Below are 51,827 nucleotides of genomic sequence, written 5' to 3'. Positions count from 1 at the left end.
AACCGCGAACACCACCAGCAGGAGAAAGAAAAAGAAATTGAAGGTGCCGCTGCTGCTGAAAGCGTTCAGGCCTGATGACCCGAAGATCAGCGTGATCAGCAGACCGAAGGCCACGTAAATCACGATAATGGAAAGCCCGTAGATCAGGGCTTGCCCTATCCCCTTTTGCCGGCTCCCGGCGCGCTTGGTGAAATAACTGATCGTCAAAGGCACCATCGGAAAGATGCAGGGCATCAGAAAGGCCAGAAAACCCCCGGCCAATCCTGCGATAAAGGTCTCCCATAAGGTTTTTTCCCGCTCAGCTGATGCAGGTGTTTTTGCCCCGGGTTTGTCATCTGATGAAACATCAGCCGATACAGCAGGACGGTCTTTGGAGATTGTGTCTTTTGAGATCTTGTTCGCTGCGCTATCTTCCGAAGAGCCGATCTCCGTAAACACCAGATCATCCACTACTGTTGAATCTTGAGGGGGCCTGACGGAAGTACTCGCTGGCCTAAAAGCCACAAATAATGTCAGCAACCCTAAGATTAAAAGTATTCTCTTCATTTATTTTTACAATAAGGGCGTGAAATTACTTATAATTTTTCAATCCTTTCTTCGGAAGTTCCTGTTATGAATTCTATTTCTTTAAAATTATATGCCTTAGTACTTCCCGCTGTCGCGACAACGAGCGCTCCATCAGGTGTTACGTTTTCTATTACTCCTTTAAATGGTCCGTTCTTATCTTTAAATGTGGCAATTTGTCCAAATTTATAAAGTCCCGAAAGATAATCCTTAGTCAAATCATCAGAATTCCCCTTCAACCTGAGATACTGTCCTTCTATATGATTGCATACTTCGGCCAACAGCTCAATTAAATTAACATTTTCCTGTAAAATTTCATTAAGAGACACAGCCGTTTTCACTTGCTGAGGACTAAAGACCAGTTGATTTACATTAATGCCAACACCGATAACAGCAGTCTTATACTGGTTGCCAGATATGCTGTTTTCTATTAATATTCCTCCAAGCTTCCTTTCAAGAAAATAGATATCATTGGGCCATTTTATAGTTATATGCCCCCCTACCCATGTTTTTAGTGCGTTTCTTATGGCGATACTGATTGCCATATTTAACCTGAATTGCCTGTTTACCGGTAGAAATGCCGGTTTTAAAAATATACTGGCAGTCAGATTCAGTCCGGGTTCGGCATGCCATGTATTTTCTTGTTGACCCCGGCCTGCATACTGGTTATCTGCCATAATAACAGTCCCTTCTGGTAATGGCTCGGAATTTGACACCATCCTTTTCAAAAAGTTATTAGTAGAATCAACCGCTGATAATCTTATAAGATTTTGACCAACAAATAATGTTGAAAAAGTGTTATTTTGCAAGTGTTGATTGTATATTTGTTTATCAAAATTAAAATATTTTAATGGTAAAAAAGAAAATCGTAAACCTTTCTACATACCTCTCAGAAATAGCCGTTCACGGCATACAAGAAAAAAAAGGCAATGATATTGTCCGTTTAGACCTTAGAAATCTTAACAGTTCAGTTTCTGACTATTTCATTATATGCAGCGCCAATTCTGCTACTCAGGTAAAAGCCATCGCCGATAGCGTTGAAGAAGAAATTTATAAAAAAACACAGACTAATCCATGGAGGAAAGAAGGACAGGAGTCTGCTGAATGGATTATACTTGACTATTTTGACATTGTAGTGCATATATTTAAAACTGAAAAGCGTGATTTTTACGGAATTGAGGATCTATGGGGAGATGCCCAAACTACTTCATTCCAAAGCGCTTAATCATTCACAAACACATTTTTTGATTTAACGATGAAAGAGAATCCAAATACAAAACCAAAACTGATAAAGAGAATTCCTAATATTCCTAAAAAACCTCAGAAAGGCCCTAAATTTAATATTTTTTGGGTCTATGCAGCGATTATTCTGGGCCTTATCTTATTACAGTTTTTATTTAGTGCAGACAATAGCAAGCAAGTTCCATATCGTACTTTTGAAACGCAGATGCTTATCCCCGGCGACGTCCAACGACTCATTGCCTATAAACACGAAGACCTTGTAAAGGTTGAGGTCTTTATTAAAAAAGAAAGGCTTTCCGATCCAAAATATAAGGAATATATCAGTAAGAGTAACTTTAGCTCTACAAGCAGCCCTACAGTATATTTCACAGCAGGATCAATGGATGCCCTCGATACACAACTTAAAGAGTCACAAAAAAATGTGCCTCCGGCGCAACAGATTCTTGCCGAAAAAGACACCAGACAAAGTTCTTTTAACTCCTGGTTCTTTACAGTTATCATTCCGGTACTGCTGTTTATCGGCTTCTGGATCTTTGTAATGCGCCGCATGGGTGGCGGCGCAGGAGGAGGCGGCGGTCAGATTTTCAATATTGGAAAATCTAAGGCAACATTATTTGACAAAGAAAGCCAGGTAAATGTGACTTTCAATGACGTTGCCGGCCTTGAGGAGGCAAAACAGGAAGTAATGGAGATTGTCGATTTCCTCAAAAACCCTAAAAAGTACACTAACCTGGGCGGCAAAATCCCAAAAGGCGCGTTGCTGGTCGGCTCACCAGGCACAGGTAAAACTCTTTTAGCTAAAGCCGTTGCAGGCGAAGCACAAGTTCCATTCTTTTCCCTGTCCGGTTCTGATTTTGTAGAAATGTTCGTTGGCGTGGGTGCCTCAAGAGTAAGAGATCTTTTCAAACAAGCTAAAGATAAAGCACCATGCATCATTTTTATTGATGAGGTAGATGCGATTGGACGGGCAAGAGGTAAAAACAGCATGATGGGCGGAAACGACGAGCGTGAAAATACCCTTAACCAGTTATTGGTTGAGATGGATGGTTTCGGTACTGACTCAGGCATTATTATCCTGGCAGCGACCAACCGTCCGGACGTATTGGATACGGCATTATTGAGGCCAGGAAGATTTGACAGACAGATATCAATCGACAAGCCGGATTTGGTTGGCCGTGAACAGATTTTTAAGGTTCATCTTAAGCCAATTAAGACCTCTGAGGAAGTAGACGCCAAAAAGCTGTCCGCTCAGACACCGGGATTTGCAGGCGCAGAGATCGCTAATGTTTGTAATGAAGCGGCTTTGATTGCCGCTCGCCGTAACAAAGAGAGTGTGGACATGCAGGACTTCCAGGACGCTATTGACAGAGTTATTGGTGGTCTGGAAAAGAAAAACAAGATCATTTCACCTGAGGAAAAGAGAATTGTTGCTTATCACGAAGCGGGCCACGCTATTGCCGGATGGTTCCTTGAGCATGCAGACCCATTGGTGAAAGTATCTATTGTACCTCGCGGAGTCGCAGCACTGGGATACGCTCAATACCTGCCTAAGGAACAGTTTTTGTATACTACGGAACAGTTGACAGACGGCATGTGTATGACAATGGGCGGGCGTGTTGCTGAAGATATCGTTTTTGGAAAGATTTCGACAGGCGCACAAAATGACCTGGAAAGAATTACAAAGCTATCTTACGCGATGGTGACTATTTACGGCATGAATAAAGCCGTAGGTAACGTTTCGTTCCATGACCCGCATAATGAATACAATTTCAATAAGCCTTATTCGGAGAAAACATCAGAAATAATTGACAATGAGGTTCGTACATTAATCTCTGAGGTTTATAAGAGGACCAAAGAATTGCTTACTGAAAAAAGGGAGGGGCTCGAGAAATTAGCTCAAAAATTGATAGAGAAAGAGATTCTGTTCCAGGCCGACCTTGAAGAAATCCTGGGTAAACGTCCATTTGATAACCGAACCACCTATGATGAATTTGTAAACGGAACCGGGGATCAAAAACCAGCGGCAGAAGGATTATTACATGATGGTGTAGGTGAAGCCACAGAATCCTCAACCTCTATTACACCGACAGAATCTTAATAAGAATAATATTATGGTGGCAGTCATTTCGAACATGAAATGACTGCGAATCCATTTTTTGTATGCAAGAAAATATAACTTCCAAAGAGCTCATGCTAAAAAAGATAAGGAAAGCCCTTCTTGAAAAAAGAGACAATCCTTATCCAAATTTAGAAGACACTCCTTTATACAAAGAGAGCGAAGAAATACTTGAGGTCTTATTTGCGGAGCAGCTAACAGCCGTTTCAGGAAATTTTATATACTGTGAGAATGGAATAGAATTTATTGAAAATATCCTGCAGCTGGCGGACAAGTATAAATGGCGGAAAATATATTGTTGGGAACCTGAACTTCAGGAACTTTTGACCGAATATGAGTTCCCCTTCTACAAGACAGATAAGGATTTTGAACTCGCTGAAGCAGGCATAACATTATGTGAAGCGCTTATTGCCAGAAACGGATCTGTAATCGTGTCTAATCAAAATTCGGCTGGCCGCAGACTAAGCATTTTTCCCCACCATCATATCGTTATTGCCCGCACAGGACAAATAGTTATGGATCTCAAAGATGCTTTCAGGCTCATTAAAGACAAATATGGAAGTCAGCTCCCAACTATGCTGAGTACCATTACCGGCCCAAGCAGAACCGCAGATATTGAGAAAACTTTAGTGCTGGGGGCACACGGCCCCAAGGAATTATTTGTATTTTTAATTGAAGATTTTATTTAAATCTTTCATATATAATAAAATTATTTTAGTTTTATACTCTAGACCAAAACAGTCTACGGTTCAAAATGAGCACTACACCAAATTTATACGCAGTTATTACTGGTACAGGCAGCTATATTCCGGAAAACATTATTCCAGGAGCCTCTTTCTTAAATTCTACTTTTTATGAAAACGGAGTGCTTCTTGATAAAGAGATGTCTTATGTTATTGATAAATTCACGGAGATAACTGAAATTCAGGAAAGACGATATATTGATCCGGACCTGGTGAACAGCGATATCGCGGCCATTGCTGCACAGCGGGCTATTGAAATGGCAGGCATTGACAAGGAGGAGCTTGACTATATTATTTTTTGCCACAATTTCGGGGACGTAAAAAATGGCAGCAATCGGATGGACATACTGCCTTCGCTGGCAGCAAAGGTCAAACAAATATTAAATATCCAGAACCCTGATTGCGTAGGCTATGACCTTATTTTTGGTTGTCCTGGCTGGGTTCAGGGTGCTATACAAGCCAATTATCTAATTAAAAGCGGAGATGCCAGTAAAGTAATGGTAATTGGCGCAGAAACGCTTTCAAGGATTACAGATGTGCATGACAGAGACAGCATGATCTTTTCAGATGGTGCTGGTGCTGTGATATTTGAAGCCCAAACCGCCGATAATGAGATTGGCATACTGGCCCACAAAACACAAACCTATGCCGTAGGTTATGGATCACTCCTCGTTATGGGTAAAAGCAATAATCCAAACGAGAACAATGGCAACACTTATCTTAAAATGAACGGCCGCAAACTCTATGAATTTGCAGTAACAACCGTCCCTCAGGTTGTAAAAAAAGCAATAGATAAGGCAGGAATAAATATTACTGATATCAAAACGGTATTTATTCACCAGGCTAACGGGAAAATGGATCACGCCATCATGAAGCGGCTGTTTAAGCTTTATGACTTAGACACCGTCCCCGAGAACCTTGTCCCTATGACCATTTCATGGCTGGGGAACAGCTCCGTAGCGACCATACCTACATTGCTTGATCTCTTCTTAAAAAACCAGATTAATGGATATCAGGTCGAACCCGGGCAATACGCTGTTTTTGCGTCAGTTGGCGCAGGAATGCACATCAATGCTTTTGTTTACCGGTTTTAAGGCTATTTATCCCATCAAAAAATACGTGTACAAAAAAGGCCGGAAACAGTTTCCGGCCTACTAAATTTCTTAAAGTCTAATTAAGCAAGCGCTACTTCCTGAGTTAGTGCTTCATCAACCAGAATCCTTCCGCAATGTTCGCAAACAATGATTTTTTTGCGCTGGCGAATATCTAGCTGGCGCTGAGGGGGAATCTGGTTAAAGCATCCGGAACACGAATCCCTGTCAATGGTTACAACTGCCAGACCATTATTTGCATTTCCTCTTAATCTTTTATAAGCGACTAAAAGCCTGTCCTCAATTCCAGTTTCTGCTTTTTCTGCTTTCTTAGTTAAAGACTCCTCTTCCTTTTCAGTCTCCGCAGTGATGGTTTGAAGTTCGCCTTTCTTAATCTCCAGATCTCTCCTTCTTGATTCCAGATCAGCAAGTGCTTTTTCATAAACCTCAGTTTTCTGAGCAATGTCAAACCCGAATTCTCTGATTTTCTTTTCGGAAACCTGAATATCCAGTGTCTGAATCTCTACCTCTTTAGTCAAAGCATCATACTCGCGGTTGTTCTTAACGTCCTTTAGCTGTGTCTCGTATTTTTTGATCAGATTTTGAGCTTCTTTGATCATATTTTTACGCGTTACGATTGAATCCTCGGTATCATCCAGTTCACCTTTGAATTTTTGGATACGTGTTTCCAGACCTGCCACTTCATCTTCCAGATCAGCAACTTCCATTGGCAACTCACCGCGGATCTGACGTATTTTGTCAATCTTTGTATGAAGAGTCTGTAACTCGTATAAATCTTTTAGCTTTTGCTCTACTGTTTGTTCCATTAAATGAAATAATTTATGGGGTTTGTATTATGCTCCGTTAAACGGATTGCAAAGTTAGGAAATTTTTCTTGAATAATATCTATCAACAAATCAGATGTAAATTGTTCACTTTCAAAGTGTCCGATATCTGCAATCACCAATTTTCCCTCAGCATCAAAAAACTCATGATATTTAAAATCGGCGGTAACAAAAGCGTCGGCGCCAGCTGCTATCGCGTCATTTAACAAGAAGCTACCTGAACCTCCGCAAACAGCAACTTTTTTTATTTTTTTAGGTAATAACGCAGTGTGTCTGATCACGGTTGCGTCCATTCTCTCCTTTACCATTCGCAAAAACTCCTTACTGTCTATTTCCTGATCCAGCCAACCTATCATCCCCGAACCCACGGTCTCCAGTTTGTTTTCCAGGGCATAAATATCATATGCCACTTCTTCATACGGATGGCTTTCCAGTAAAGCCAACAATATCCTGCGTTCATTCTGAACAACAAATACAGTTTCAATTCTTATTTCGGGCTCATGATGCTGCACTCCTTTTTCACCGGCATAGGCATTTGTGTCTTCATTTCCTTTGAAAGTACCAAACCCTGAGGCATTAAAACTGCAGTCGCTGTAATTGCCGATGTGTCCGGCCCCGGCTTCAAACAGAGCTTCACGTACCTTATCTGCATATTCAGTTGGGCAAAATGTAACCAGCTTCTTCAGGAGGCTATTTTTTGGCCTCAACACTTTCAGGTTTTGTAATCCCAGCCTTTCGCAAATTATACCATTGACCCCATTCTTCACATGATCGAGGTTGGTATGAATTGCATAAAGCGCAATGTTATGGCGAATGGCCTTCAAAACCACCCGTTCAACATACGTTTTTCCGGTGATCTTCTTAAGTCCTTTAAACACAATCGGATGATGTGTAATGATCAGATTGCAGTCTTGTAAGATCGCTTCATCTATGATCTGTTCCGTACAGTCCAGCGCAACAAGCGCAGCATGCACTTCCTGATCGGGGCTTCCAATAAGCAGTCCCGAATTGTCATAATCTTCCTGGTAGCTTGCCGGTGCATAGGCTTCCAGGTGTTTGATCAAAACTGATAGTCTCATGCCTTAAAAATACAAAAACCTTATTGGATATTGCCCATCTTTACCATTTGCAAACTTTCAAATACCATTTTCTGGTTGTATTCAAATGCCAGGCTTTTATGATTCACTAAATCAATGATCGTCCCGATCGCACATAAACCATAAGTGAAGAAGTATAAAATCCCCATCCCGATCTGACCGACTAAAAACCTGGCCAGTCCGGGCACAAAAAAACCCAATATACAGTACAATACCATATCGTCGGGGTTCCTTCTTTTGCTGCTGTAGATCATCAGAAAACCTCTCAGTTGCTGATCACTGAATCCAGTAGTTGCTGTTTGCAAGTACGAATATTCCTGGGGTGTGATTCCAGGCAATGACATAAACGGTGACTCAAACATATCTTTTCTCCTTATATTTTATTTTAAATGATTTAATATTCAATTTTATCAATCCAACAATCCTGAAAACAACAATGAACAGCGCCGGGATTCCAAACCAGTGGTGTTTCCAGCTTTCAGCAATGTTGCCATGCAGCAGTTGTGTTATCGCCCGGCCCACTCCACAACCCGGGCACGACTCTATTCCAAGATTTGCCAGCGGACAAAGCGTAAAATGATGCGCATGTCCGTATTCCTCAGGCGTTGCTAATCCCAGCGCCGTTAAAGCCAACACCCAAAAAATGAGTTCTTTCATGTTGTCCCCTTTATAATTATAGATGGATTATTCCACACTTTGTTACACCTAAAGCTAATCATAAATATTACATTTGTGTTGTGAACATCCGCGACCTGATTAACAGATACAAAACAGATGAGCGCATTGTCGCACTGACAAAGGCCCTGAATGTGGGCAAAGGAGGTAAACTTCAACTAAAAGGCTTAGTTGGTTCAGCAGATGCGACAGTTGCAATAGCTGCTTACTTTTTATTGCATAAACCTGTTTTATTTGTCTTACCAGACAGGGAAGAAGCATCTTATTTCCTGGCCGATCTTGAAAGTATCCTTGACAAGGAGGTCTTGCTTTTTCCTTCATCCTTTCGTAAAGCATTTGAATTTACGCAGGTGGATACCGCAAACGTACTGGCACGGGCTGAAGTACTCAATGAACTCAATCATCAAAGCGAATATGGGCAGATCGTTGTTACCTATCCAGAGGCGCTGGCCGAAAAAGTGATCAACCGCAGCCTGTTAGAAAAGAATACCTTAGAGATTAGTCTCGGCGCAAAACTTGGGATAGATTTCATCAATGAATTCTTAATAGATTACGATTTCAACCGTACAGATTTTGTTTACGAGCCCGGACAATTTTCCATCCGCGGGGGTATTGTTGATATTTTTTCCTTCTCGCATGACCTGCCATACCGCATAGAATTCTTTGGTGATGAAATAGAAAGTATCCGTACCTTCGAAATCGAGAGCCAGCTTTCTGTCGACGACGTCAAATCCCTCACCATTATTCCAAATGTACAATCCAGGTATCTGACAGAAAATAACATCAGTCTGCTGGATTATATTGAAAAAGACACGCAACTTTGGTTTAAGGATGTGGAATTCACACTTGATATTATAAAATCCGGTTACAGAAAAGCCACGGAACTTTGGAAAGCACTTCCCGCCAAAGAAAAGCAGGAAAATGCAGACTGGATTGACCCCAGGTTCGCTTTTACAGATGAAAAGATGCTCGGTGACATGCTCCATGATTTTACATTGATTGAGTTCGGCAAGCGGTTCTTTTACAAGACGGACCAGGTATTCCAATTTGAGACCAAACCTCAGCCATCTTTCAATAAAGATTTCAGTCTGCTGATCCATAACCTTAAAGAAAACGAAAAACAGGGCATACACAATTTCATATTTAGTGCTTCGGTTAAACAGACCGAGCGTCTGTATGCCATTCTTGATGATATCGACAAGACAGCAAAGTTTAGTCCGGTCAACATCCCGCTCAGAGAAGGTTATGTAGACGCGCAACTGAAAGCCGCTTTCTATACTGACCACCAGATCTTCGATCGCTTTTATAAATACAAGCTAAAAAGAGGCTACCAGCGCAGCCAGGCAATCACTTTAAAAGAACTCCGGGACCTGAAGCCCGGCGACTTCGTGACCCACATAGACCACGGCATCGGCAAGTACGCAGGTCTGGAAAAAGTAGAGGTCAATGGTAAGACACAGGAAATGATTCGTCTTGTTTATGCAGACAACGACCTGCTTTATGTAAATATCAATTCGCTAAACCGCATTGCCAAGTATAGTGGCAAAGATGGTACGGCACCGAAAATGAACAAGCTGGGCACCGAGGCCTGGGACAAGCTCAAAAAGACCACTAAAAAAAAAGTTAAAGATATAGCCAGGGATCTTATCAAGCTTTATGCATTGAGAAAAGCACAGGTAGGTACCGCATTTGATCCCGACGGCTATCTGGAGACGGAGCTGGAGGCTTCATTCATCTATGAAGATACCCCCGATCAGGAAAAAGCGACCAGCGACGTAAAAAAGGACATGGAAGCGCCACATCCCATGGACAGGCTGGTATGCGGCGACGTTGGTTTTGGAAAGACCGAAATCGCCATCCGTGCAGCATTCAAAGCGGTAGCAAATGGCAAGCAGGCCGCGGTATTGGTTCCTACCACTATTCTCGCCCTGCAGCATTTCAAAACATTCAGCGGTCGGCTCAAAGGCTTCCCCTGCACTGTAGATTATATCAACCGCTTCAAAACCAGCAAGCAGATTAAAGAAACCTTAGCGGCAGTGGCCGATGGAAAGGTAGACATCATCATTGGCACCCATCGCTTGCTCAGCAAGGATGTCAAGTTCAAAGACCTGGGCATCATGATTATCGATGAGGAACAAAAATTTGGGGTAAGTTCCAAAGAAAAGCTTCGTGCCCTCAGGGTCAATATTGATACACTTACGCTAACAGCCACGCCAATTCCACGTACCCTTCATTTTTCTCTGATGGGAGCCCGGGATCTCTCTATAATGAGTACTCCCCCGCCAAACCGCCAGGCAGTAAATACCGAATTGCATGTATTCAATGATAAGCTGATCCAGGAATCCGTCCAATATGAGCTTGACCGCGGCGGGCAGGTCTTCTTCATACACAATCGGGTCAATGATTTACCACAACTGGGGGGGCTCATCCAAAGACTTGTTCCGAAAGCAAGAATAGGAATAGCACATGGACAGTTGGATGGCGATCAGCTGGAAGACGTGATGCTTGACTTCATCAACGGAGAAAAAGATGTTCTGGTGGCAACGACCATTATCGAGGCCGGCCTCGACATTCCAAATGCAAATACGATCATCATCAACCATGCCCACATGTTTGGCCTCAGCGATCTCCACCAAATGCGGGGCCGCGTAGGACGTTCCAATAAAAAAGCATTTTGCTACCTGCTTAGTCCTCCCTTAAGCACACTTACTTCTGAAGCCAGAAAACGGCTCAGTGCCATCGAGGAATTTTCAGATTTGGGCAGCGGCTTCAATATTGCAATGCGTGACCTCGATATTCGCGGCAGCGGAAACCTTCTGGGCGCGGAGCAAAGTGGCTTTATAGCTGAGATCGGCTTCGAAATGTATCACAAGATCCTTGATGAAGCCATTCAGGAACTCAAGGATGATGAATTCAAAGGCCTGTTTAAAGATGAACCCCCGCGGCCCTTTGTCACCTTTACACAAATAGACACAGATCTCGAGCTGTACATCCCCGACGATTATGTGACCAATATCACAGAAAGATATAACCTATATACAGAACTTTCCAGGATAGAAAATGAGCACCAGCTCAAGGCATTTGAATCGTCGCTGAAAGACAGGTTCGGTCCTGTTCCCCATCCTGTCAAAACCATGCTCAAAGTGTTGAGGTTACAATGGGTCGCCAGGAAACTTGCCTTCGAAAAGATCACATTCAAAAAGGGAACTTTAAGGGGCTATTTCATTACCGATAAGCAATCTCCCTTCTTCGATTCCAAAATGTTCAATAAAATATTGCATTTTGCACAGATTCACCCCAGGTTATGCAACCTTAAGGAAGTCAAAGACAGCTTGCGTATTGCATTTGACAACCTTAACACAGTAGATGAAGCAGTAGAAATGCTGGAAATGGTAGTCAATTAAAATCAAGGAAAATGAACCCACAGCTACTAAAGGACTTAGTGACCATGCAAATGCCCTTTGGCAAATACAAAGGCCGTTTGATTTGCGATCTGCCCGAATCCTATCTCATTTGGTTTCATCAGGAAGGCTGGCCGCCGGGCAAACTGGGGCAATTGATAGCCACTCTTTACGAAATTAAACTCAACGGGCTGGAATATCTCTTACAGCCGCTGAAAAACAAATCTGCATTTTAATTCATTATATTGCATAAAACTAATTTTCTGTCTATGTCCGAACAAAATAAAATAACACAGACGGAAGTCTTTTCAGGAGAATTCTGGCAAGTTTCATTGATGAAACAACTATTGGAAGAACATGGAATATATGCTGTTATGAGTAATGAATTTATGAGCATCATAGAGCCTGCTGCCCTTGGTTCAGCTTATATAAATCGTGTAAGCTTAATGGTTTCGCAGGAGAATTACGAATTGGCGCTTAGTCTGATAGAAGAATACAACAACAGCAGCCCGCTAGAAGAATAAACAGGTCAGGTTGAAGCCTGGTTAATGGAGAATCAGGTACAGATATGCGTATACAACCGGAGCACCGATCAGCAAGCCGTCAAAACGGTCCAGCAAACCTCCATGACCCGGCAAAAAAGAGCCCGAATCCTTAACGTCCAGGCTTCGTTTCAGCATTGACTCTACCAGATCGCCTAGTGTGCCAAAACATACGATCAATACGGCCATTCCCGCCCAAACCATGAAACCTATCTCAATAAAATAAATAGACGTAAAATAGGCTACCAATACACTGGTTAACATGCCGCCAAAAAAACCCTCCCATGATTTTTTAGGAGAATGACGTTCAAACAGTCTCGTCTTTCCAAATTTGGATCCAAACAGATAAGCGCCCGTATCGCTTGCCCAAAGCATCAGCAGGAATGCAAGCGGTAAATGGAAATTATAAGAATAAGTGTCAAGAATAAAGCCCAATGAATAAAAAAAACAAAAGGGAACGGTTACGTATACGAAACCGATAAAGGTATAAGAAATGTTGGCAAAAGGGATTTTATCCTTCTTGTACAGCTCGCTGATGAATACTGAAAAAATGAGTGGTACGATCAGCAGCATGTATTTGGTCTCAAACTGCAGATAATGATATCCGGCTGTCATCAAAAAAATCAGAACAGCCACTCCAACCGCAATATTTCTATGAGGTCTGATACCCGATGTTTTGATCAGCTTGAAAAATTCCAGCAATGCTGCGATGCTCAGCACCAGGTAAAATGCGGTAAAAGTATAGCCTCCCAAAAAGATGGAACCCAGCATGACAATGGTAAAAAAGAAAGCGGTAATGGCTCTGGTCTTCATGAAAGATTAGTGGTTTGTTTTTTAAAAATTTGGAACACCAGAATGGTCAGGACAAAACTGATCAGGTAGCCGTACCATGCAAACTGTGGGACACTATCCATTTTGGAAATATCCATATTGTGTTTTTGCATATAAAATGCCACGCATACCGCATAGGCATTGTTAATAAAATGGCCGAGCATTGAATACCATAAGCTACCGCTCCAGAGGTAAATATATCCAAATCCGGCCCCCAAAAGCATCCGGGGCAAAAAGCCATAAAATTGAACATGAATAGCACTAAATACTGCTGCGGACAACCAAACGGCCACATGCTGGTTTTTGAAAATTCTTCCCAGAGTACGTTGTACCCCACCCCTGAACATCAGTTCTTCGGAAACAGCAGGAACAAAGGCAATCATAAAAAGATTAATGACCAGTTCTTTCGTCCCTGCCATTTTTAACAAAAGAAGGGTAACCTGCATAGTCTCGTCTTCTTTTCTTCTGATCCAGTGCTCTAAACCTTTCAAAAAATCCGGCAGTATCATTTTTTGGTTGGTCAGCATCACCCACTCCATAAATGGCATAGAGACCAGCATAACAATCAATACCAATCCCAGCATCTTCAGGTCGGGTTTTTTAAACTTATAAAATTTCCCCGGGCGCTTGCCCTCAGTAAGGGGTAATAAAATGGCCGGACAAAGAAAGAGTCCTAACGATGTAGCAATCAACAGAATCTGAAGAGCTGGCAAATACTTCGGTTCAGCTCCCGAAAGCACATAAGGATCGGTAACCGCCTTCATCCCATACATCGCCATAATGATGACCATTGCAATGATTGTAAATACAATAGCGCCCAGCAAGGCATAGCCGGCAAGCATCAACAACTGTAAATAAGGACTTTTTTCTTCCTGCGGCTTTTGTATGAAACTCATTATTTTGATTTATTGTACCTTTGTACTTTGAAATTTTGGTTTGAAGATAAATAAATGTCTGTAAAGATAGGAAATATTGATCTGGGTGAGTTTCCTTTATTACTCGCCCCAATGGAGGATGTGAGTGACCCCCCCTTCCGTTTTGTATGCAAACAAAGCGGAGTGGATATGATGTACACTGAGTTTATATCATCAGAAGGGCTCATCAGGGATGCGGCAAAAAGCCGCGCTAAGCTGGATATATTTGAGTATGAGCGCCCTATAGGTATCCAGATATTCGGAAGTGAAATAGACCACATGCGCGAAGCAACAGAAATAGCGACGCAGGCTGGTCCTGATCTGATGGACATCAATTACGGTTGTCCGGTAAAACAAGTCGCCTGTCGTGGTGCCGGATCAGCATTATTACAGGATATTGACAAAATGGTAGAGATGACCAAAGCGGTCGTGAACGCCACACATCTGCCCGTTACGGTAAAAACCCGGCTGGGCTGGGATGATAACACCAAAAACGTAGAGGAGGTCGCTGAGCGGCTCCAGGACATCGGAATACAAGCGCTTACCATTCATGGCAGAACAAGAGCACAATTGTATAAGGGCGAGGCTGACTGGACCCTGATCAGGGAAATCAAACGCAATCCGAGAATAAAAATACCAATATTCGGCAATGGAGACGTGGACAGCATACAAAAAGCAGCAGACTGGAGACTGGAATATGAAGTAGACGGAATTATGATCGGCAGAGCAGCTATAGGATATCCCTGGATCTTTCGGGAGATCAGACATTTTTTTAAAACCGGGCAAATACTTGCCGGCCCGAGCGTTGAAGAGCGTGTATCCGTGTGCCGTACACATTTTGAAAAATCTATTGCATGGAAAGGCCCTAAAGTTGGTATATTTGAAATGAGACGCCATTATGCAAACTATTTCAAAGGATTACCTGATTTTAAACCTTACAGAATGCTCCTGGTCAAAGAAGATAATATAGAAACTATCCATAGTATTCTGGACGAAGTGGAAGACAAATATCACAACATATCACCCATAGGTGAAATGGCTTGATTTTTGAAAAGTAATTATTAAATAATGTTGCAATGGTTACAGCGATCACACAAGGTGTTAAGATATCAGTAGAAACTACTTATCAGGATGAATATTCTAATCCTGAAAACGAGCATTTTATGTTTGCCTACCGGATTAATATAGAAAATTTGACAGATTATACCATACAGCTAAAACGGCGTCAGTGGTTTATCTTTGACTCAAACGGGAGCCTGAGAGAAGTCGAAGGCGAAGGAGTGGTTGGACAACAACCAATTTTACAACCCGGCGATATGCATTCTTATGTTTCAGGCTGCCAGCTCGCAACAGACATGGGAAGTATGCGTGGAAATTATTTAATGCAGCGCCTAACTGATGATTCTGATTTTGTTGTGGACATTCCCCAATTTGAGTTGATCGTTCCTTACAGGCTAAATTAAGTATTTGTTTTAATTCTTGTTTCTTCCAAATAAAACAGACAGGTAATAGAACAGATTCGTCATCGCGCCAAGCGCGGCTATCACATAAGTTAACGCGGCCCACCAAAGTGCATCCTTAGCCTGTCTATGTTCTTCAGAAGTATAAAGCACTTCCTTATTATTTTTTAACCATATTAATGCCCTTCTGCTTGCGTCAAATTCTACCGGAAGGGTAACTATACTAAAGATTGTGATCAACGTGAGACCTGCAACACCAATAGCCAAAACTATCGGATTAAAAGTAAAGGCGATGAGCGTTACACCGATAATAAGTACCCATTGCAATAAATTAGAAGTTATGCTCACTACCGGAACCATACTGCTCCTCAGATTGAGCCAATGATACGATTTCGACTGCTGAACTGCATGCCCGCATTCATGAGCAGCAACAGCCGCCGCAGCCACGCTTCGGCCGTAATAAACATCCGTACTGAGGTTAACCGTTTTTTCCCGGGGATTGTAATGGTCTGATAACTGCACATCAGTACTCATTACTTTCACATCAAAGATTCCGCTGTCATACAGCATCTTTTCTGCCACTTCTTTTCCAGACAATCCCGAATTTAACTGCATTTCTGCATACTCTGAGAATTTGCTTCTAAATCTCCACTGCACAAATACACTTAGGATCAAGACAGGTATTATCAATATGAAATAAATTCCCATAGTCGTAAATGTATATTTTCAACAACCTTTAAGTATTTGTTGACCGGTATAAACCCATGACTCAAAAAGTGTTCCCTTTTTCTCTGAACAGCAGTAAATTAAAAACTATTTGACAGTGACTATCAGATTCTACTAAAAATTACTAATTTTCCGTTATAAAAATATTAGCAATGGAAGTAGCAGTTATCAGCGTATTGATCATAATTTTAGTAATTTTTATAGGTTTAAAATCCTTAAATATACTAAAAGAAGATAAGTTAAAATTACAGGATGAACTTAACGATCTGCGTATAAGTTATATGAATGAACGTGATAAAGTAATAAAATCAGAAGAAAATCTAATCGCACAACGGGAAAAACAAGCACAACAAGAACTCTACATCGCAGAATTGCAGCAGCGATTTAAAGCTGAATTTGAAAATATTGCTAATAAACTGCTTGAAGAAAAATCAGCTAAATTCACCGAACACAATAGAGCTCATCTGGATATTATTTTAAATCCGCTGAAAGAAAACATAAAGGCTTTTGAAGAGAAGGTTGAGAGGGTCTATAAATCTGAATCAGATGAAAGAAATGTACTGAAAGGTGTAATTTCTGAACTCATGTCCCAAAGCAAACAAATACAGGAAGATGCCAATAACCTGACCAAAGCCCTGAAGGGAGACAGTAAGAAACAAGGAAATTGGGGCGAGGTCATATTGGAGCGCATTCTGGAAAGATCAGGACTGGTAAGAGACCGGGAATACAGAATACAGGCAAGTTTAATAAATACTGATGGAAGCAGATTCCAGCCTGATGTGATCATAGACCTTCCTGATGACAAACACATCATTGTAGATGCTAAGGTTTCCCTGGTGGCCTATGAACGCCTGGTAAGTGCAGAGCATGACGAAGAGCGTGAAATACACCTGAAACATCATATTCTTTCTATTAAAACACATATACAAAGCCTATCGGTGAAAAATTACCATGATCTTTATCAGATCAATTCACCAGATTTTGTGATGCTTTTTATTCCCATTGAATCTTCTTTTGGTATTGCCGTGCAGCAGGATGCCGAACTATTTAATTTTGCCTGGGACAGGAAGGTCGTGATCGTAAGCCCTTCTACATTGCTTGCCACATTACGAACCATCTCGAGCATTTGGAAGCAGGAAAGACAGAACAGGAATGTATTGGAAATAGCAAGACTGAGCGGAAGTATGTACGATAAATTTGTCGGCTTTTTGACTGATATGGAGAGCATTGGAAAGTACATGAAACAAAGCCAGGATGCCTATGACAAGGCTTTAAATAAACTTTCCACCGGTTCCGGAAACTTATCAAACACCTCAGAACGCATTAGAAAATTAGGTGCCAAAGCAACGAAGCAAATTGACACCAAATTTTTAGATTCAGATGTTGAATACTAGCTCTTATTAAATGCGTTCCAGCCCTGAGCTTTCAATTCATGTACCACATTGGATTTGGATACCATATTACAACCCGAATTCTTTTCCGTAATATGCCCGATCACACTGATATCCACATCATTTTTAAGCTTGGTATAATCAGATTGTTTGATGGTGAATAACAACTCATAATCTTCTCCGCCGCTCAATGCACACACCGTAGGATCCAGACCAAGTTCACGTGCAGTTTCATACGTTAACGGATCAATCGGTATCTTTTCTTCATACAAAGTACATCCTTTTTCAGACTGCTGACAAATGTGTAATATTTCCGAAGCCAGCCCATCTGATACATCAATCATAGAAGTTGGTACGATTTCCATCTGAGCCAGAAGATCTACAATATCCCGTCTGCCTTCCGGCTTCAGCTGTCTTTCAATGATGTAGTCTTTTCCTTCCAGATCAGGCTGGATATTAGGATTTTCCATGTATATCAACTTCTCTCTTTCTAATATCTGAAGCCCTACATATGCTCCGCCAAGATCTCCGGATACACAGATCAGGTCCCCGTCCCCGGCACCGTTTCTATAGGTAACATCTTTTTTCTCCGCATATCCGATACTCGTTACACTGATTATTAAGCCTTGCTTGCTGGTTGAGGTATCCCCACCTATCAGGTCAATATTAAATTTATTGCAGGCCAGCGCGATTCCTTTGTAAATCTCCTCTACCGCTTCTAAGGGAAATTTACTCGATAAGCCAATAGAAACCGTGATTTGACTCGCTATACCATTCATTGCGTAAATATCGCTTAGATTGACCTGCACAGCCTTATAACCCAAATGCATGAGCGGTACATAAGCAAGGTCAAAATGTATCCCCTCCAACAAGAGATCTGTCGATATCAATATCTGCTTACCAGTAAAATCCAGTACAGCTGCATCATCTCCGACCCCCTTGATGCTACTCTCATGTCTTATCTTAAAATTTTCAGTCAGGTGTCTGATCAATCCAAACTCTCCCAGTTCAGCAATATCTGTACGCTCTTTATTTTCAAACATATTTATTTTTTTATAATCCCAGGCTGGCTGAAATCTGAAGCATTCTTTCTATAGGTTTTCGTGCTTTTAGGATGATATCGGCAGGTACAGTGACTTCCGGCAATTCATTTTTCATGCATAAATAGAGTTTTTCCAGGGTATTTCTTTTCATATACGGACAATCATTACAAGCACAACTGTTATTTGGCGGAGCAGGTATGAATGTTTTACCCGGATTTTCTTTTTCCATTTGATGAATAATTCCACTTTCAGTCGCCACAATGAATTCATTTGCATCACTATTCATCGTATACTTCAGTAAGCCCGTAGTGGATCCTATATAGTCCGCCATTTTCAACACGGCTTCCTCGCATTCCGGATGCGCGATGAATTTGGCATCAGGATGACGTTCTTTCAATTTGGTTATTTTTTCCCTGGAGAAAATTTCATGCACCATACATGCACCGTTCCATAAAACCAGGTCCCTTCCAGTTTTCTTTGCAACCCACGCACCGAGGTTTTTGTCAGGTCCAAAAATAATCTTGGTATCCTTAGGCAGACTTTCCACAATCTGTACCGCATTTGTCGAAGTACAAACAATATCACTTAACGCTTTTAATTCAGCCGTACAATTGACATAAGTGATCACTACATGATCCGGATATTTTTCTTTAAACTTCCTGAAAAGGTGGGGAGGGCAGCTATCTGCAAGTGAACATCCCGCTTTAAAATCCGGCAATAATACTTTTTTATCAGGCGAGAGTATCTTAGCTGTTTCCGCCATAAAATGCACACCGGCAAACACGATTACATCTGCTTCGGTCTTTGCTGCCTCTTGCGACAGACCCAAACTATCACCTATATAATCTGCTATATCCTGAATATCAGGCTCCTGATAGTAGTGGGCCAATATTATCGCATTTTTTTCCTTTTTTAATTTTTCTATTTCGGCAAAAAGATCTAGTGTCGGATCAATCTTTTCGTCTACAAAACCTTTTTTATTCAATTCGGTTAAGGTGTCCATCTTCAGTTTTTGTTATGAGTTTGAATCTTGCATAAAGGTACGCTGTTTCCACACTTCAATAAATAATAATTAATTTATATAAATAGATTTCTATTGTTTATTAGTGTGTTGGTATTGTGTACAAATTTCCTGTTTTAATACGATTATCTGAGTTATTAATAATTTACTAACATTAAGATTACATTTTAATATTAAATATTGACTGATTTACAGCAAGATATTAATAGACTCAAAAACTTATCAATGTAAATATGTGTATTATTAGGTGGAGGGTAAAAAGTTAATAAACTATGAAAATCAGCTTAAAAATAACTTAAAATATTGTGTCAAATAGCCTTTTTACCTTAGCTTTAAACATTCAAAAATATTTGTTCTAATTGTTTAGACATAAAATTAACAATTCTGCGATGGTTGTTAACAAGTGTATGAATTTAGGCATTTTAATTATCACATCTATTGAATATTGTTTGTAATTAATTGAATATCAATATAAAATTAATGAGAAAAGTTGATTTTTTAGTTATTGGATCTGGAATAGCCGGACTGAGCTTTGCCTTAAAGGCCGCTAAGTATGGTAAGGTTTTAATTGTTACCAAGTCCAATGAGGATGAATCTAATACCAAATACGCACAGGGTGGGGTTGCCGTGGTTGTAGACAAGGATGACTCTTTTGAAAAACATATTTCTGATACATTAGTGGCTGGAGATGGTTTGTGTGACGAGGAAATTGTGGAGATAGTCGTGAAGGAGGGTCCGCAGCGCATCCAGGAGATTATAGATTACGGTATAAACTTTGATAAAAATCAAACGGGTGTGTATGATCTGGCCAAGGAAGGAGGCCATTCAGAACACCGGGTTTTACACTATAAGGATGTCACCGGATATGAAATAGAAAGTGTATTGCTAAAACAAATTCATCAGAATGAAAATATAGAGATATTAACACATTACTTCTGTCTGGAACTGATCACACAACACCATCTTGGTATACATGTGGATAAGAGTACCGAAGATATCAACTGTTACGGTATATATGCCTTTAACACAGAGCTTAATGATGTGGAAAAGATATTAGCAAATGTGACTATCATGGCCTCAGGCGGTGCAGGACATATTTATTCGAGTACCACCAATCCCGTTATTGCTACAGGTGATGGAATGGCAATGGTCTACCGCGCTAAAGGCAAAGTAAGAAATATGGAATTTATTCAGTTTCATCCGACCGCATTATACCATCCGGGCGAATATCCTGCTTTTTTGATTTCTGAAGCAGTTCGTGGATTTGGCGGTGTTCTGAGAAGAAAGACCGGGGAGGAGTTCATGTTTGAATATGACAGCAGGGGATCCCTGGCTTCCAGGGACATTGTTGCAAGGGCAATAGATGCGGAAATGAAGAAGTCAGGGGAGGACTTCGTTTATTTGGATATAAGGAACAGGAGTAAAGCAGATATTCTGGCTCACTTTCCTAATATATATGCGAAATGTCTTTCCATAGGAATAGATATGACAAAGGATTTAATTCCGGTAACTCCGGCGGCACATTACATGTGTGGCGGGATATTGGTGGACGAATATGGAAGATCATCCATTAAGAATTTGTACGCTTGCGGCGAGTGCTCATCAACCGGGCTTCATGGAGCAAACAGATTGGCTTCTAACTCATTATTAGAAGCTCCTGTATTTGCACACAGGATCTTTGAGGATGCAGTGGCAAATTATAAAAAAAATGTAATCCCAGCCAATATACCAGACTGGAATGATCATGGAGTGACCCAGTCTAATGAAGATATTTTAGTAACCCATAACCTTAGAGAGACACAAAAGTTAATGAGCGATTATGTGGGAATTGTCCGTTCTGATTTTAGACTGGAAAGGGCGATGCGGAGGTTATATCTTCTGCATCAGGAGACTGAAGAGTTTTACAAGGCAAATAAAGTTTCTGTAAAATTGTGTGAATTGCGGAATGTGATACAGGTTGCATTTATTGTTATAAAGTCGGCCATGGCAAGAAGAGAAAGCCGTGGGCTGCATTATACTACAGACTATCCACAGCATTCAGAAGAATTAACAGATACAATTTTTTAGTATGGCAGTCATATTACCAGTGAAAGATATACACCCAAAGTGGGGTGAAAATTGCTTTATAGCGCCCAACGCGACGATAGTAGGAGAGGTGCGGATCGGCAATAATTGCTCGGTATGGTTTAATGCGGTACTCAGAGGAGATGTCAATAGTATTTCGATTGGAGATGACACGAATATTCAGGATGGAGCTGTCGTTCATGCAACGTATCTTAAAGCCGCTACAACAATAGGTAACAGGGTTTCTGTAGGGCACAATGCTATAGTTCATGGCTGTACTTTGAAGGACCATATCCTGGTTGGTATGGGGGCTATTATTATGGACAATGCAATAGTAGAAGAATATACAATTATTGCCGCTGGAAGTGTTGTATTGGAAAATACGCATTGTGAGAGCGGGTTTATCTACGCCGGAACTCCCGCAAAGAAAATAAAGCCCATTACCGAAGAACAGAGGGCCTTGTTAAATAAACTGCCAGACAATTATATCATGTATGCGGACTGGTTCAGGTAACGTTATTCTTTAGGAATGGTTATCGTTTCATTTCGTTCCCACAGAGGGCGGATGGAAAGCTCTTTGGGCTCATCCCATATTTTTTCCGGCTGCAATTTTTGAGAAACATTCCCGGTATCCCAAACACCATTTTTATTGGTGTCATAAGTAATCCTGATAAAATACTTCCCGGCTTTGTAATTGCTAAAATTTACCGCTGTATCCTGTTTGATTAGTAGGGTATTGATTACGTTTTTGTTTTCATTCACTACCTGAAGGATATAACTTTTGTCTTTTTCCGGGGTAACGACCTTTACTTTCAAAGTTCCGTAATTGTCTTTTCCGGCTACTGTAAAGGTACTTGGATACTCTTTATTTTTAGTATTGAAAATAGCTGTAAATGCACCTGGACCTAATTTAAGATCATAGCTTTTCTTAGGTTTCCAGGGATATCTTAAGGTATAGGAAAGAAAGTCCAGACTATCTTTTACCAGGGTAAAATTTTCCATTTCTACCGAGTCCTCCAAAAGCGTAATCTTTCCGGGATCGGCACTTTCTATAGGCAAATTGAAAGTATATTTTAATGGTTTATTTGGGTTTAAGGTATTTCCTTCCAGATTTGTATTTACAATGAGACTTCTCAGATAGGTTTCTTTTTTCCCGCGGGTAAGCGTAGTTGTCTGAAGCAACTTCCCTTCATCCCTGATACTTATTTTTGTCGAATCAAAACTAAGATCTGTAAGCCAGACTTTAAGAGAGTCATTAGTTGGGCTAAACCGGAATTTTTTTGAAGCATCAAGGGCGCTGGGTTCCAAAACTATGACTTCAGGACTCTTTAGTTTTTGATTAAATACAAATGAAATCACCCCATCAGCACCTAATTTTTTATCCATAATTCTAAACTGAGCTGCACGTTCCTTAAACACCTTCATATTCATGCTGTCCAGGTTTCCGGTTAGCAGCACAGAATCTTTTATAAAACCTATTTCATCCGTACTCTGCTGATAAATTTTATCACCATTTTTCTCTTTGATGGCGTAAATTCTATAAGTATCTTTTCGGAGATTGTTCAAACTATAGTTGCCGCTGCTGTCTGTTGTGGTGTAAATAGAAGGCCTGCCTTTTCCCAGGAGGGTGTCTTTGTTAATGGGGAGAATGAAGGCTACAGCATCCAGTTCTGGTTGCCCTGTCAGAGCATTTGTCACACGGCCTTTGATACTTAACGAATCCAGTTGGGGTCCGGTGGCAAAAACATACGTAAGATTTTTTACAATGTTTCCCTCATTTACATCAACAATTGCTTTGCCGAAATTTAAAGTGTAAGTTGTATTTGTTTCTAAGGAATCCGGAAAAGTAATTTCAAGTTTTTTTCCTTTCTTTTTCAATACCGGAGGCTTTTTCATTTCGGGCGAAACCGAAAATTCCTTAAATTCATTTTCTATCTTAAAATACTCATCAAATTCAAAGGTTACTTTCTCGGCCTTAAAATTTACAGTTTTGTCAGCCGGAAATAATTTAAGGATTTTTGGCGGAGTTGTATCTCTCGGTCCACCTTCTGGTTGCTGAATACTCGCACAGCCATAAAGGACCGTCACCAGGTAAATAACAGCTGCAAAATCTTTAAAAATTAAGGAGGTCTTGTTTTTAGCCATTTATATGCGTTGTATTTAATTTATAACGTCTTTTAACGAATTATATTAAAATTTTTCAAAGCCTCTTTATATCGCATTTAATAAAGCCGGCTTGTTTTTGATAATTTAATGTTTAACACACTTTAAATCAACAACTTAACATTATTTGCTGATATGAACCATAAGAACGGAAATATCTGAAGGAGAAACACCTGAAATTCTTGACGCCTGACCCAAAGTCCGTGGTTTTATCTTTAACAATTTCTCACGGGCTTCTTTGGATAAAGATACAAGCTGAGAATAATCAAAATTCGGATTGATATCTTTATCTTCCATCTTTTGCATTTTATTTACAATTTCCTGTTCCTTCTCAAAGTAGCTTTCATATTTAATCTTAATTTCTGCCTGTTCAATCGTTTCCTTATCAAATTGATTTAACAGGTCATTAAAAGCAGGACTCACATTTCTTACATCATTTATACCAACTTGAGGCCGGCTCAGTAAGCTGACTAATTTGACATTCTGATTTAATGCACTCGTTCCCAATTCTTCCAGCATGGCATTTGCGTTGCCCATTTCAATTCCTTGTTTCTTTGAAAAGGCTACAATCAGATCAGAGTTTTCTATTTTTTTATTTACGATAGCTAAGCGTTCGTCATTGATCAGACCCAATGAATGTCCAATGGGGGAGAGTCTGATGTCAGCATTATCCTGCCTCAATAAAAGCCGGTGTTCAGCCCTGGAGGTAAACATGCGATAAGGCTCTTCAGTCCCTTTGGTAACCAAGTCGTCTATTAAAACACCTATATAAGACTCCGCCCGTTTCATAATTAGTTCATGTTTGCCGGAGACCTTCTGGTGTGCGTTAATTCCGGCTATAAAGCCCTGACTAGCAGCCTCTTCATAGCCAGTTGTTCCATTTATTTGTCCCGCAAAGAACAGATTATCAATTAATTTGGTTTCTAATGTCAGCGAAAGTTGTGTAGGCGGAAAATAATCATACTCTATCGCATAACCCGGTCTGAACATCCTGGCATTTTCAAATCCAGGGATTTGAGTCAGCGCCTTAAATTGTACATCTTCAGGAAGAGAGGTGGAAAAACCATTGACGTATATTTCACAAGTATTCCAACCTTCCGGCTCTACAAAAATCTGGTGTCTTTCGCGCTCTGCAAATCTATTGATCTTATCTTCAATGGAAGGACAGTACCGGGGCCCAAGGCCTTTAATTCTGCCTGTAAACATAGGAGATTTTTCAAAGCCCTCTTTTAATGTTTCGTGAACATTTAGATTGGTATATGTGATCCAGCAACAGCGCTGCTCTTTTGGACGCTCGACTTGTGTATATGAAAATCTGCCTGGGTTTTCGTCTCCCCATTGTTCCTCCATTAAGCTGTAATTTAACGAGCGCCCATCTACCCTCGGGGGAGTTCCCGTTTTCATTCTGCCTGCTTCGAAACCGATCTCAGTAAGTTGTTCCGTAATTCCTGTCGCTGCTTTTTCTCCGGTTCTGCCTCCTCCAAATTTTTTCTCCCCAACATGGATAATGCCGTTTAGAAATGTTCCATTGGTCAGCACAACAGATTTGGCTTTAATTTCAACACCCAAAGCAGTTTTGACACCTACGACCGTGTTGTTTTTGATGAGCAGACTGCCCACCATTTCCTGCCAGAAATCAACATTTGGAGTTCTCTCAAGGGCAAGCCTCCATTCTTCCGCAAATCTTTTTCTATCATTTTGGCTTCTTGGACTCCACATTGCAGGGCCTTTCGATAGATTTAGCATGCGGAACTGCAACGTTGTTTTGTCACTTATTATGCCGGAATATCCGCCCATTGCGTCTATCTCACGGACGATCTGCCCTTTGGCGACGCCGCCCATTGCAGGGTTGCAGCTCATTTGGGCAATGGTTTCCATATTCATGGTTATGAGTAATACAGAAGAGCCAAGATTAGCAGCGGCTGCTGCTGCTTCACATCCGGCATGTCCCGCACCAACTACAATAACATCATATTCTTTAAACATTGTATGATAAGTTTCAGATGTTTCACGTGGAACACAAATATTCAGGGATTTGTTTCACGTGGAACATCGGGTTAAAATTAATATTTACTATGGGAATACTCATTCTGTTTTTCCCGATTATTTTTCAGAGAGCTCCAGCCACCTGCCGGTTGCCTGATCCAGCCCTTCTTTTAATGCCTCAATTTCTTTAGTTACATTTTGAATCTCAAGATAGTTTGAACTGTCGATGTCTAATAGTGATAATGTAAGGATCTTTATCTTTTCCTCCGTCTCAGGGATTAGCACTTCCAGTTCTTCCAATTCCTTTTGCTCTTTATAGGTTATTTTTTTTTGGATTACTTCGGGCTGAACCAGAGATTCCTTTTTTCTTGTGTCAGGTTTTTCTTTTGCGGCGTCAAGACTAATCCGGTATTCAGAGTAATTTCCATTGTAAATAGTAACCTCACCAGTGCCTTCCATGATAAACAATTGTTCACTCATCTTGTCCAGCAGGTACCGGTCGTGCGAGACGAGTATCAGTACTCCCGGAAAATTTTCCAGGAATTCTTCAAGCACATTTAGGGTATCAATATCCAGGTCATTGGTTGGCTCGTCTAAAATCAGGAAGTTTGGATTTTGCATCAATACCTTCATCAGATGTAGCCGCTTCTTTTCTCCTCCGCTCAATTTTTCGACCATACCGTGTTGTTTCTTTGGAGGAAACAAAAACAATGTCAACAACTGAGAAGCAGAAATGGTTGAGCCGTCTGCCATTTTTATATATTCAGCATCTGATTTTACGATATCGATGACCCGTTCTTTTTCATTGAAAGCAAGGCCACCTTGTTTATAATAACCATACACTGTAGTTTCCCCGGTGCTTACTGTTCCCTTATCAGGATGAAGTGCGCCGGTAATGATATTTAATAAGGTGGATTTTCCTGTGCCGTTTTTTCCTGCCAGCCCAATTCTATCCGCTTTTTTAAATGTGTAGCTAAAATCGTTAATGATCTTCTTTTCGTCAAAGCTTTGTCCGATGTTGTGCAGCTCAAGGATCTTATTTCCCTGTCTTGACATCTTAACATTTAAAGTAATTGTTTGATTGTCAGAACGTTGCTTGGTTTTGCTCTCCAGATCATAGAAAGCATCTATCCTTGCCTGAGATTTGGTTGCCCTTGCCTGAGGCATTCTTCTCATCCACTCCAGCTCCTTCTTCAGAAGATTCTTGTTCTTCTGGAAACTGCTCTCATCAGAGGCTTCTCTTTCAGATTTTTTTTCGAGGAAATAGGCATAAGTGCCATTGTAAGTATAAATCTTTCCCCGGTCAAGCTCGACTATCGTATTGCAAACATTGTCCAGAAAGTACCTGTCGTGGGTAACCAGCAGAATGGTTTTATTTCCTGAAGTGAGCAGTTTTTCCAGCCACTCAATGGTGTCAATGTCCAGGTGGTTGGTTGGCTCATCGAGCACATAGATTTCCGGGTCTTCAATAAGGAGCTTGGCCAGCGCGAGTCTTTTTTTCTGTCCGCCCGATAACGTAGAGATCTGCTGCTGCAAATGGTTAATACCCATTCTGCTCAGGATCGTTTTGATCTCATGTTCATACTCCCAGGCATTGTGCTCACTAAGTTCCTCGTATAGCCTGTTTAGAGTTTTTTCATCAGGATTGGGATCTTCGATCAGCTCTTCATATTCTTTGATCAGCTGCTGTTGTTTGTTTTCCAGGGAAAAGATAAAGTCACTAATGGAATATCCTTCCGGGAAGGTAGGGTCCTGATCCAGGAAACCAATCTTTACTGCTTTATTTTTTACGATCTTTCCTTCAAGAGGAGAGAACCGCTCGGCCAATAATTTTAACAAAGTGCTTTTCCCCGCGCCATTGATTCCAACCAGCGCAACGCGCTGACCAGTCTGGATGCCCAGGGTAAGATTTTTAAATAGCCATTCATCATGATAAGCATGGCCTAAGTTTTCGGCTGCAATTAATGTGCTCAAAGTCTGTGTTTAACGATATTATAGATAAGAAATTACTGCAAAAGTAAGCAATAATTATGAGCTGCAAGAGTTTAGCGATGTCAGCGCAGCGAAAGGTAGTGGTCTTCCTTTGCCGTCATTTGGGTTTTGGCTGATTTAGTCTTGTCTTTATAACCGAGCAGGTGTAATGTTCCATGGACCATTACACGGCACAATTCAGTCACCGCAGGCACCTTAATTTCCGCGGCGTTTTCCCTGACACGGTCAATACTGATAAAAATGTCCCCATTAATCGTTTTAAGGCGCTCAGAGTTGTCAAAAGTGATCACGTCGGTATAAGTGTCATGATCAAGAAATTGTTGGTTCATACGCCACAAATATTCGTCTGAACAAAAAATGAAATTCAGCTCTTCCAGAAGATAACCCTCTGCGGTGATTGCTGAATTGATCCAGGTCCGTATAGCCGTCTTGTTTTTCAGGGCATAAGTAACATCCTCATTAAAAAAGTTTATCGCAGGCTTGGACATGGGTATTTTGTATTAAGGGGTCGAATTTAGCAATTTAAAATATTCCGAAATCTTATTTTTATAGTAATAATTGAGACTGGGCGGTAATTTTTGAAACCATTCGGTTTCGCTTTGTTGTGCTTTTTGAAACTTTTCAAGCATCTGCTTATAAGATGGAGGAAAATCCTTTGCTGCCTTACTTTCTCTTTTTGAATCCTGGTCTTGTTCCCGCTGGGCATTTTCTGAATCCAAAAGTTTTATGAGCAGGTTTTTTTGCCGGTTCATGGTTTCCTGCTCCAGCTTTTTATTCACCAGATCATTTTCCGTAGCCTTCATATCCTGGATCAGTTGATTGAGGTTGCCCAAGCCTCCTTTGCCATCCTTATTTTCCTCCCGGTTGATCTTTTGCAGAGCCTCTCTGATCATTTGCTGCTGCTGGGCCATTTTTGCAAATTCTGAACTCATCTGGCCTTTAGGGACAGTCCCTTTATTTCCTGACTTTTGCATTTGTTCCCGCGCCTTTTGCATGTTATTATTCAATTGCTCCTGCATTTGCTGAAGTTGCTGCATACTTCCTTTCGCCCCGCTCTTTCCTTTCCCGTTCTTTTTGCTGTTTTGCAGCTGTTCCAGGGCCTCATTGAGCATAAGAGACAAATTGTTAACCGATGTCATGGTATATTGCTGGTTCCTGTTTGCGCTTGCTGTATTCCGCTCGCCAAGGCTCTCCAGACTTTTATCGATGTTAAAATTGATCTTTTGCATTTCTTCATTAACAGCGGTCTCGATCTGAGGGACTCTTTTACTTAGTGAAAACAGGCTGTCGGCAATGGTTTTCATGTTGTCTTTAATGCTGCGTTGTTTCTGTACATTTACGGTAAACTGCGGGTCACTGCTGCTCATCATCTTAAGGTTCAACATTATTTTTTCCTGTTCGAAAGAAGTATTCAGGAGATTTTCCAGCAATTGCCGAAGGTCACGTGTATTGACATTGGTTTCCATTTCCTCGGAAGCCTGCTGCATTTCCTCCAGGTCTTTTGCCATCTGTTCCATCTGCTCCCCGGCTTTTCGCTGATCTTCCGCAGCATCTTTTTTCTTACCCTCCCCGAGTTTATTTTCACTTTCTTTTTGCTGCTGTTGTATGCGCTGAATATCTTTTTTCGGATTTGAGAAGGGATTTGGCCGCTCAAGCTGCTGGTTCTTATCCTCCAGTTTCTCCATTTCCTTTTTAAAATTATCAAATTCAGCAGACTGTTTCTTTTGCTGATTCTCTAACGAAGCCGCTTCGGTTTCATTTTGAGTACTTTTTTTGGCGAGTTCATTTTGTTCCTTAGCCAGTTCCTTCAGGTGTGCTATATTATTCTTCAGGTTTTGTTCGAATTCCAGCTGCTTGTAGAGCTCAAGTATTCGGTCCAGCTCATTTTTTAAGGATTTATTGTCCATTTGCATTTTGGAAAGCTCATTTTGAGTCTGGTCCTTGTTGTTCTGATCCATTAGTTTCTGCAGCTTTTCCAGGAGGTCCTTTGTTTTCTGATCCAGCACATTGTTAAACAAATCATCAATCTGCTTTTGTTTTTCGATCATTTCTTCCTTCAACGCATTGTTGTCCTCTTTTTCAATGGTATTCTTCTCGTTAAGTTTTTTGATCTCCGTGACCGCTTCTTCCAGTTGTTTTTGCTTATTTAACAGCTGTTCCAATTGCTTTTTGTCATCAAATGACAATTGTTTTTTATCCAGAAAAGTTTCCCCGAGCTTCTTACTGTCTTTTTCTACAGCAGCAGCAAGTCTAATGGCCTTTTCCATATGCTGTTTTAATGTGGTGCTGCCCTGGTTGATTTTTTCCGAGATTTGTTGCGGAGTTGGGCTTTCCAGGACCTTTATGTCAGACTTTGTTGTTTTCGGGCCATTGACCCCATCATTATCAGAGACTTCAAAATAATACGCGACAGATTGTCCAGGCCTTAAGCCAGCCGTTTTGATGTCCCAGAGAAAGAAAAAAGCATCTTCGAGCTGCCCTTTCTTTATAGAAAGGGTTTTGGAAACCGTGCTTTTTAAAACACCTGCGTCCCTGACCTCGTAGCGAAACCGGAGTGCGCTGAACCCGTGATCATCTGATATCCTGCCTGAAAAATAGAGCGCCTTACTGCTCAGGGAGTCCGGACTCTCTGTGAAAGATATCGCTGGAAATTCATCTTTAACAATGCTGATCTGATGAAGGAGGGAATCTTTGCCCTTTATAAAATCATTTTGAGGGACAATCAGGTAAGCTGCACTCTGCCTCAATGTTGAACTGAAGCTAAACACATTGCTTTTAGCAAGAAGCCGGTGAGGTTTTCCATCCAGGATAAAGTTTATGGCGCTGCTGTTTTCCGTATTGAGCTGCCAGTTTACCCTTGTCCCTTCCGGCAACACAAGGTCTCCTGCGTTATGTACCAGCTCATCTTTTTTCTGAAGATACGCCGGATAATAGATCCTTGCACTGATATTTAATACAGAAGGCCTGGGCAGAACCTCAATAAGGTGGGTGCCGGAAGTAAATCCAGCCGCCGAAAAGTATATCTTCTTACTCTTCTGAAGATTTTTAAAAGTAAAATTAAAGCGGGTGTTGTTCTCTTTTTCGAGCTTGTAGGTATTTGCTCCATCGACCACATAGATGTCCTGAGGAATGTCATTGCCCTTCATCTGAATGCGCAGCGTAAGATCATCTCCCTGCGAAAAAAGAAGTTTGTTGTTTAGAAGATGGAAGCTGAAAGGGGCCTTTGGCAAAATCCGCTGATCATACCTTACAAAGCCAGCAGTTCCTTCGCGTAAAATTGTGGGGGCGATCACAGAAATGAGGATGATCACAGACAAGGGGATCAGGAAATACTTGACATATTTTCTATTGTCATCCAGGCGAATGGCGTTTGTAAACGGAACTGGCTTTAATTCCGTAATTTTCTGATCGATCCCGGCCAGGATCAGCTGGTTATTTCCCGGGCTTTCATCTGCCAGAGCCCTAAGCTGTATCGTGTTCAGTAATTTGTCCCTGACATTAAAAAAATGTTCGCCAATAAGTCCGGCGGCCTGTTCCAGGCTCAGATTTTTACTCAGTTTGAAATACAAAAGCGCCGGCCTGATCATCCAGACAGAAATACTGAGCACCGCAACAGCGATGTAGGAGAAAAACAATACCGTTTTGACAGGCACCCCCGGATTTAAGTAATACGTGACCAGGAACAAAACAAGATAGACCGCCAGAAGCAGGGCGGCAGTGTATATACTTCCCCTTAAAAGTTTATTGAGATAAAACTTTTGAATGAACTCATTAATCTTGGAAATTAAAAGGTCGTAATTACTCTTCATCAGGCCGCTGAAATGGAAATAAAGTTAAAAAATAACTTCAAGAAAATATTTATATATTCTTAAACAGGTATTTTAGTAAAAAAGTATTTTATGAAAGTGTCAATTTTAGCCATTACATTGATGGCATTATTATCAAAAGGCCCGGAACCAAGAACGAAGGAAATGGCAGTAAAAGGACCCTGGAACAAGAACCCGGTCATCGCGCACCGCGGTGCATGGAAAAAGAACAATTTACCAGAAAACTCCATCGCATCTTTAAAGGAAGCCGTCAGGTTAGGGTGTTTCGGTTCTGAGTTTGACGTACACATGACGGCCGATAGCATACTGGTCGTCAATCACGATGCAGAATTTTTAGGATTGCCCATCGCAAAGCTTTCTTACCAGGAACTGCTGGCCAAAAAGCATTCAAACGGGGAGAGCATCCCAACCCTGGAAGCTTACCTGAAAGAAGGAATGAAGCAGAAACGCACCAGGCTGATACTGGAACTGAAGCCATCGAAGATCAGCCAGGAAAGAGACCTGCAAATGACCACAAAGGCAGTCGCTATGGTGAAAAACCTGAAGGCCGAAACATGGGTTGATTACATCAGCTTCAGCTATGAGATCCTTAAGCACGTAAAAGTGCTTCAGCCAAAAGCCAACGTCGCCTATTTAAACGGAGACGCTTCTCTTGAAAAACTAAAAGCCGATGGGTTTTATGGAGCAGATTACCATCTGGCGGTGTACAAAAAAGGAGAGTGGTTTCAGAAAGCCAGGGAACTCGGGCTGACCCTTAATGTATGGACGGTAAATACTGCTGATGATATGAACTGGTTTTTAGACAATAAGGTAGATTTCATTACGACAAATGAACCTGAGTTGTTGTTTGAAGTCATCAAGTCAAGAAAAAAATAGTTATCCAGTCATTCTATCCAGCCTTGGGGACGATCCTGTAACGACGGCATAATAACCCACATTAAATAGATACAAACTTTACCTATAGTCCATGTTTTTTCATGAAAACGTGGACTATAGGTGGACTATACGTGGACTATAGGTGGGCTATTGTGCAACCGTACCTCATTTTACCTTAACCTCGTCTTACACTTGCCTGCCGTGTCTGGTTGTCTAACATGGTTAATCAGGGTTCATTGCATTAAAAAGTTCATTGCATTAAAAAAGGGTGTCCTTTTGAGACACCCTTAGTACAATTTATGTTTTTAATAATCTAGATTACTTTAACATTAATCGCATTCAACCCTTTTTTGCCGCTTTCTACGTCATATTCAACTTTGTCGTTTTCACGAATTTCGTCGATAAGGCCTGTTGAATGTACAAAGATTTCGCTATCTCCGTTTGCAGGGATGATGAATCCGAAACCTTTAGTTACATTAAAAAATTTTACTGTTCCTTCTTGCATTGTATTATTTATTAAAAAATTAAGTGTGCAATGTACATATTATTTTTTTATAAAATGCAAATGCTTCATTTTTTGATAAATATAAAATACCAGCGCTAATTGTTGCCTGTTTTGCCTACTACAATCAATGTTATTTCACTTGGGTGCGGAATTCCGAGGGTCGTTCCGGGGCTAATCCTTAGCAAGTTGTGCAGATAAACGTCAATAATGGCCTGCAATGTTTTCTTCCTGGCGGCTCTGTGTTCAGGGATTACGTTGCCAAAATTTCCCAGGTGAATTTTGCCATTTGCATCAACTACTGCTGAAAACTCATAGCCAAAATCCTTATATGCCCGTGCGATTTCGATTTTGTACCGGGGAAACATATAATCATAGCTAGTAATGCCCGTAACCGGATCAGTGTCATCCTTTTTCTGAACTTTGATAATATTGCTTAGGGGGGTGAGGCGTACCGGGATCCGTGCGGCGAAAGCACTATCTGCATTGCCTGGATTTCTGTTGGCCTTGTCTGTCAGTCGCTTAATGTAGGCTGTGTCTTTGGCTGTCGGGCGCTGGAGTTCCTCAAGTGTGGTCTTTAGTTTCTTTTCAATGACCTCTTTGGTGTAGAGCGTCATGTGTACATCAGACTGAATATCCTTAGAGATCACTTTTCTTTGCAGGTGCAGGCGCTGAAAAACCAGGCTGTCTTTACTTACCTTCTTTATCCGGAAATAGTTTTTGGCAAAGTTGTAAACGTCTCCGTGATCATAGGTAATAAAAAAAGGAAACATTTTCTTTTCTTCCGGGCTATAGACTTCAACGGTGTCATTAGACTTGAATTTTACCACCCACGACGGTTCCTGTTGAAATCCCAGCTCATTGAATGAAAGTCCGGAACTAAACCGGCGTTTTCCTTCATAAAAAGTGATGTCTTTGATGGTGTTGAAATCCAGTCGTCCGGGAGGTAATTCTTTATCTTCTTTTCCTTTACCTTGTTTTTGGGTGTCGCTGCAACTGGTGAAAAGTAAAACGGAACTTAATAGAATATTTATAAAGGAGATCTTAGTCATTTTTTGCTGCGGCTGACTGTTTATGGTTTCTTTTTTAAAAGGATAACATTGGCAACTTTTCTTTCGCCGGCATGGTCCCAAAGTTTATTGTCCGTTGGATAATTAATCACGCCATTATCTGGGAAACCCTGTATCCACAGGGTAGTAGACCCGCCACCGTCGAGGTTTATCGCGCTGGTACAGCCGAGCCATCTCATGACCTTACGGAGTTCAAAAAGGCTCATGCCGGCAGAATTTGCATTTCTGCCATCTACTGTAAGCAGAATGACCCGGCCATTGGGCTTGAGGCCAATGGCGGTTCTGGGGTGCCGGGCGGTACTAAATGTTCCGCTGTCCAGGGCTTCGTCTGTATTGTCTATTCTTAACAATGGGCCGGTCACCATGATGTTTTCATCTGTTAGTGTGCGCTCCCAATCCGGGCTTCCGTTCCATTTCTTCAGGCTCAGTTTGCCATCTTGTATAACAACAGCGGCTTCCTGGTGTTTTGCCCGGCTGTGGTTCTTTTCAAGCCTGGTTTCATTGATGACCTTTCCTTTGACTTTTATAAAGTCGACGGAGCCACCGTTCTTAACATCAAAAAAGGTTCCGTTGATGGCTGCTTTGGCACCGGAAGCTATTCCAAATGCGCTGGTGGGTTTTAAAGCCGAAGCCTCGCTCCCAATTTCAAAAACAGGGGCATTGCCTTTGTTTTTTACCTCCAGGTAGCTGATGTTCTGATTGGAAGCGAATAAATTTTTAGCGTCAAAATGATGCTTCACCAGGGTCGTTTTGGATGCAATTCTTTTTTTCGACCAATTGCTGCGAACAAAAACAATGGAGTCTGCGTCTTGCGGGAACGCTGAAATGAAGTAAAAGGAAAGCAATAAAAGGAGAAGTAATTTCTTGTGCATATTGAAATGCTAAAATTAAATATTTATATCCGTTTCTTCAACTTTATCATTTTTATAAGCAGTTCGCCGGATCTGTTCAGGGAAAAAAACACAATCTTTCCGTCACCGGACCTTAGAAGCTTACTAAGGTCGTCCAGATCCATGGAACTGGTCTTTGTAAAATTCACTGTCAGGATTTCATCACCTTCCCGGATTCCGGCGAGATCGGCAGGAGAGCCCGATTCTATTCGGCTCACATAAAATCTCCGGGGTTTGGTTTCTTCGGAATAGATTTCAATGCCGGCCATGTCGTGATCGAAGGGACGTTTGAAGGTGATGTTTGGTTTCAGGTACATAAACCCGCTTTCGTAGTCGAAGGTGATGTTAAATCGACTTAATATTTCTGCGCCGAGGTTTCCGTTCCGGTTCAGTAAATAGGTTTTGAGCGTGACATCATCGTATATGGGATAGGAAGCGATGACATTTTTAAACTTAAAATTCCCCAGTCTCACTGATGTTACCCGGCTAAGATTCCCGCTAATGGGCCCGTTTAGGCCTATCCCAAGGTTTGCGCTGATCGCATCGGCCGGGACAGGGAAGGGCTTTTCATTTAATGTTTCCAGGGAAAGGGCATGGCTGGCCCCATTGTCGATCACCATCTTTGCGCTGAGGTTGCCAAGCCCCGGAATATCAAGATCAACGTTAACGTAGGGTTTGTTGTTGATGATCTGTATGGGGATGATTTCCCCTTTTATCTTTCGTTTGTCACCGCGCAAAAAGAAAACGACTCTTCTGCCGGAATAGTTTATTTTCACAATAAAGCTTCTAAAAAAATAATATCCAAGCAGTCCGGAGATCCTGGTGCCGACATAATTGGATAGCCCGAGAACGTCTTCCTTCAGAATGGCCGCCGGAATGTAGCTGATGCCGGCCCGGCCCACGGAAGCATTGATCTCATTTGAAAGCAATGCGTCGATCTCTGCGCCCTTGCCAAGCCCTGTAATTTTTATAGGTCTTAGTTTTGTTTGATCGAGGCCTTTAACGATCGAAGTATCTGTGATGATCATTGGGCCGACTCCGGTGTCCAGGATAAAATTATATGGCCCCTTACCATTGATGTAAACAGGAATAACAACGAGGTTTTTAATGAGCGCAAAGGATACCGCGCCTTTTTTTCTGTTTCCGCTGAAATGGAATTCCTGTCCCAATATCTTTACAGCGGAACAGATCTGGAAAACCGCTGACAACAGAATTATTTTTAGAAAGAAGAATTTGGCGGCTCGCATGGCGGTTTCATTAAACTAATTTAATAAATTAGTAAAACAGTATGGATAAATGTATCATTAAAAACAGGAGTTTAGCGGGATTAATTTTTCTTTCTGCATCTATATTTCTTTCTGGATGCTCGGTCGACAGAAGAGTTTCCCGGGCAGTCGAAAAAAAGATCGGGCGGTCAAAAATACTGAGCCGGCACTATGTGGGGGTTGCATTGTACAGTATAGAGAACAAAAAGCTGGTGCTGGACCATAATGCCGGCAAATATTTTACACCGGCTTCAAATACCAAGCTCTTTACATTTTATGCCGGACTGAAGATGATTCCTGACAGGGTTCCCTCATTGCGCTATATTGAAAAAGGGGACTCCCTGATCTTTTGGGGCACCGGAGATCCGTCCTTACTACAGACCAAACTGAAAGGAAATGCGGCGTATGATTTTTTAAAGCAATCGAATAAACAGTTGTTCTTTGCGGCAGGCAGATATACCGGCAATTTCTATGGCGGTGGCTGGCAATGGGATGATTACAATGACTATTATCAGGCGGAGATCAATGAACTGCCGCTGATGGATAATCTGGTAAATGTTTCTAATAAAAACGGTGAAACTGTGGTCTTTCCCAGCCTGTTCAAAGACAGCCTGCGTATTGATTCATCGGAAAGGGATACCTCATATAGGATACGACGGGATTTTAACGGCAATGTGTTCCGTCATCCTCCACTTGCCATCCCCCCGGGATATAATGAGCAGGTGCCTTACAAGGTAAGCACGGCTACAACAATTGCATTGCTGGCTGATACGTTAAAAAAAGCCGTAAACAGCATCACTATGGCAATGCCTGCGGAAGCAAAAACGGTATATGGTTTAAAAACGGATTCGGTACTAAAAGAAATGATGCTGCCTAGTGACAACTTTATTGCCGAACAGCTCCTTTTGGTGTATTCGGACCGCCTGGGCCAGGAATTGAATGCTGTTAAGGCAATTGGCCACATTAAAAAAAATTACCTTTCCGCTTTGCCTGATAAACCCATGTGGGCAGACGGATCAGGACTTTCCCGCTATAATCTTTTTACGCCCAGGGATATCATTAAACTGCTGGAGCTGATCTATATCGAAGTTCATGATCAGCAGCGCTTGTTTTCGCTGTTGCCTGCAGGTGGAAAAACCGGCACATTAAAAAATGCGTATCCGAAGACGGACCGGCCATTTGTATTTGGTAAAACGGGGAGTTTGTCTAATATTTATAACCAAAGCGGTTATATCCTGACCAAAAAAGGACGGAAATATATCTTTTCATTCATGAACAATAATTTTGTTGACGCTACGGCTGATGTCAGAAAGGCCATGGCAGAGATCATCACTTATATTCATGAAAAATATTAATATTTACAGCCTTTCAAAGGGGATGTCCATAAGGGCATAATTTTTCCAGCCAATAAAGTCATAGTGCCACCATTCATTGTCAATGACGCGAAAGCCATGGCGGTGCATTACGGAGATCAGGTAGTCCCTGTTTTTTATAACGGCTTGTGGAAGGCTTTTGTAGGTAGGGGAAGCCTCAGGCGCGAAGCTGTCATAAGGTGTAGGCATTGCCAGGTCTTTTCCTGTTTTAAGATCGACAAGCGTGAGGTCAACAGCGCAGCCCCGATTATGTTTGGAGCCTTTTTTTGGGTTGGCTACAAAGGCTTTATCGCTGGCTTTTTTGTAGAAGGCTACGGTAACGGCGTAGGGGCGGTAGGCATCAAATATCTTTAACCCATATCCTTTGCGGTTGAGTTCGGACTGTATTTTTTTTAGCTGTTCTACAACTGGTTTTCTGGCAAAGGCCCGGGCCTGTTTATACATGACCTGCTTCATGAAATTGTTCTTCGTGGCATAACGGATATCGAGGACAATGCCGGGAATGGCTTTTTTGATCTCGACCAGTTTGTTGTTTGGATTGGCGGCACAGGACGATAAATAGGCCGTGTAGGAGCCGACGACCTTAAGTGTTGTGGTGTCTTTTTTTGCCTGTGTGAAGGCTATAAACGGGAACAACAGTACAGCAAGCAAAAATCTGAGGGCCATAGTGATCATTGATTGGATACAACCAGCAATTCGATGTCCTTGTAAGGAATATTGAATAAGGTGGCCAGGTCCTTGTTGGTGAGGTGACCCTGATAAATATACAGTGCTTCCCTTATGCCCGGCTTGTTCCACACAACGCTCATCAGTCCGCCCATATCTCCGATATCTACCAGTATCGGGCTAAAAATGTTTGTTAGCGCGTAAGATGCTGTTCTGGGTACCCTCGAAGCAATGTTTGGTACGCAGTAATGAATGACATCATGTTTTCTGAATACCGGATCTTTATGATTGGTGACTTCAGAGGTCTCAAAACAGCCACCCTGGTCAATACTAACATCAATGATTACTGAGTTGGGTTTCATTCTGCTCACCGTTTCTTCCATGATGATACAGGGGCTCCGCCCGTGAGTAGCCCTTATGGCTCCGATAACTACGTCGCAGGTAATGATTGCTTTTTCGAGTACAATGGGCTGCATGACAGAAGTGAACACCCTGCTGCCTAAATTATTTTGTAAACGCCTCAGCCGATAAATCGAACTGTCAAATACTTTCACTTCTGCGCCCAGGGAAAGTGCGGTTCTGGCGGCATATTCTCCGACGGTTCCGGCACCGAGGATGACGATCTCGGTTGGGGGAACGCCGGTAAAACCGCCGAGCATCAGTCCTTTTCCTCCGGTAACGTTGCTGAGGTATTCTGCGGCGATAAAGATGGAGGTAGCACCAACGATCTCGCTCATCGCGCGTACCACGCTAAGGATATTTCCTTCATCCCGCAGGTGTTCAAAACACAGGGCATTGATCTTTTTTGCCAATAGTGCCTTCAGGTAATTTTCTTTAAGGCCACCCATCTGCATTGCAGAAATCAGTGTTTGCCCTTTGTGCATGAGTTCAACTTCTTCCAATGTTGGCGGGGCAATCTTTACGAGGACATCTGCGCTGAAAACATCTTTTTTGTTAAAGGAGATCTTTGCTCCCTGGTCGCTGTAATCTTTATCGGAGAAGTTCGCGCCGACCCCGGCACCAGACTCTATAATGACTTTATGGCCATTGTTTACAAGCAGTGCAACCGACAGGGGCGTTAGGGCAATTCTATTTTCCTGAAATGAGATCTCTTTTGGAATACCAATGTATAAACTATTGTTCTTCTGCTTGGTCTCAGACAATGTCTCTTTAGGTTGAAGCAACCCTTTTTGAGCAATTGCGGCCATTCCTTCGCGTAATCCTGTCGCCATTTTGATGCTGTGATATTTTGATTGAAATTAATAAAAAATAACCTAAAGCGCTACGAATCAGGACTTATATTTTTGTGATCAGGAGCTCCCTTTCGCTTTCGCTGACAACGCTGATCTCCGTTTTGACATAATTGTCGGGCAAAAGCTCCCCGACATTCTGCGGCCACTCAATTAAACAGATGTTCCCGGAATAGAAATACTCTTCATAGCCGATGTCATAGACTTCCTGCAGGTTCTTTATGCGGTAAAAGTCAAAATGATAAACGGGCTGGCCCACAGCGTCATATTCATTGACAATTGAAAAAGTCGGACTGGATACCAGGTCTTTTACGTCAAGGGCTTTGGCTACCGATTTGATAAAGGTAGTTTTCCCGGCGCCCATGTCCCCTTCGAATACAAATATTTTTTCCCCTGCTGCAAAACTCAGCAAATTTTCGGCCGCCTCATCCAGGTCGTCCAGACTGGTTATTTTAATCTTCATGGTTATCTTGAGCTGTATGTGGCTATAGGTATGATCATTTCTTCCAGGGAGATTCCCCCGTGCTGAAAAGTCTCATTGTAATAGTTCACAAACTGATTGTAATTGTTCTGGTATACAAAATAACGGTCTTCCTTGGCAAAAATGTAATTGGAACTGATATTTATTTTCGGCAATTGGGCCTCATGCGGGTTTTTGATCAGAAAAACTTCTTTGGCATTGTAATTCAGGTTTCTTCCCTGCTTATAGCGCAGGTTGGTATTGGTATTTCTGTCGCCGATGACTTTGCTGGGATGTTTAACCCGTATGGTTCCGTGATCGGTAGTAATGACGACTTTAACGTTCTTTTGAGAGATTTTTTTCAGGAGTTCCATTAATGGGGAATGTTCAAACCAGGATAATGTCAGCGAACGATAGGCCGCATCGTCATTGGCAAGTTCCCGGATCATTTGCATGTCTGTTCTTGCATGGGACAACATGTCCACAAAGTTGTATACGATCGCATTGAACTCATTTTGCAGAAGGTTGTTGACCTGTTCGTTGAGCGCTTTTCCGTCGTCATAGGTCAGGATCTTGTTGTAGCTGAATTTACAGTCTTTTCGCAGGCTTCTTTTGATCTGGTCGGATAGAAAAGCTCCTTCATGCATATTCTTACCGCCCTCATCATCGTCGTTTTGCCACATGCCCGGAAATCTTTTTTCCATTTCAAGTGGCATTAGGCCGGAAAAAATGGTGTTTCGCGCGTATTGTGTAGCGGTAGGGAGAATGCTGGAATAAGTGTCTTCTTCTTCCAGTCTGAAGTGCTCGGTAATCAGCGGGTTGATGATCCTCCACTGATCATAGCGAAGGTTGTCTATCAGGATAAAGAAAACAGGGGTGTTGTTGTTGATGAGCGGGAAAACCTTCTTTTTGAGCAGTTCATTGGAGAGCAGGGGTGCCTTTCCCTTGCCGTTTACCCAACCAAGGTAATGGTCCTCAATGAATTTGGAGAACTGCATATTGGCTTCAGATTTCTGCATGGTCAGAATTTCATGCATCTGCGGGTCGTCAAGTTTTTCAAGCTCAAGTTCCCAGAACACGAGTTTTTTGTAGACTTCTACCCATTCCTCGTAGCTTAGTTTATCGTTTAATGTCATCCCCAGGCGCCTGAAATCCTGCTGATAAGCCATAGATGTCCTTTCACTGACCAGGCGCTTGTTGTCAATTATTTTTTTGATCGTGAGCAATACCTGTTTGGGATTAACCGGCTTAATGAGATAATCGTCTATCTTGGAGCCAATGGCATCTTCCATTAAATTTTCCTCTTCACTTTTGGTGATCAGAACGACCGGAACGTCACTTCGTATATTTTTGATTGCAGTAAGGGTTTCGAGCCCGCTCATTCCGGGCATGTTCTCATCTAAAAAAACCAGGTCAAAATGTTCTTTGTCAAAGGCTTCCAAAGCGTCATTGCCGTTGGTAAAGGTGGTTACCTGGTAACCTTTTTCATTAAGTAATAATATATGAGGTTTTAGTAAGTTGATCTCGTCGTCGGCCCATAGTATTTTGGTTTCCTGCATCACTGTGATTGTATAATGTGAATTTATTTGTAAAAAGAGGCTTCTCTTTTCTTACTATGGATAAAAATAGCAATTTTTGTACCGTATAATTTATTTTTCAGTATTGAACAAAAAGAAAATAATAAATGATCCTGTATATGGCTTTATCAGTATTCCTTCTGCCATTACATTTGATCTGATCTCCCATCCGTATTTTCAGCGCCTCCGGTATATCAAGCAGTTGGGCATGACACATCTGGTCTATCCGGGAGCTTTGCATACCCGGTTTCACCACGCATTGGGCGCGATGCACCTGATGAAGCTGGCTGTCGAGGTGCTGAGGGGAAAAGGGCATGAAATTACTGCCGCGGAAGAAGAAGCGGCTACGATAGCTATTTTGCTCCATGACATCGGGCACGGGCCTTTTTCCCACGCTCTGGAGCATTCCCTGGTGAACGGGATAAAACATGAAGACATTTCGATGTTTATCATGGAGCAATTGAATACAGAATTTGGAGGGAAACTTACTTTTGCGATAGAGATCTTTAAAGGCAATTACCATAAACGTTTCCTGACACAGCTGATTTCAGGCCAGATGGATCTGGACCGGATGGATTATCTTAATCGTGACAGCTTTTTTACAGGGGTTAGTGAGGGGGTAATTAGTTTTGACAGGATCATCAAAATGTTTAATGTCCTTAATAATGATCTGGTGATTGAAGAAAAAGGCATTTATTCTATTGAGAAGTTTTTAATCGCAAGAAGGCTGATGTACTGGCAGGTATACCTGCACAAAACCGTAATCGCCGGGGAACAGGTCCTGGTAAATATCTTAAAAAGGGCAAAAGCCCTTTCGGCTGCGGGAGAGGCTCTTTTTGCCGCGCCTGCGCTTGATCATTTCCTTAAAAGGGAGGTTACTGAAGAGGATTTTTTTTCAGGAAAGGCCCATTTGGCAGAGTTTGTGAAGCTGGACGATCAGGATATTTTTACCGCATTGAAGGTCTGGAGAGATCATCCGGACAGAATATTGTCCAGGTTGTGCAAAATGCTGACGGACCGTGACCTTTATAAAGTGGAGATCAGCAATCATGAACCGGACCGTGCAAGATTCATTATGCTGCGGGAGAATATTGCAGAATTGCTAAAGCTGACGGATGAAGAAGCTTCTTTTTTTGTGTTTTGTGACATCATACGCAACAGGGCTTACAACGCCGGGAACGGTAACATTAATATATTGCTAAAGAACAATAGCATAATAGATATTGCAAAAGCATCTGATTTATCTAACTTAGAATCCCTGGATAGGACGGTGCAGAAATATATTTTATGTTACCCCAGGATTATTTAGCATATTTTAACAAAATAATTAAATTTTTATCCCGTTTTTAGTTTTCTTATATCTATTAGGTATATCTAATCCTAAATAGGTTTATTTGTTCATATCAATTTAACATATAACTTTGTAAAATGCAATTTACTGCCAAGCAGATAAGCGAATTTATAAACGGTACGATCGATGGGGACGCTAATGTAAAAGTTGGGGAACTTTCAAAAATAGAAAATGGTAAAGAAGGATCCTTATGCTTTTTGTCCAATCCGAAATATGAAAATTATTTGTACACCACAAATGCTTCAGTGGTCATTGTCGGACAGGATTTTATCCCGTCGCAACCTGTAAGCAGTACTTTAATAAAGGTTGCAGATCCCTATAGTGCATTTTCTCTGTTGCTGGAAAAATATAACGAAGCCGTTAATCAGGCGAATGTGCAATCGGGGATTGAACAGCCCTGTTTTATTCATCCGACAGCAAAAATAGGAAAGAACGTATTTATAGCGGCATTCTCTTACATTGCAGAAAATGCAGAAATCGGGGACAATTCCAAGATAAATGCACAGGTCTATCTCGGCACAGATGCAAAAATAGGTGAGAACTGTGTCATTTTTCCAGGGGTAAAGATATATAACAAATGCATTGTGGGAAACCGGGTGACGATCCATTCAAACGCTGTTATCGGAAGTGATGGTTTTGGCTTTGCACCACAGGCTGACGGGACCTATTCCAAGATCGCCCAGATCGGTAATGTGGTTATTGAGGATGATGTCGAGGTGGGGTCAAACACAACCATCGACCGGGCGACAATGGGCTCTACTTTTATCAGAAAGGGCGTTAAGCTGGATAATCTGATACAGATCGCACATAATGTCGATGTGGGCGAACATAGTGTCGTTGCTGCACAAACCGGGATTTCCGGAAGTACAAAACTGGGCGAAAAGTCTGTAATAGGCGGACAGGTCGGGATAGCCGGACACCTCTCTCTTGCCAAAGGCACACAAATAGGGGCTCAGGCAGGCATCAATTTCAGTACCGCAGAAGAAAATAAGCAGTGGCACGGGAGTCCGGCGCAACCCCTGAGGGACTGGATGAGGGCGTCGGTTATATTTAAACAGCTGCCGGCCATAGAAAAGAGGATTGCATCTTTGGAGGCCATGATCTCGGATTTGAAAACAATAATTGAACAAAACAGTACAATATCAAAATAAAGAATGAACGTTAAGCAAAAAACGATTAGAGCTGAAGTTTCCGTAAAAGGGGTCGGTCTTCATACAGGAGCAAATGTTACCTTAACCTTTTGTCCTGCACCTGAAAATCATGGTTTTAAATTTCAGAGGATAGATTTACCGGGAAGCCCAATAGTTGATGCTGATTGCGATAATGTGACCGATACGGCAAGAGGAACGACGATATCTCAGAATGGCGCGAGTGTAAGCACCGTGGAGCATGTGATGGCTTCTTTGGTTGGAATGGACCTGGATAATGTATTGATGAAGCTGGATGGTCCTGAGACTCCCATAATGGATGGAAGTGCGATCCTGTTTTTAGAGGCTCTGGAAAATGCCGGGGTACAGTTGCAGGACGTTGACCGTGAATACTTCCAGATCCCTCATAACATTACTTATACAGAACCTGATAGAAAGGTGGAGATCGTTGCGATGCCGCTTGATGATTACAGGTTTACCTGTATGATCGATTACAATTCACCAGTATTGGGAAGTCAGCACGCAGGAATATCCAGCATTGCTGAATTTAAGAGAGAAATCGCTTCCTGCAGAACATTTTGTTTTTTGCATGAGCTGGAATATCAGCTGCAAAATAATCTGATCAAAGGCGGCGACCTTAACAATGCCATCGTAATCGTTGACAAGGAAGTTACAAAAGAAGAACTGGACCATTTGGCGACTATTTTTAACAGGACCGCCATGGAAGTCGCGCCGCAGGGAATACTTAATAATATGGAATTGCGGTATCAAAATGAACCGGCAAGACATAAACTGCTGGATATGATCGGTGACCTCGCTCTGGTTGGGGTGCATTTAAAAGGACACATTATGGCTGCCCGTCCGGGTCATGCCGCCAATGTTGCATTTGCAAAGAAAATTAAAGCAGCTATCAAAAAAGAAAAGAATAAAAAAGTACAGCATGTATATGATCCGTCTGTAAAGCCTCTTTATGATGTGGTACAGATCATGGATATTTTGCCGCACCGTCAGCCCTTCCTGTTTATAGACAAAATTCTTGAGCTTTCTAAGACACATGTTGTCGGTGTAAAGAACGTGACGATGAACGAGGAGTTTTTTAAAGGCCATTTTCCGGGCGCACCGGTATTTCCTGGTGTGATTCAGATCGAGGCGATGGCCCAAACCGGGGGCATTCTGGTTTTGAGCACTGTGCCTGATCCAAGAAATTATCTTACCTTGTTTTTAAAGATTGATAATGTACGCTTCAGGGCGCAAGTTTCGCCCGGAGATACAATAGTTTTCAGATGCGACCTTATGGAGCCGATCAGAAGGGGAATTGCCCAAATGAAAGGCGTTGGAATGGTAGCCGGAAAAGTTGTGGTCGAAGCAGAGATGATGGCTCAAATTGTAAAAGTTAAAGATAGCGAACCCGTATCATGATACAACCCCTAGCGTATATACATCCGCAAGCGAAAATTGCCGATAATGTTGTTATAGAGCCTTTTGCAGTAATTCACAAAGATGTCGAAATTGGTGAAGGCACATGGATCGGATCAAATGTAGTGATCATGGACGGGGCAAGGATTGGCAAGAACTGCAGGGTTTTCCCTGGCTCTGTTATTTCGGGAGTGCCGCAGGATCTGAAGTTTGCCGGAGAGGTGACAACTGCTGAGATCGGCGACAACACTACGATCAGGGAATGTGTCACTATAAACAGGGGCACAAAAGACAAATGGAAAACAGTCATAGGCAGCAATTGCCTTATTCAGGCTTATTCTCATATCGCCCACGACTGTGAAGTCGGTGATTACTGTATTTTCTCAAACAACACCACACTGGCCGGACACATTACTATTGGCAATTATGTCGTTTTAGCTGGGTTGGTGGCCATACATCAGTTTGTTAAGGTAGGTGCCCATGCATTTGTAACCGGGGGCTCACTGGTACGTAAGGACGTACCTCCTTATGTTAAGGCTGCCCGCGAACCGCTATCTTATGCCGGGATCAATTCAGTTGGTTTGAGAAGGCGTGGGTTTTCGTCTGAAAAGATCAATGAAATCCAGGAGATCTACCGTGTATTATTCGTTAAACACAATAATGTGACTAAAGCGCTGGATATGATCGAAGCGGAATTTAAGCCAACTGAAATCCGGGATGAGATCGTTGATTTTATCCGCAACTCTAACAGGGGTGTGATGAAGGGCTTTGGATCCGGAAGTTAGGTAGTCCAGATGGTAATTGATCTTGAAAATACAGGAAGGAGATTCAACCAGGAATGGATTTTCAGAAATCTAAGCTATCAGTTCCGTCCTGGAGGCCGGTATGCCATACTCGGTCCGAACGGGTCGGGCAAATCAACCCTGCTTAGTATGATTTTAGGTAATTTATCGCCCTCTGAGGGAACGGTCAGCTATACTGACGGGAGGCAGATCTCTGCGGAAGAGATCTACGGGCACCTTAGTTTTGCTGCTCCTTATCTGGATTTGATCGAGGAGTTTACATTGCGGGAGACAATAGACTTCCATTTTAAATTTAAAAGACTTTATGCAGGGCTTAGCCAGGACGCGGTTCTGGACGTGCTTGGACTCACAAAGTCACAGGACAAGGCGCTGAAATACTTTTCTTCAGGAATGAAGCAAAGGACTAAACTGGCACTGGCCTGTTGTACGGATAGTAAAATCCTTTTGCTGGATGAACCGACATCAAATCTGGACAAAGAAGGGATGGCCTGGTACCAGCGTTTAATTGAAAATTTCACCCTGGATAAGATGATAATTGTCGGATCAAATCAGGAAGAGGAATATTCGTTTTGTAACCATTTCGTTCGTATAACGGATTATAAGTAACTAAATATATATTTGTGTTGAAGCAAAATGAGGCTTGGTTTAAGCTTAAACAGGCCCGTAAAAATATTTTCAAATAACTATTGTGTAATTAATAAATAGTCTTTACCTTTGCGGCACGAAAAAAGGCCGATAGTAAGGCTCAATTTCAAAAAGAAAATGGCAAAAGCATCAGAAGTAAAAAATGGTAATATCCTTCGTTTTAACGGAGAATTGGTACAAGTAGAAGAATTTCTACATCGTACACCAGGTAATCTTCGCGCTTTTTATCAGGCGAGAATGCGCAATGTTAAAACCGGTAAACTTGTAGAATACAGGTTTCGTGTGGATGAAGATGTTGAAATTTGCCGTGTTGAGACTAATGATTACCAATATTTGTATGAAGACGGTGATGCGCTAGTTGTAATGGATAATACTTCTTACGAGCAGTTTAACATACCGAAATTACTATTTGGGAAAAGTGTTAGATTCTTGAAAGAAGGAATGAATGTGATCATCGCTTTTGAAAGTGACGAGCCGATTATGGCACAAACACCTTCACACGTAGAGTTAGAGATTACCTACTCGGAGCCTGCGGTTAAAGGCGATACTTCTACAAATGCGCTTAAATACGCGACTGTAGAAACCGGAGTGGAGATCAAAGTGCCAATGTTTATCAATCAGGGCGATAAGGTTAAGATTGATACCCGCACAGGTGATTATATTGAAAGAGTAAAATAAGAATTTTCATAGTTTAGTTTTAGGTTTAGGTTGATTGAGGCTTCGGAGTGGTTCCCGAAGCCTTCTTTTTTATGCGCTTTTTTTGCTTTTCGGAAAAATCAATGTCCGCTTCTGAGGCTGGAACCTTTTCGCTGCGCTTCGTCAAAAATTCCTATGCCTCCTCTGCGGAACATTGATTTTTCTCCGGGCGCAAAAATTGGGCGCATAAAAATAGGCAGGTTCGGGAATTTGGGTGGGTATGTAAAGTTGGGTGCGCAGCTTGGTTAAGCGCTTAATTGTTTATTATTATCTTTGTTTTGATGACAAAGAAAGAACTTAGAAAAGTTGCAGGGGAACAGCGAAAGCTATTGTCTGAGGCTGAGGTTGCTGTGTATAGCAGGGCTTTGCTGGATCATTTTTCTTCGTTTGATCTTTCAGGGGTAAAGACCATACATATATTTATTCCCATCGCAGAAAAAAAGGAGCCGGATACTTTTATTTTTATTGACTGGCTGGCCATTCATCATCCGCAGATTAAGATCATTGTGCCTAAGGCAGATTTCAATACGGCATTGATGAGCCATTATGTGTATCCCGGAAAGGAGGCGCTAATAAAGAATCTTTACAATATTCTGGAGCCTCAAAAAGGGGAGCTGCACACTGGAGAAGTTGATATGGTGGTGATTCCAATGCTTGCCTTTGACGAAAGAGGGTATCGGGTGGGCTATGGGAAAGGTTTTTATGACCGCTTCCTGCTAAATGTTGATACACTGAAAATAGGACTGTCTTTTTTTGGTCCTGTTGATCTGATTGCTGATGTCAATGAATATGATGCACGGCTGGATCTTTGCATTACTCCTGAAAAAATATATGAATTTAAGAGTAAAAAATATTGAGCTATCATAATATCTGCTCTGCAAATGGATTGATCTGCTTGAAATTTTGTGCTAAATATCCAGTTCCAGCAACACCGGGCAATGATCGGAATGAACGGCGTCCGGCAAAATGGTTACTTTTTTTAGCTTCCCCAGCATAGGCTGGGTAGCCAGATGATAGTCGATGCGCCAGCCGAGATTCTTTGCCCTGGAATTGGCCCTGAAGCTCCACCAGGTATAGTGATGGGGGTCTTTGTTAAAATGCCTGAAAGTGTCTATAAATCCGTTCTGAAGGAATAATTCCATCCATTCTCTTTCTTCCGGCAAAAAGCCTGAGGAGTTGGCATTTGATTTTGGATTGTGAATGTCCATTGCGGTGTGGCAAATGTTGTAGTCCCCGGAAATGATGAGGTTCGGGATTTCTTTTCGCAGTTCGCCGATATAGGCATCAAAAAACCTCATGAACTCATATTTTTTTACTTGTCTGTCTTCACCGCTGGATCCTGAGGGCATATAGAGGCTCATCAGAGAAAAACTGTCGAAATCGGCTCTCAGGATGCGCCCTTCTTTATCTATCCACTCTTCCCCACAGCCATATTCGACATGGTTCGGTTTGATGCGGGTCAATATCGCGACGCCGCTATAGCCTTTTTTCTCCGCTGGAAACCAGTAATGATGGTATCCCAATTGTTCGATCAGTGCAAGGATATCGGGAATTTGAACCGGCAGGGCTTTGACCTCCTGCAGGCAGACCATATCTGCATCTGTGGCCTGCAGCCAGCCAAAAAAGTTCTTTGTAGAGGCGGAACGGATGCCGTTGACATTATAAGAGATAATCTTCATGAAATTATTTGAGGGTAATGTTTAATGTTTTTTCCAGTTTTCTGGCTGCTCTCCGTTTTAGAACCGTGACGGTCATTTTCACATCAGCAAGAGGCCGGTCGTGTATGTCTTTGGTGACCGCAGCAATGGCGTCTACCATAGCCAGTCCGCTGACAATTTCTCCGAATATGGTATAGCTGCGGTCAAGATGCGGAGTTCCTCCTAAAGTTTTATAAACTTCTCTTTGCCACAATGGGATCTTGAATTTTAGCCGGTTGGTTTCAGCGGCATCCAGCTGTTCGTCGGTAAATACCTTTCCCTGGACCAGATAGAACTGGCTGCCGCTTGATGCTTTTTCAGGATTATTGTCCCTCGCCGCCGCCAAAACTCCTTTTTTGTGAAATAAGCTGTCATTAAATTCTGCCGGTACCGTATAGCCAACAGAGCCTTCGCCCAATTGTTCGCCTGGTTTGGCTGATTTCGAATCCGGATCGCCGCCCTGGATCATAAAGTCTTTGATTACACGGTGGAACAGTGTTCCGTCAAATGTCTTTTTTTTGGCCAGTTTAATAAAGTTCTCCCGGTGCTTTGGGGTTTGGTTGTAAAGCATGATGATGCATTCACCAAGATCTGTCTTTATCTTCACATATTGATGTTTAGGCTTTGCTGCGAAAGAAACGGTGAAACAAATACTCAAAAGAAAAATAAAAAGTCTCTGCATAATGGAATTTGAAAGTACGGCTAAGTTAATCTAAATCTGCTTTATTCAAATGTCATAGCACCGCATTATTTTTAGCGCAAAGGCCCCGGACAAGGCAATTGCAATTATTATTTTATAGTTTTGTATAATCTGGAAAGGCCGCATTGCCCTGATCCTGATCTCTGAGATGAAGATGAAGCAAAAAATAGCAATTGGACTGTGTGTCTTTTACCTGATCAGCGTGATCGGGCTTGCTATGAGTATGCATTTTTGTGCAGGAAAGCTATCATCTGTACGCTTTATAGAAACAGCAAAATGCAAGGCATGTACTAAAGACAGCAAAATAACCAAAAGTCATCACTGCTGCAAAACAACAGCGGTCGCCTTTAAGGTAAAAGACAGCCACCAGGCCGGAACGAAAGTCAAGCTGCCCGGCAACTTTAGCTTGCAATTGTTTTTGGGTGCGCCTTTAACCTATGTGTTTAAAGCGATGATGCCGGAGACTTTGCGCCCAGCAGAAAACAAGGTTCCACCCCTATCTTCCATTATTTCTTTACACCTTTTCAATTGCGTTTTCAGGAATTAGACCGCCGGTAAATTGATCTCCGAATGCTTGAGAAAGCAGGGAGAGTGACGCTCAATAATGATTTACGACGATTTAAAACAAATTAAAAATGAAAACGATTCAATATTTAAGCATATTCCTTATTTTTTTAGGTGCCGGCAAAGTATCTGCCCAGCAAATATCTTCTGCTGAACTGCAAGTAGCAGGGCTAACCTGCTCCATGTGTTCACAGGCCACAGAAAAATCACTGAGATCTCTGGATTTTATAGAAGCCGTTAAACCCGACCTTAACAAGAACATTTTTGTAATTGATTTTAAAAAAAGCAAAACGGTAAGTATTGATCTGATCCGGAAAAAAGTTCAGGATGCTGGGTTTTCAGTTGCAGGACTTTCTGCGGTTTTCAATTTCAATAACCTTAAGATAGATGAAAACGGACAAGCGGTGGACGGATCTGAGATCTATAAATTTTTTAATGCCAAAAATAAAACGCTAAATGGAGCGGTCAGGGCCAGCGTAATAGATAAAAACTTTATTCCGGCCCCTGCATTTAAACAAAAAGCGGCGCAGTTTAAAACAGATACCTACGTAAGCGGCTATGGAACAATAAATGGCAAGAAGACGAGGATCTATCATTTAGCCATCTAACAAATGGGATCGTTCAGATTATTGGTTGCGCTTGTTCTGATGACAAGCGTTGCCAAATCTCAGGAATTGTATGTTTTTACTGAGCCGGCCAGCAATATGGCTTCGGGATCGTTGGGGGTGAGGCTCACCAATGAGGGATTTTTCAGCCCGGATTTTTCCAGCCGGAGCATAGGTGAGCTGATGGTCGGAGTTAACAAGAACCTGATGGCCCATGGCCAGGTATTTTTTTCGGACATGGACGGCCGCTATCGGTTTGAAGGGGGGAGCTTTTATGCCAAATACCGGGTGCTCTCCCTGGACGGGATAAAGACACATTCAAGGGTCTCTGTTTTCGGCCGCTGGAGCAGCAGCAGACGCCCGCTGTATACTGAAGACATTAATTTGGAGGGAGACAACAGCGGAATACAAGGCGGATTAATATTTACGCAGCTCCTGCATAAACTGGCATTGTCCGGAACCCTGAGCTATACCAAGGCATTCATTGACAAGGATCTGCAATGGGCCAACATGCCCGGCCCGGACCAGATGATCGGCTA

49 protein-coding genes and 1 pseudogene (1 of these 50 running past the window's edge) are annotated in these 51,827 nt (G+C 41.9%); 24 read left to right on the top strand and 26 right to left on the bottom strand.

The window, feature by feature from the left end; genetic code table 11:
• A pseudogene (locus QEP08_RS20825) lies at positions 1 to 546 on the bottom strand (cytochrome c biogenesis protein CcdA); the annotation flags it as partial.
• 29 nt (positions 547 to 575) lie between these two features.
• The gene (locus tag QEP08_RS20820) at positions 576 to 1,373 is read right to left on the bottom strand and encodes a biotin--[acetyl-CoA-carboxylase] ligase (protein WP_285060712.1); all 798 of its coding nucleotides are present in this window, start codon (positions 1,371 to 1,373) and stop codon (positions 576 to 578) included.
• Between the two features lie 41 nt (positions 1,374 to 1,414).
• Between QEP08_RS20820 and rsfS the strand changes: the two genes are divergently transcribed.
• From rsfS to QEP08_RS20800, 4 genes are all read left to right on the top strand, one after another.
• Positions 1,415 to 1,789, top strand: a complete 375-nt coding sequence (gene rsfS / locus QEP08_RS20815; RefSeq protein ID WP_285060711.1) for a ribosome silencing factor — start codon at positions 1,415 to 1,417, stop codon at positions 1,787 to 1,789.
• A gap of 30 nt (positions 1,790 to 1,819) precedes the next feature.
• Positions 1,820 to 3,904 (top strand): ATP-dependent zinc metalloprotease FtsH, encoded by a 2,085-nt coding sequence (ftsH, locus tag QEP08_RS20810; RefSeq protein WP_285060709.1) that lies wholly within the window; start codon positions 1,820 to 1,822, stop codon positions 3,902 to 3,904.
• A gap of 62 nt (positions 3,905 to 3,966) precedes the next feature.
• Positions 3,967 to 4,611, top strand: a complete 645-nt coding sequence (locus QEP08_RS20805; RefSeq protein ID WP_285060706.1) for a LutC/YkgG family protein — start codon at positions 3,967 to 3,969, stop codon at positions 4,609 to 4,611.
• Positions 4,612 to 4,676: 65 nt separating this feature from the next.
• Positions 4,677 to 5,759: a 3-oxoacyl-ACP synthase III family protein gene (locus tag QEP08_RS20800; protein ID WP_285060705.1), complete on the top strand. Its 1,083-nt coding sequence runs from the start codon at positions 4,677 to 4,679 to the stop codon at positions 5,757 to 5,759.
• 80 nt (positions 5,760 to 5,839) lie between these two features.
• Here QEP08_RS20800 and QEP08_RS20795 read toward each other — a convergent pair whose 3' ends face one another.
• Genes QEP08_RS20795 through QEP08_RS20780 form a run of 4 tightly spaced genes read right to left on the bottom strand, consistent with a single transcriptional unit; the run spans position 5,840 to position 8,355 of the window.
• Positions 5,840 to 6,583 (bottom strand): zinc ribbon domain-containing protein, encoded by a 744-nt coding sequence (locus QEP08_RS20795; RefSeq protein ID WP_285060703.1) that lies wholly within the window; start codon positions 6,581 to 6,583, stop codon positions 5,840 to 5,842.
• Positions 6,583 to 7,680: a Nif3-like dinuclear metal center hexameric protein gene (locus QEP08_RS20790; protein WP_285060702.1), complete on the bottom strand. Its 1,098-nt coding sequence runs from the start codon at positions 7,678 to 7,680 to the stop codon at positions 6,583 to 6,585. The genes QEP08_RS20795 and QEP08_RS20790 overlap by 1 nt, the downstream gene beginning before the upstream one ends.
• Positions 7,681 to 7,700: 20 nt before the next feature.
• Positions 7,701 to 8,060 (bottom strand): TM2 domain-containing protein, encoded by a 360-nt coding sequence (locus QEP08_RS20785; RefSeq protein ID WP_285060700.1) that lies wholly within the window; start codon positions 8,058 to 8,060, stop codon positions 7,701 to 7,703.
• Positions 8,053 to 8,355 carry a DUF2752 domain-containing protein gene (locus QEP08_RS20780; RefSeq protein WP_285060699.1) on the bottom strand — a complete coding sequence of 101 codons (303 nt, stop codon included), beginning with the start codon at positions 8,353 to 8,355 and terminating at the stop codon, positions 8,053 to 8,055. Before QEP08_RS20780 ends, QEP08_RS20785 begins: the two co-directional genes overlap by 8 nt.
• A gap of 80 nt (positions 8,356 to 8,435) precedes the next feature.
• Between QEP08_RS20780 and mfd the strand changes: the two genes are divergently transcribed.
• The 3 genes from mfd to QEP08_RS20765 are packed head-to-tail and all read left to right on the top strand — an operon-like array spanning position 8,436 to position 12,298.
• Positions 8,436 to 11,777: a transcription-repair coupling factor gene (mfd, locus tag QEP08_RS20775; protein WP_285060698.1), complete on the top strand. Its 3,342-nt coding sequence runs from the start codon at positions 8,436 to 8,438 to the stop codon at positions 11,775 to 11,777.
• 11 nt (positions 11,778 to 11,788) lie between these two features.
• On the top strand, positions 11,789 to 12,010 hold the full coding sequence (locus QEP08_RS20770) for a DUF3820 family protein (protein ID WP_285060697.1): 222 nt from the start codon (positions 11,789 to 11,791) through the stop codon (positions 12,008 to 12,010).
• Positions 12,011 to 12,043: 33 nt separating this feature from the next.
• Positions 12,044 to 12,298, top strand: coding sequence for a DUF2007-related protein (locus QEP08_RS20765; protein WP_285060695.1), 255 nt, complete (start codon positions 12,044 to 12,046; stop codon positions 12,296 to 12,298).
• Positions 12,299 to 12,319: 21 nt separating this feature from the next.
• On the opposite strand, the gene QEP08_RS20760 is transcribed toward QEP08_RS20765, so the two are convergent.
• Together QEP08_RS20760 and QEP08_RS20755 are read right to left on the bottom strand one after the other, a co-directional pair.
• A complete protein-coding gene (locus QEP08_RS20760) occupies positions 12,320 to 13,129 on the bottom strand; it encodes a phosphatidate cytidylyltransferase (protein WP_285060694.1) in 810 nt (269 codons plus the stop codon).
• Positions 13,126 to 14,043, bottom strand: coding sequence for a CPBP family intramembrane glutamic endopeptidase (locus QEP08_RS20755; protein WP_285060693.1), 918 nt, complete (start codon positions 14,041 to 14,043; stop codon positions 13,126 to 13,128). Before QEP08_RS20755 ends, QEP08_RS20760 begins: the two co-directional genes overlap by 4 nt.
• A 54-nt stretch (positions 14,044 to 14,097) precedes the next feature.
• Between QEP08_RS20755 and dusB the strand changes: the two genes are divergently transcribed.
• Together dusB and apaG are read left to right on the top strand one after the other, a co-directional pair.
• Positions 14,098 to 15,105 carry a tRNA dihydrouridine synthase DusB gene (dusB, locus tag QEP08_RS20750; protein WP_285060692.1) on the top strand — a complete coding sequence of 336 codons (1,008 nt, stop codon included), beginning with the start codon at positions 14,098 to 14,100 and terminating at the stop codon, positions 15,103 to 15,105.
• Between the two features lie 32 nt (positions 15,106 to 15,137).
• Positions 15,138 to 15,524, top strand: a complete 387-nt coding sequence (gene apaG, locus QEP08_RS20745) for a Co2+/Mg2+ efflux protein ApaG (protein WP_285060691.1) — start codon at positions 15,138 to 15,140, stop codon at positions 15,522 to 15,524.
• Positions 15,525 to 15,533: 9 nt separating this feature from the next.
• Here apaG and QEP08_RS20740 read toward each other — a convergent pair whose 3' ends face one another.
• On the bottom strand, positions 15,534 to 16,229 hold the full coding sequence (locus tag QEP08_RS20740; RefSeq protein ID WP_285060690.1) for a zinc metallopeptidase: 696 nt from the start codon (positions 16,227 to 16,229) through the stop codon (positions 15,534 to 15,536).
• A 170-nt stretch (positions 16,230 to 16,399) separates the two neighbouring features.
• Here QEP08_RS20740 and QEP08_RS20735 point away from each other — a divergent pair, with 170 nt between their 5' ends.
• Positions 16,400 to 17,641 (top strand): DNA recombination protein RmuC, encoded by a 1,242-nt coding sequence (locus tag QEP08_RS20735; protein ID WP_285060689.1) that lies wholly within the window; start codon positions 16,400 to 16,402, stop codon positions 17,639 to 17,641.
• Here the strand turns inward: QEP08_RS20735 and thiL are convergent.
• Together thiL and nadA are read right to left on the bottom strand one after the other, a co-directional pair.
• Positions 17,638 to 18,681, bottom strand: coding sequence for a thiamine-phosphate kinase (gene thiL / locus QEP08_RS20730; protein ID WP_285060688.1), 1,044 nt, complete (start codon positions 18,679 to 18,681; stop codon positions 17,638 to 17,640). The genes QEP08_RS20735 and thiL overlap by 4 nt on opposite strands.
• Positions 18,682 to 18,691: 10 nt before the next feature.
• Positions 18,692 to 19,684, bottom strand: a complete 993-nt coding sequence (gene nadA / locus QEP08_RS20725) for a quinolinate synthase NadA (protein WP_285060687.1) — start codon at positions 19,682 to 19,684, stop codon at positions 18,692 to 18,694.
• A 498-nt stretch (positions 19,685 to 20,182) separates the two neighbouring features.
• On the opposite strand from nadA, the gene nadB reads away from it, so the two are divergent.
• On the top strand, positions 20,183 to 21,769 hold the full coding sequence (nadB, locus tag QEP08_RS20720; RefSeq protein ID WP_285060686.1) for an L-aspartate oxidase: 1,587 nt from the start codon (positions 20,183 to 20,185) through the stop codon (positions 21,767 to 21,769).
• A 1-nt stretch (position 21,770) separates the two neighbouring features.
• Complete coding sequence (locus tag QEP08_RS20715) at positions 21,771 to 22,280, top strand: gamma carbonic anhydrase family protein (RefSeq protein ID WP_285060685.1); 510 nt, start codon at positions 21,771 to 21,773, stop codon at positions 22,278 to 22,280.
• 2 nt (positions 22,281 to 22,282) lie between these two features.
• Here the strand turns inward: QEP08_RS20715 and QEP08_RS20710 are convergent, their stop codons facing one another.
• The 5 genes from QEP08_RS20710 to QEP08_RS20690 form a co-directional block, all read right to left on the bottom strand.
• Entirely contained in the window at positions 22,283 to 23,911 is a 1,629-nt protein-coding gene (locus QEP08_RS20710) for an Ig-like domain-containing protein (RefSeq protein ID WP_285060683.1), read from the bottom strand.
• 141 nt (positions 23,912 to 24,052) lie between these two features.
• Positions 24,053 to 25,915 (bottom strand): tRNA uridine-5-carboxymethylaminomethyl(34) synthesis enzyme MnmG, encoded by a 1,863-nt coding sequence (gene mnmG / locus QEP08_RS20705; protein WP_285060682.1) that lies wholly within the window; start codon positions 25,913 to 25,915, stop codon positions 24,053 to 24,055.
• 117 nt (positions 25,916 to 26,032) lie between these two features.
• Positions 26,033 to 27,889 carry an ABC-F family ATP-binding cassette domain-containing protein gene (locus tag QEP08_RS20700; RefSeq protein WP_285060680.1) on the bottom strand — a complete coding sequence of 619 codons (1,857 nt, stop codon included), beginning with the start codon at positions 27,887 to 27,889 and terminating at the stop codon, positions 26,033 to 26,035.
• Between the two features lie 80 nt (positions 27,890 to 27,969).
• Positions 27,970 to 28,395, bottom strand: a complete 426-nt coding sequence (gene ybeY, locus QEP08_RS20695; protein WP_285060679.1) for an rRNA maturation RNase YbeY — start codon at positions 28,393 to 28,395, stop codon at positions 27,970 to 27,972.
• 12 nt (positions 28,396 to 28,407) lie between these two features.
• Positions 28,408 to 31,716 (bottom strand): hypothetical protein, encoded by a 3,309-nt coding sequence (locus tag QEP08_RS20690; RefSeq protein ID WP_285060677.1) that lies wholly within the window; start codon positions 31,714 to 31,716, stop codon positions 28,408 to 28,410.
• Positions 31,717 to 31,806: 90 nt separating this feature from the next.
• On the opposite strand from QEP08_RS20690, the gene QEP08_RS20685 reads away from it, so the two are divergent.
• Positions 31,807 to 32,610 (top strand): glycerophosphodiester phosphodiesterase, encoded by an 804-nt coding sequence (locus tag QEP08_RS20685; RefSeq protein WP_285060675.1) that lies wholly within the window; start codon positions 31,807 to 31,809, stop codon positions 32,608 to 32,610.
• Positions 32,611 to 32,923: 313 nt separating this feature from the next.
• On the opposite strand, the gene QEP08_RS20680 is transcribed toward QEP08_RS20685, so the two are convergent.
• From QEP08_RS20680 to QEP08_RS20665, 4 genes are all read right to left on the bottom strand, one after another.
• Positions 32,924 to 33,115 (bottom strand): cold-shock protein, encoded by a 192-nt coding sequence (locus tag QEP08_RS20680; protein ID WP_008241764.1) that lies wholly within the window; start codon positions 33,113 to 33,115, stop codon positions 32,924 to 32,926.
• A 95-nt stretch (positions 33,116 to 33,210) separates the two neighbouring features.
• The gene (locus QEP08_RS20675) at positions 33,211 to 34,164 is read right to left on the bottom strand and encodes a hypothetical protein (protein WP_285060668.1); all 954 of its coding nucleotides are present in this window, start codon (positions 34,162 to 34,164) and stop codon (positions 33,211 to 33,213) included.
• A gap of 20 nt (positions 34,165 to 34,184) precedes the next feature.
• The gene (locus QEP08_RS20670) at positions 34,185 to 35,054 is read right to left on the bottom strand and encodes a phosphodiester glycosidase family protein (protein ID WP_285060667.1); all 870 of its coding nucleotides are present in this window, start codon (positions 35,052 to 35,054) and stop codon (positions 34,185 to 34,187) included.
• Positions 35,055 to 35,077: 23 nt separating this feature from the next.
• Entirely contained in the window at positions 35,078 to 36,319 is a 1,242-nt protein-coding gene (locus tag QEP08_RS20665; RefSeq protein WP_285060666.1) for an aspartyl protease family protein, read from the bottom strand.
• A gap of 41 nt (positions 36,320 to 36,360) precedes the next feature.
• On the opposite strand from QEP08_RS20665, the gene QEP08_RS20660 reads away from it, so the two are divergent.
• Positions 36,361 to 37,692 (top strand): D-alanyl-D-alanine carboxypeptidase/D-alanyl-D-alanine-endopeptidase, encoded by a 1,332-nt coding sequence (locus QEP08_RS20660; protein ID WP_285060665.1) that lies wholly within the window; start codon positions 36,361 to 36,363, stop codon positions 37,690 to 37,692.
• A gap of 3 nt (positions 37,693 to 37,695) precedes the next feature.
• Here QEP08_RS20660 and QEP08_RS20655 read toward each other — a convergent pair whose 3' ends face one another.
• The 4 genes from QEP08_RS20655 to porX form a co-directional block, all read right to left on the bottom strand.
• Positions 37,696 to 38,376: a M15 family metallopeptidase gene (locus QEP08_RS20655; protein ID WP_285060664.1), complete on the bottom strand. Its 681-nt coding sequence runs from the start codon at positions 38,374 to 38,376 to the stop codon at positions 37,696 to 37,698.
• A 5-nt stretch (positions 38,377 to 38,381) separates the two neighbouring features.
• Positions 38,382 to 39,608 carry an alanine dehydrogenase gene (locus tag QEP08_RS20650; RefSeq protein WP_285060662.1) on the bottom strand — a complete coding sequence of 409 codons (1,227 nt, stop codon included), beginning with the start codon at positions 39,606 to 39,608 and terminating at the stop codon, positions 38,382 to 38,384.
• Between the two features lie 64 nt (positions 39,609 to 39,672).
• A complete protein-coding gene (tsaE, locus tag QEP08_RS20645; RefSeq protein ID WP_285060660.1) occupies positions 39,673 to 40,089 on the bottom strand; it encodes a tRNA (adenosine(37)-N6)-threonylcarbamoyltransferase complex ATPase subunit type 1 TsaE in 417 nt (138 codons plus the stop codon).
• 2 nt (positions 40,090 to 40,091) lie between these two features.
• Entirely contained in the window at positions 40,092 to 41,645 is a 1,554-nt protein-coding gene (porX, locus tag QEP08_RS20640; protein WP_285060659.1) for a T9SS response regulator signal transducer PorX, read from the bottom strand.
• Between the two features lie 103 nt (positions 41,646 to 41,748).
• On the opposite strand from porX, the gene QEP08_RS20635 reads away from it, so the two are divergent.
• From QEP08_RS20635 to QEP08_RS20605, 7 genes are all read left to right on the top strand, one after another.
• Entirely contained in the window at positions 41,749 to 42,972 is a 1,224-nt protein-coding gene (locus tag QEP08_RS20635) for an HD domain-containing protein (RefSeq protein ID WP_285060658.1), read from the top strand.
• A gap of 119 nt (positions 42,973 to 43,091) precedes the next feature.
• Positions 43,092 to 44,165 (top strand): UDP-3-O-(3-hydroxymyristoyl)glucosamine N-acyltransferase, encoded by a 1,074-nt coding sequence (gene lpxD / locus QEP08_RS20630; protein ID WP_285060657.1) that lies wholly within the window; start codon positions 43,092 to 43,094, stop codon positions 44,163 to 44,165.
• Between the two features lie 3 nt (positions 44,166 to 44,168).
• Complete coding sequence (locus QEP08_RS20625) at positions 44,169 to 45,581, top strand: bifunctional UDP-3-O-[3-hydroxymyristoyl] N-acetylglucosamine deacetylase/3-hydroxyacyl-ACP dehydratase (protein ID WP_285060655.1); 1,413 nt, start codon at positions 44,169 to 44,171, stop codon at positions 45,579 to 45,581.
• Positions 45,578 to 46,363, top strand: a complete 786-nt coding sequence (gene lpxA / locus QEP08_RS20620) for an acyl-ACP--UDP-N-acetylglucosamine O-acyltransferase (RefSeq protein ID WP_285060654.1) — start codon at positions 45,578 to 45,580, stop codon at positions 46,361 to 46,363. The genes QEP08_RS20625 and lpxA overlap by 4 nt, the downstream gene beginning before the upstream one ends.
• 9 nt (positions 46,364 to 46,372) lie before the next feature.
• Positions 46,373 to 46,987 carry an ABC transporter ATP-binding protein gene (locus QEP08_RS20615; protein ID WP_285060652.1) on the top strand — a complete coding sequence of 205 codons (615 nt, stop codon included), beginning with the start codon at positions 46,373 to 46,375 and terminating at the stop codon, positions 46,985 to 46,987.
• 156 nt (positions 46,988 to 47,143) lie between these two features.
• Positions 47,144 to 47,704 carry an elongation factor P gene (gene efp / locus QEP08_RS20610; protein ID WP_285060651.1) on the top strand — a complete coding sequence of 187 codons (561 nt, stop codon included), beginning with the start codon at positions 47,144 to 47,146 and terminating at the stop codon, positions 47,702 to 47,704.
• A 299-nt stretch (positions 47,705 to 48,003) separates the two neighbouring features.
• Complete coding sequence (locus QEP08_RS20605; protein WP_285060650.1) at positions 48,004 to 48,579, top strand: 5-formyltetrahydrofolate cyclo-ligase; 576 nt, start codon at positions 48,004 to 48,006, stop codon at positions 48,577 to 48,579.
• 51 nt (positions 48,580 to 48,630) lie between these two features.
• On the opposite strand, the gene QEP08_RS20600 is transcribed toward QEP08_RS20605, so the two are convergent.
• Complete coding sequence (locus QEP08_RS20600; RefSeq protein ID WP_285060648.1) at positions 48,631 to 49,401, bottom strand: exodeoxyribonuclease III; 771 nt, start codon at positions 49,399 to 49,401, stop codon at positions 48,631 to 48,633.
• A gap of 4 nt (positions 49,402 to 49,405) precedes the next feature.
• Positions 49,406 to 50,026: a peptidylprolyl isomerase gene (locus QEP08_RS20595; protein ID WP_349019051.1), complete on the bottom strand. Its 621-nt coding sequence runs from the start codon at positions 50,024 to 50,026 to the stop codon at positions 49,406 to 49,408.
• A 247-nt stretch (positions 50,027 to 50,273) separates the two neighbouring features.
• Here QEP08_RS20595 and QEP08_RS20590 point away from each other — a divergent pair, with 247 nt between their 5' ends.
• The 3 genes from QEP08_RS20590 to QEP08_RS20580 form a co-directional block, all read left to right on the top strand.
• Positions 50,274 to 50,666 carry an HYC_CC_PP family protein gene (locus QEP08_RS20590; RefSeq protein WP_285060645.1) on the top strand — a complete coding sequence of 131 codons (393 nt, stop codon included), beginning with the start codon at positions 50,274 to 50,276 and terminating at the stop codon, positions 50,664 to 50,666.
• A gap of 88 nt (positions 50,667 to 50,754) precedes the next feature.
• Positions 50,755 to 51,291 (top strand): heavy-metal-associated domain-containing protein, encoded by a 537-nt coding sequence (locus tag QEP08_RS20585; protein ID WP_285060644.1) that lies wholly within the window; start codon positions 50,755 to 50,757, stop codon positions 51,289 to 51,291.
• Positions 51,292 to 51,294: 3 nt separating this feature from the next.
• Positions 51,295 to 51,827, top strand: partial view of a hypothetical protein gene (locus QEP08_RS20580; protein WP_285060643.1) — the 5' portion only. It continues 274 nt past the right edge of the window; only the first 533 of its 807 coding nucleotides appear in the window; the start codon lies at positions 51,295 to 51,297; its stop codon lies off the right edge, out of view.

The organism is Pedobacter ginsengisoli (assembly GCF_030244015.1).
Lineage (GTDB): Bacteria > Bacteroidota > Bacteroidia > Sphingobacteriales > Sphingobacteriaceae > Pedobacter > Pedobacter ginsengisoli.
This window is presented reverse-complemented; position numbering and strand designations above follow the sequence as displayed.

What these genes read in the sequence shown, in the direction of transcription:
- rsfS (WP_285060711.1), top strand. Translation starts at nt 1,415, where the DNA reads ATGGTAAAAAAGAAAATCGTAAACCTTTCTACATACCTCTCAGAAATA.
- QEP08_RS20600 (WP_285060648.1), bottom strand. Translation starts at nt 49,401, where the DNA reads ATGAAGATTATCTCTTATAATGTCAACGGCATCCGTTCCGCCTCTACA.
- porX (WP_285060659.1), bottom strand. Translation starts at nt 41,645, where the DNA reads ATGCAGGAAACCAAAATACTATGGGCCGACGACGAGATCAACTTACTA.
- QEP08_RS20660 (WP_285060665.1), top strand. Translation starts at nt 36,361, where the DNA reads ATGGATAAATGTATCATTAAAAACAGGAGTTTAGCGGGATTAATTTTT.
- QEP08_RS20770 (WP_285060697.1), top strand. Translation starts at nt 11,789, where the DNA reads ATGAACCCACAGCTACTAAAGGACTTAGTGACCATGCAAATGCCCTTT.
- lpxA (WP_285060654.1), top strand. Translation starts at nt 45,578, where the DNA reads ATGATACAACCCCTAGCGTATATACATCCGCAAGCGAAAATTGCCGAT.
- lpxD (WP_285060657.1), top strand. Translation starts at nt 43,092, where the DNA reads ATGCAATTTACTGCCAAGCAGATAAGCGAATTTATAAACGGTACGATC.
- QEP08_RS20585 (WP_285060644.1), top strand. Translation starts at nt 50,755, where the DNA reads ATGAAAACGATTCAATATTTAAGCATATTCCTTATTTTTTTAGGTGCC.
- QEP08_RS20785 (WP_285060700.1), bottom strand. Translation starts at nt 8,060, where the DNA reads ATGTTTGAGTCACCGTTTATGTCATTGCCTGGAATCACACCCCAGGAA.
- QEP08_RS20590 (WP_285060645.1), top strand. Translation starts at nt 50,274, where the DNA reads ATGAAGCAAAAAATAGCAATTGGACTGTGTGTCTTTTACCTGATCAGC.
- nadB (WP_285060686.1), top strand. Translation starts at nt 20,183, where the DNA reads ATGAGAAAAGTTGATTTTTTAGTTATTGGATCTGGAATAGCCGGACTG.
- QEP08_RS20650 (WP_285060662.1), bottom strand. Translation starts at nt 39,608, where the DNA reads ATGGCGACAGGATTACGCGAAGGAATGGCCGCAATTGCTCAAAAAGGG.
- QEP08_RS20615 (WP_285060652.1), top strand. Translation starts at nt 46,373, where the DNA reads ATGGTAATTGATCTTGAAAATACAGGAAGGAGATTCAACCAGGAATGG.
- ybeY (WP_285060679.1), bottom strand. Translation starts at nt 28,395, where the DNA reads ATGTCCAAGCCTGCGATAAACTTTTTTAATGAGGATGTTACTTATGCC.
- QEP08_RS20805 (WP_285060706.1), top strand. Translation starts at nt 3,967, where the DNA reads ATGCAAGAAAATATAACTTCCAAAGAGCTCATGCTAAAAAAGATAAGG.
- QEP08_RS20690 (WP_285060677.1), bottom strand. Translation starts at nt 31,716, where the DNA reads ATGAAGAGTAATTACGACCTTTTAATTTCCAAGATTAATGAGTTCATT.
- QEP08_RS20755 (WP_285060693.1), bottom strand. Translation starts at nt 14,043, where the DNA reads ATGAGTTTCATACAAAAGCCGCAGGAAGAAAAAAGTCCTTATTTACAG.
- thiL (WP_285060688.1), bottom strand. Translation starts at nt 18,681, where the DNA reads ATGTTTGAAAATAAAGAGCGTACAGATATTGCTGAACTGGGAGAGTTT.
- mnmG (WP_285060682.1), bottom strand. Translation starts at nt 25,915, where the DNA reads ATGTTTAAAGAATATGATGTTATTGTAGTTGGTGCGGGACATGCCGGA.
- QEP08_RS20605 (WP_285060650.1), top strand. Translation starts at nt 48,004, where the DNA reads ATGACAAAGAAAGAACTTAGAAAAGTTGCAGGGGAACAGCGAAAGCTA.
- QEP08_RS20625 (WP_285060655.1), top strand. Translation starts at nt 44,169, where the DNA reads ATGAACGTTAAGCAAAAAACGATTAGAGCTGAAGTTTCCGTAAAAGGG.
- nadA (WP_285060687.1), bottom strand. Translation starts at nt 19,684, where the DNA reads ATGGACACCTTAACCGAATTGAATAAAAAAGGTTTTGTAGACGAAAAG.
- QEP08_RS20680 (WP_008241764.1), bottom strand. Translation starts at nt 33,115, where the DNA reads ATGCAAGAAGGAACAGTAAAATTTTTTAATGTAACTAAAGGTTTCGGA.
- QEP08_RS20765 (WP_285060695.1), top strand. Translation starts at nt 12,044, where the DNA reads ATGTCCGAACAAAATAAAATAACACAGACGGAAGTCTTTTCAGGAGAA.
- QEP08_RS20675 (WP_285060668.1), bottom strand. Translation starts at nt 34,164, where the DNA reads ATGACTAAGATCTCCTTTATAAATATTCTATTAAGTTCCGTTTTACTT.
- QEP08_RS20710 (WP_285060683.1), bottom strand. Translation starts at nt 23,911, where the DNA reads ATGGCTAAAAACAAGACCTCCTTAATTTTTAAAGATTTTGCAGCTGTT.
- QEP08_RS20780 (WP_285060699.1), bottom strand. Translation starts at nt 8,355, where the DNA reads ATGAAAGAACTCATTTTTTGGGTGTTGGCTTTAACGGCGCTGGGATTA.
- QEP08_RS20685 (WP_285060675.1), top strand. Translation starts at nt 31,807, where the DNA reads ATGAAAGTGTCAATTTTAGCCATTACATTGATGGCATTATTATCAAAA.
- ftsH (WP_285060709.1), top strand. Translation starts at nt 1,820, where the DNA reads ATGAAAGAGAATCCAAATACAAAACCAAAACTGATAAAGAGAATTCCT.
- tsaE (WP_285060660.1), bottom strand. Translation starts at nt 40,089, where the DNA reads ATGAAGATTAAAATAACCAGTCTGGACGACCTGGATGAGGCGGCCGAA.
- QEP08_RS20760 (WP_285060694.1), bottom strand. Translation starts at nt 13,129, where the DNA reads ATGAAGACCAGAGCCATTACCGCTTTCTTTTTTACCATTGTCATGCTG.
- QEP08_RS20735 (WP_285060689.1), top strand. Translation starts at nt 16,400, where the DNA reads ATGGAAGTAGCAGTTATCAGCGTATTGATCATAATTTTAGTAATTTTT.
- QEP08_RS20665 (WP_285060666.1), bottom strand. Translation starts at nt 36,319, where the DNA reads ATGCGAGCCGCCAAATTCTTCTTTCTAAAAATAATTCTGTTGTCAGCG.
- dusB (WP_285060692.1), top strand. Translation starts at nt 14,098, where the DNA reads ATGTCTGTAAAGATAGGAAATATTGATCTGGGTGAGTTTCCTTTATTA.
- QEP08_RS20790 (WP_285060702.1), bottom strand. Translation starts at nt 7,680, where the DNA reads ATGAGACTATCAGTTTTGATCAAACACCTGGAAGCCTATGCACCGGCA.
- QEP08_RS20740 (WP_285060690.1), bottom strand. Translation starts at nt 16,229, where the DNA reads ATGGGAATTTATTTCATATTGATAATACCTGTCTTGATCCTAAGTGTA.
- QEP08_RS20655 (WP_285060664.1), bottom strand. Translation starts at nt 38,376, where the DNA reads ATGGCCCTCAGATTTTTGCTTGCTGTACTGTTGTTCCCGTTTATAGCC.
- QEP08_RS20670 (WP_285060667.1), bottom strand. Translation starts at nt 35,054, where the DNA reads ATGCACAAGAAATTACTTCTCCTTTTATTGCTTTCCTTTTACTTCATT.
- QEP08_RS20715 (WP_285060685.1), top strand. Translation starts at nt 21,771, where the DNA reads ATGGCAGTCATATTACCAGTGAAAGATATACACCCAAAGTGGGGTGAA.
- efp (WP_285060651.1), top strand. Translation starts at nt 47,144, where the DNA reads ATGGCAAAAGCATCAGAAGTAAAAAATGGTAATATCCTTCGTTTTAAC.
- apaG (WP_285060691.1), top strand. Translation starts at nt 15,138, where the DNA reads ATGGTTACAGCGATCACACAAGGTGTTAAGATATCAGTAGAAACTACT.
- QEP08_RS20795 (WP_285060703.1), bottom strand. Translation starts at nt 6,583, where the DNA reads ATGGAACAAACAGTAGAGCAAAAGCTAAAAGATTTATACGAGTTACAG.
- QEP08_RS20800 (WP_285060705.1), top strand. Translation starts at nt 4,677, where the DNA reads ATGAGCACTACACCAAATTTATACGCAGTTATTACTGGTACAGGCAGC.